The 57671-nt window shown below is 49.0% G+C and carries 50 protein-coding genes and 1 pseudogene (2 of these 51 cut by a window edge); 9 read left to right on the top strand and 42 right to left on the bottom strand.

Going from position 1 to position 57671, the window contains the following annotated elements:
• Positions 1-1190, bottom strand: partial view of an oleate hydratase gene (locus tag BLA28_RS19660; protein WP_071699317.1) — the 5' portion only. Its footprint begins 538 nt before the window's first position; only the first 1190 of its 1728 coding nucleotides appear in the window; its start codon is at positions 1188-1190; the stop codon falls past the left edge of the window.
• 354 nt (positions 1191-1544) lie between these two features.
• On the opposite strand from BLA28_RS19660, the gene BLA28_RS19665 reads away from it, so the two are divergent.
• Entirely contained in the window at positions 1545-1787 is a 243-nt protein-coding gene (locus BLA28_RS19665) for a hypothetical protein (protein WP_009251785.1), read from the top strand.
• Between the two features lie 80 nt (positions 1788-1867).
• On the opposite strand, the gene BLA28_RS19670 is transcribed toward BLA28_RS19665, so the two are convergent.
• From BLA28_RS19670 to BLA28_RS19690, 5 genes are all read right to left on the bottom strand, one after another.
• Positions 1868-2491: a DUF4318 domain-containing protein gene (locus BLA28_RS19670; RefSeq protein WP_071699318.1), complete on the bottom strand. Its 624-nt coding sequence runs from the start codon at positions 2489-2491 to the stop codon at positions 1868-1870.
• The gene (locus tag BLA28_RS19675) at positions 2466-2957 is read right to left on the bottom strand and encodes a LytTR family DNA-binding domain-containing protein (RefSeq protein ID WP_069150940.1); all 492 of its coding nucleotides are present in this window, start codon (positions 2955-2957) and stop codon (positions 2466-2468) included. The genes BLA28_RS19670 and BLA28_RS19675 overlap by 26 nt, the downstream gene beginning before the upstream one ends.
• A 169-nt stretch (positions 2958-3126) precedes the next feature.
• Positions 3127-3714, bottom strand: coding sequence for a dihydroxyacetone kinase transcriptional activator DhaS (gene dhaS, locus BLA28_RS19680; RefSeq protein ID WP_044971966.1), 588 nt, complete (start codon positions 3712-3714; stop codon positions 3127-3129).
• A 59-nt stretch (positions 3715-3773) separates the two neighbouring features.
• A complete protein-coding gene (locus tag BLA28_RS19685) occupies positions 3774-4646 on the bottom strand; it encodes a methionyl aminopeptidase (RefSeq protein WP_071699319.1) in 873 nt (290 codons plus the stop codon).
• 24 nt (positions 4647-4670) lie between these two features.
• Positions 4671-6605: an ABC-F family ATP-binding cassette domain-containing protein gene (locus BLA28_RS19690; RefSeq protein ID WP_071699320.1), complete on the bottom strand. Its 1935-nt coding sequence runs from the start codon at positions 6603-6605 to the stop codon at positions 4671-4673.
• Positions 6606-6757: 152 nt separating this feature from the next.
• On the opposite strand from BLA28_RS19690, the gene BLA28_RS19695 reads away from it, so the two are divergent.
• Both BLA28_RS19695 and BLA28_RS19700 read left to right on the top strand, forming a co-directional pair.
• The gene (locus BLA28_RS19695) at positions 6758-7510 is read left to right on the top strand and encodes an SIMPL domain-containing protein (RefSeq protein WP_044971975.1); all 753 of its coding nucleotides are present in this window, start codon (positions 6758-6760) and stop codon (positions 7508-7510) included.
• A gap of 18 nt (positions 7511-7528) precedes the next feature.
• Positions 7529-7949: pseudogene (locus BLA28_RS19700) on the top strand (DUF3842 family protein).
• A gap of 174 nt (positions 7950-8123) precedes the next feature.
• On the opposite strand, the gene BLA28_RS19705 reads toward BLA28_RS19700, so the two are convergent.
• The 3 genes from BLA28_RS19705 to tig are packed head-to-tail and all read right to left on the bottom strand — an operon-like array spanning position 8124 to position 12069.
• Positions 8124-9347 carry a C40 family peptidase gene (locus BLA28_RS19705; protein WP_044971970.1) on the bottom strand — a complete coding sequence of 408 codons (1224 nt, stop codon included), beginning with the start codon at positions 9345-9347 and terminating at the stop codon, positions 8124-8126.
• Between the two features lie 49 nt (positions 9348-9396).
• The gene (gene asnS, locus BLA28_RS19710; RefSeq protein ID WP_009251794.1) at positions 9397-10788 is read right to left on the bottom strand and encodes an asparagine--tRNA ligase; all 1392 of its coding nucleotides are present in this window, start codon (positions 10786-10788) and stop codon (positions 9397-9399) included.
• A gap of 36 nt (positions 10789-10824) precedes the next feature.
• On the bottom strand, positions 10825-12069 hold the full coding sequence (gene tig, locus BLA28_RS19715) for a trigger factor (protein WP_069157776.1): 1245 nt from the start codon (positions 12067-12069) through the stop codon (positions 10825-10827).
• Between the two features lie 332 nt (positions 12070-12401).
• On the opposite strand from tig, the gene BLA28_RS19720 reads away from it, so the two are divergent.
• Positions 12402-12878 (top strand): hypothetical protein, encoded by a 477-nt coding sequence (locus tag BLA28_RS19720; RefSeq protein ID WP_071699321.1) that lies wholly within the window; start codon positions 12402-12404, stop codon positions 12876-12878.
• A gap of 155 nt (positions 12879-13033) precedes the next feature.
• On the opposite strand, the gene BLA28_RS19725 is transcribed toward BLA28_RS19720, so the two are convergent.
• From BLA28_RS19725 to BLA28_RS19825, 21 genes are all read right to left on the bottom strand, one after another.
• Complete coding sequence (locus BLA28_RS19725) at positions 13034-13852, bottom strand: MBL fold metallo-hydrolase (RefSeq protein ID WP_071699322.1); 819 nt, start codon at positions 13850-13852, stop codon at positions 13034-13036.
• A gap of 15 nt (positions 13853-13867) precedes the next feature.
• Positions 13868-14797, bottom strand: a complete 930-nt coding sequence (locus BLA28_RS19730) for an alpha/beta hydrolase (RefSeq protein WP_069157778.1) — start codon at positions 14795-14797, stop codon at positions 13868-13870.
• A gap of 277 nt (positions 14798-15074) precedes the next feature.
• On the bottom strand, positions 15075-17246 hold the full coding sequence (locus BLA28_RS19735; protein ID WP_071699323.1) for an alpha-L-rhamnosidase: 2172 nt from the start codon (positions 17244-17246) through the stop codon (positions 15075-15077).
• 113 nt (positions 17247-17359) lie between these two features.
• A complete protein-coding gene (locus BLA28_RS19740; protein WP_071699324.1) occupies positions 17360-18448 on the bottom strand; it encodes an AraC family transcriptional regulator in 1089 nt (362 codons plus the stop codon).
• Positions 18449-19089: 641 nt separating this feature from the next.
• Positions 19090-19539, bottom strand: coding sequence for a DUF1934 domain-containing protein (locus tag BLA28_RS19745; RefSeq protein ID WP_071699325.1), 450 nt, complete (start codon positions 19537-19539; stop codon positions 19090-19092).
• Between the two features lie 16 nt (positions 19540-19555).
• Positions 19556-20389, bottom strand: a complete 834-nt coding sequence (gene murI / locus BLA28_RS19750; RefSeq protein ID WP_009251802.1) for a glutamate racemase — start codon at positions 20387-20389, stop codon at positions 19556-19558.
• Between the two features lie 55 nt (positions 20390-20444).
• Positions 20445-20777 carry a hypothetical protein gene (locus tag BLA28_RS19755; protein WP_071699326.1) on the bottom strand — a complete coding sequence of 111 codons (333 nt, stop codon included), beginning with the start codon at positions 20775-20777 and terminating at the stop codon, positions 20445-20447.
• A 55-nt stretch (positions 20778-20832) separates the two neighbouring features.
• Positions 20833-21516, bottom strand: coding sequence for a GntR family transcriptional regulator (locus BLA28_RS19760; RefSeq protein WP_071699327.1), 684 nt, complete (start codon positions 21514-21516; stop codon positions 20833-20835).
• Between the two features lie 50 nt (positions 21517-21566).
• Positions 21567-22448, bottom strand: coding sequence for a 4-(cytidine 5'-diphospho)-2-C-methyl-D-erythritol kinase (ispE, locus tag BLA28_RS19765; RefSeq protein WP_071699328.1), 882 nt, complete (start codon positions 22446-22448; stop codon positions 21567-21569).
• A gap of 392 nt (positions 22449-22840) precedes the next feature.
• Complete coding sequence (locus tag BLA28_RS19770) at positions 22841-24400, bottom strand: DUF3794 and LysM peptidoglycan-binding domain-containing protein (RefSeq protein WP_071699329.1); 1560 nt, start codon at positions 24398-24400, stop codon at positions 22841-22843.
• An 87-nt stretch (positions 24401-24487) separates the two neighbouring features.
• Entirely contained in the window at positions 24488-25390 is a 903-nt protein-coding gene (locus BLA28_RS19775) for a dihydroorotate dehydrogenase (protein ID WP_071699330.1), read from the bottom strand.
• Positions 25387-26166 (bottom strand): dihydroorotate dehydrogenase electron transfer subunit, encoded by a 780-nt coding sequence (locus BLA28_RS19780; protein ID WP_071699331.1) that lies wholly within the window; start codon positions 26164-26166, stop codon positions 25387-25389. The genes BLA28_RS19775 and BLA28_RS19780 overlap by 4 nt, the downstream gene beginning before the upstream one ends.
• 65 nt (positions 26167-26231) lie before the next feature.
• Entirely contained in the window at positions 26232-27527 is a 1296-nt protein-coding gene (locus BLA28_RS19785; RefSeq protein WP_207650798.1) for a dihydroorotase, read from the bottom strand.
• Positions 27528-27647: 120 nt separating this feature from the next.
• Positions 27648-28055 (bottom strand): protease complex subunit PrcB family protein, encoded by a 408-nt coding sequence (locus tag BLA28_RS19790; RefSeq protein ID WP_071699332.1) that lies wholly within the window; start codon positions 28053-28055, stop codon positions 27648-27650.
• A gap of 150 nt (positions 28056-28205) precedes the next feature.
• A complete protein-coding gene (locus BLA28_RS19795) occupies positions 28206-28934 on the bottom strand; it encodes a glycerophosphodiester phosphodiesterase (protein WP_071699333.1) in 729 nt (242 codons plus the stop codon).
• Between the two features lie 13 nt (positions 28935-28947).
• Complete coding sequence (locus tag BLA28_RS19800) at positions 28948-29736, bottom strand: MBL fold metallo-hydrolase (RefSeq protein WP_071699334.1); 789 nt, start codon at positions 29734-29736, stop codon at positions 28948-28950.
• 13 nt (positions 29737-29749) lie between these two features.
• The gene (locus tag BLA28_RS19805) at positions 29750-31366 is read right to left on the bottom strand and encodes a response regulator transcription factor (protein ID WP_143131510.1); all 1617 of its coding nucleotides are present in this window, start codon (positions 31364-31366) and stop codon (positions 29750-29752) included.
• Entirely contained in the window at positions 31359-33104 is a 1746-nt protein-coding gene (locus BLA28_RS19810; RefSeq protein ID WP_071699336.1) for a sensor histidine kinase, read from the bottom strand. The genes BLA28_RS19805 and BLA28_RS19810 overlap by 8 nt, the downstream gene beginning before the upstream one ends.
• Positions 33105-33108: 4 nt before the next feature.
• On the bottom strand, positions 33109-33948 hold the full coding sequence (locus BLA28_RS19815; RefSeq protein WP_071699337.1) for a carbohydrate ABC transporter permease: 840 nt from the start codon (positions 33946-33948) through the stop codon (positions 33109-33111).
• Entirely contained in the window at positions 33948-34814 is an 867-nt protein-coding gene (locus tag BLA28_RS19820; protein ID WP_071699338.1) for a carbohydrate ABC transporter permease, read from the bottom strand. Before BLA28_RS19820 ends, BLA28_RS19815 begins: the two co-directional genes overlap by 1 nt.
• A 158-nt stretch (positions 34815-34972) precedes the next feature.
• On the bottom strand, positions 34973-36382 hold the full coding sequence (locus tag BLA28_RS19825; protein ID WP_169897275.1) for an ABC transporter substrate-binding protein: 1410 nt from the start codon (positions 36380-36382) through the stop codon (positions 34973-34975).
• Positions 36383-36810: 428 nt separating this feature from the next.
• On the opposite strand from BLA28_RS19825, the gene BLA28_RS19830 reads away from it, so the two are divergent.
• The 3 genes from BLA28_RS19830 (at position 36811) to BLA28_RS19840 (ending at position 38829) form a co-directional block, all read left to right on the top strand.
• Positions 36811-37656, top strand: a complete 846-nt coding sequence (locus BLA28_RS19830; protein WP_071699340.1) for a hypothetical protein — start codon at positions 36811-36813, stop codon at positions 37654-37656.
• Between the two features lie 147 nt (positions 37657-37803).
• Complete coding sequence (locus BLA28_RS19835) at positions 37804-38538, top strand: lysophospholipid acyltransferase family protein (protein WP_069157789.1); 735 nt, start codon at positions 37804-37806, stop codon at positions 38536-38538.
• A gap of 105 nt (positions 38539-38643) precedes the next feature.
• Positions 38644-38829: a hypothetical protein gene (locus tag BLA28_RS19840; protein ID WP_009251821.1), complete on the top strand. Its 186-nt coding sequence runs from the start codon at positions 38644-38646 to the stop codon at positions 38827-38829.
• Between the two features lie 230 nt (positions 38830-39059).
• Here the strand turns inward: BLA28_RS19840 and BLA28_RS19845 are convergent, their stop codons facing one another.
• The 3 genes from BLA28_RS19845 to BLA28_RS19855 are packed head-to-tail and all read right to left on the bottom strand — an operon-like array spanning position 39060 to position 42791.
• A complete protein-coding gene (locus BLA28_RS19845) occupies positions 39060-39500 on the bottom strand; it encodes an RbsD/FucU family protein (protein ID WP_044963724.1) in 441 nt (146 codons plus the stop codon).
• A gap of 12 nt (positions 39501-39512) precedes the next feature.
• Complete coding sequence (locus BLA28_RS19850; RefSeq protein WP_071699341.1) at positions 39513-40988, bottom strand: rhamnulokinase; 1476 nt, start codon at positions 40986-40988, stop codon at positions 39513-39515.
• Between the two features lie 9 nt (positions 40989-40997).
• On the bottom strand, positions 40998-42791 hold the full coding sequence (locus BLA28_RS19855) for an L-fucose isomerase (RefSeq protein WP_069157792.1): 1794 nt from the start codon (positions 42789-42791) through the stop codon (positions 40998-41000).
• A gap of 239 nt (positions 42792-43030) precedes the next feature.
• On the opposite strand from BLA28_RS19855, the gene BLA28_RS19865 reads away from it, so the two are divergent.
• Positions 43031-43945: an AraC family transcriptional regulator gene (locus BLA28_RS19865; RefSeq protein WP_044963760.1), complete on the top strand. Its 915-nt coding sequence runs from the start codon at positions 43031-43033 to the stop codon at positions 43943-43945.
• A gap of 645 nt (positions 43946-44590) precedes the next feature.
• Here the strand turns inward: BLA28_RS19865 and gnpA are convergent.
• From gnpA to BLA28_RS19885, 4 genes are all read right to left on the bottom strand, one after another.
• Positions 44591-46747 (bottom strand): 1,3-beta-galactosyl-N-acetylhexosamine phosphorylase, encoded by a 2157-nt coding sequence (gnpA, locus tag BLA28_RS19870; protein ID WP_069157794.1) that lies wholly within the window; start codon positions 46745-46747, stop codon positions 44591-44593.
• Between the two features lie 47 nt (positions 46748-46794).
• Positions 46795-47667, bottom strand: a complete 873-nt coding sequence (locus BLA28_RS19875) for a carbohydrate ABC transporter permease (protein WP_009251828.1) — start codon at positions 47665-47667, stop codon at positions 46795-46797.
• A gap of 94 nt (positions 47668-47761) precedes the next feature.
• The gene (locus BLA28_RS19880) at positions 47762-48655 is read right to left on the bottom strand and encodes a carbohydrate ABC transporter permease (RefSeq protein ID WP_044963732.1); all 894 of its coding nucleotides are present in this window, start codon (positions 48653-48655) and stop codon (positions 47762-47764) included.
• A gap of 71 nt (positions 48656-48726) precedes the next feature.
• Complete coding sequence (locus BLA28_RS19885; RefSeq protein WP_069157795.1) at positions 48727-50076, bottom strand: ABC transporter substrate-binding protein; 1350 nt, start codon at positions 50074-50076, stop codon at positions 48727-48729.
• 319 nt (positions 50077-50395) lie between these two features.
• Between BLA28_RS19885 and BLA28_RS19890 the strand changes: the two genes are divergently transcribed.
• Positions 50396-51223: a helix-turn-helix transcriptional regulator gene (locus tag BLA28_RS19890; RefSeq protein WP_069157796.1), complete on the top strand. Its 828-nt coding sequence runs from the start codon at positions 50396-50398 to the stop codon at positions 51221-51223.
• Positions 51224-51230: 7 nt separating this feature from the next.
• On the opposite strand, the gene BLA28_RS19895 is transcribed toward BLA28_RS19890, so the two are convergent.
• The 5 genes from BLA28_RS19895 to BLA28_RS19920 all read right to left on the bottom strand — a co-directional run.
• On the bottom strand, positions 51231-52217 hold the full coding sequence (locus BLA28_RS19895; RefSeq protein ID WP_069157797.1) for a DUF1848 domain-containing protein: 987 nt from the start codon (positions 52215-52217) through the stop codon (positions 51231-51233).
• Positions 52214-53641 (bottom strand): UDP-N-acetylmuramoyl-tripeptide--D-alanyl-D-alanine ligase, encoded by a 1428-nt coding sequence (locus BLA28_RS19900; protein WP_242880605.1) that lies wholly within the window; start codon positions 53639-53641, stop codon positions 52214-52216. The genes BLA28_RS19895 and BLA28_RS19900 overlap by 4 nt, the downstream gene beginning before the upstream one ends.
• Entirely contained in the window at positions 53638-54669 is a 1032-nt protein-coding gene (locus tag BLA28_RS19905) for a D-alanine--D-alanine ligase family protein (RefSeq protein ID WP_069157798.1), read from the bottom strand. Before BLA28_RS19905 ends, BLA28_RS19900 begins: the two co-directional genes overlap by 4 nt.
• Positions 54670-55556: 887 nt before the next feature.
• Complete coding sequence (locus BLA28_RS19915; protein ID WP_242880606.1) at positions 55557-56720, bottom strand: amidohydrolase; 1164 nt, start codon at positions 56718-56720, stop codon at positions 55557-55559.
• Between the two features lie 43 nt (positions 56721-56763).
• A protein-coding gene (locus BLA28_RS19920) for a M23 family metallopeptidase (protein WP_069157801.1) crosses the window boundary here: on the bottom strand, positions 56764-57671 show its 3' portion. 31 nt of this gene lie beyond the right edge of the window; 908 of the gene's 939 nt are visible here — the last part of the coding sequence; the start codon falls outside the window, past its right edge; its stop codon occupies positions 56764-56766.

Here is a 57671-nt window from a genome sequence, read left to right on the forward strand (position 1 = left end):
ATATTCCCGGAGAATTTTTCTATCATCTTAAGGAGCTTATTCCCCTTCATGGTAACGGTAAAGCTTTCCCAGTTCGTTTCCTCCGGCTTATCAAAGAAGGGGGCCGGATTTCCCAGGCCGGGCCTTTTAGCGGCCACTTTTTTCCAGAGTTCTCCCGACATGGGGGATTCCGGACAGAACCGGGCAGGCGTATCCATATCGCCCAAAGCCGCGTTGTCCGTCATACAGCCATTGGTCATGATACAGAGATCGCCATCCTTCAGCGTGATGATTTCTTCTTCCCCGTTCCTGTCCAGATGGATTGCGGCCGCCGTGATTTTTTCTCCGTCCTTAAAATCGATGTCTGTTACCGTCGCACGGATGCTGAAATCAACCCCATGGCTTTCCAGCCATTTCTGAATGGGGAGAATCACGGATTCATACTGGTTATAAGGCGTCCTCGTCACACCCTCCAGTGTTTCGATTCTTGAAAATTCAAAAATCATACGGTTCATATAACGTTTGAACTCAAACAGGCTGGACCAGGTCTGGAAGGCAAAGGTGGTCTGCCACATATACCAGAAATTGGTTTCAAAGAAATGCGGGGTATCCTTAAACCACTCCGCTATGGTCATGTCATCCAGCTTTTCCTCCGGCGTGGCAAGAAGCTTTCCTAGAGCCATTCTATCCGCATTATTAAATCCCATGGAATGCACATCCAGGATATTTCCCTCCTGATCGATCAGCCTTGCCTGGGCATGGGTGGGATGGAGATGGTCAAAATTCAGGATTTCCTCCGTTACACTGTGGCCTTCCCAGTCCAGAGAAGGGATGTCGGAAAACAGCTCCCAGAAATTCTCATATGTTTCTTCATTCAGCATCCTGCCGCCCCTGCATACAAAACCTTCCGCTGGTGTGCCGGAACCGTCGTTGCTGCCGCCGAGTATGGGCATCCCTTCCAAGATATGAATCCGCTTTCCTTCCCATCCCGCATCTCTGATCAGATAGGCCGCTCCCGCCAGGGAACCGAGGCCTCCGCCTACAAAATAGATATCGTTTTCTCCGGTCGTCCTGTTTTCATCGGCGGGTATTGCCGTATTCCCTTTCTTCTTCTCTGCCGCACGTGCTTTTCCATATGCTACTGCTGCCCCGATTCCTGCGGCTGCCATTGTTACCTTAAGTAATGTGTGGTTATTTTTCTTTGCGCTCATAATATTTCCTTTCTTTTACCTGAATTGGATGGCCTGTGTCCTGAATTTCTGCTTTCTGCATCCGTTGTTTTTCATGTCTCCAGAATACTATTTCCAAAAGCTTTTGTAATTAGGCAGAAATCCTGTCCTGTCTGAAAAATTTACATGAGGATTAAGTTGTCTGGTTTTACGACAGTTTCCGGAAAATGTATATATGATTCCCCTGTTATATTCTCTACAATAGAGTCAGAGATCTTCCTGTGCTTATACGGGCGCATGCATTTTCTGCATACGATAAGCGAAAGATATGTAATACAGTCATAAATGTGAAGGTACCGAACAGTTACACACTACCTTAAATAGGAGGCGTCGGAAATGCGTTTGGATAATAAACTGAAAATAGCGGCCTTCGATACCGCCATGAAAAGCCTGCTGAAAAACAAAAATAAATATCCGGACCGAACGGCCCGGAATATCCTGGAATCAGGTGCGGCTGTTTTCCACCGCAGTATGAATGAGGACGAGAAAAAGAATGCCTTTCTTCATATTAAGGAAAAACTTCCGGAACGGGATGAAGATATTCTTGCCTTTATCCGGGATTTATTCGGCTCCAACTAAAAAAGCCCGTCCCTGCGGCCTCCTGTAGCCGCAAGGACGGGCTTTAAAGAAACAGAAGGGGGCAAATTGCAGTACTGCAATTATTCTTCTGTAACTTTCATCATATACTCCGCCCCTCCGAATCCGGGCGTGCTGTCCAGCCTGACTTCGCATCGTATGCCGTCCATGAGGACAATGGCCGGAACATCCTTGACCTCATACTCCAGGCTGATATTTTCTCTGGCGCAGTAATCTTCAAACTTTCTGAGGAAATCTTCTTTGGAGGAAGGTTTTTCTTTCAGGCTGATACAGAGGGCATAACCTGACCTTCCCTGGTTCAGCTTCCGCGCCATGCGCGACAGATACCAATAGTCTCCCACCCAGATCACCACCAGGACAAAAAAACTCAGCACTATAATATATCGGATCCAATCAGGGATATAATAAGCAATACATATCAGCGCAAACATAATGATAATAATGCTCCACAGCGCAGCCAAACCATTAATCATGCGCTTTTTCACGGTTCCCAGCTGAAGAAGGGCCCCCAGAACAATATAGCCAGCCAGCATGGGAACCAGCCAGGGCAGCGCCGCTTTCCCCATTGTCTTATAATTGATGCTGATAAAAATAACAACGCACACCCATATGATGCCGCCTACCAGGCTTCCCCGTTTAATCGATTCCATATAAAGTTCCTTATTCCTGATGTTTTTCTTTGTCATCTGAAATACCTCCTTCATTCCTGCTATCCAGAATCCTGTCTCTTACCTCTCTCAGATATTTTCTGGATATATATACCAGTTCGCCGTTTTCCAGCTTCACTTCCATAAGCCCGTTTATCAGAGGACGATATCTCTTCACCCGGTCCAGGTTCAAAATAACGGAACGGGATATCCTCAAAAAAGAGGACGGAAGCATTTTTTCCAGAACATACAGCCTCTCCCTTGTTTCCAGTACATCTCCCTCCGCATGGATCAGCTGAACCTCCTGAACGGATTCCACGTAAAAAATATCGCTGCTTTTCACCCTGTGTATTTCTCCGCCCTTCCGGCATGAGAGAGATACCATCCTCCAACTGTCCGTTTCAATATATTCTTTCAGTCCGGCAGAGCATACATCCTCACCGGTCAGCCGCAGGAGCGCTTCTTCCTGCTTCTTTTCCTCCACATGTTGGATCCTTACCCTCACGGCTGCTCACTCCCTTCTTTCTTACAGCATTTCTTGTTTCTGATATCAGCATACCTAATTATCAGATAAAAATCCAGTCGTTTACGGTGAGTGGGCGTTACGGAAAGGTAAGTGGCAAAAAGAGGATCGCCCCTGGCGATCCTCTCAGCACTTCTCTGTATTAACCTTTTTATTTTTGAGGCTCAGATGATTCATTCTTCATTTCCGCGAAACGCCGGGAAGCCAGCAATTCGGTGGAACGGGCCAGCCGCCTCAGCCGCTGCGCCACCTCATCCGTCTGTTCCTTCATGCCGTCGGTCACCCACTGCATGACCACGCCGCAGATCCCATAGGCATAAAAAGAACCGATGAATTTCTTTTCCTCCCCGTTTACCAGCCCTTCTTCATCCAGAACGGCTGCCGCTTCCTCGAATAAGGTGGAGGTAATGCTGTAAAGATAATTGCTGAAGCCCTCTCCGGCATTCTTTATCACATTGCTGTAAAATACCTTTTCCTTTTTCAGGGTATCCAGTAGCTGTTTTATACGAAGATGCCAGTTATCGAAGGTAATCCCATCCAGAATCGGGACAAAGCATTCTTCATAATAGATCCAATCCAGGAGCTCATACTTATCCTGGAAATGATAATAAAAGGTCTGCCTGTTCAGGCCGCAGGCAGCCGTAATATCCCCTATTGAGATTTTCAGGAATGATTTCTCCGCCGCCAGGTTCTTCAGGCACTGGGCTATGGCTTTCTTGGTAATCAGGGAATCCGACATGTCAATCCTCCTCTTTTTCGCAGATGCGGTACTTCCTCGGTTCTTTTCCGGCTGCAGGATCAGTATACCAGAACCTCACAGCCGTCTTCCGTTACCGCGACAGTGACCTCCCACTGGGCGGACGGCTTTCCGTCCTCCGTATAGATGGTCCATCCGTTGGCATCATCAACAAAAATATCAGGCCCTCCCAGGTTCACCATGGGTTCAATGGTAAACACCATGCCGGGAACCATGAGCATTTCCGTGCCTTCAGGCGCCACATAGCTGACAAAGGGATCCTCGTGGAATTCCAGCCCCACGCCATGGCCTCCCATGTCAATGACAATGCTGCATCCGTTCGCCTTCGCATGGCTGTTCACAGCAGCAGCCATATCCCCGAGGAAGGTCCAGGGCTTTACCGCTTCAATCCCTTTTTCCATACATTCCTTCGCCACGCGCACAAGCTTTTTCTTCTCCTCATCCGTCTCTCCGATGATAAACATCCTGGAAGAATCACTGAAATATCCTTTATAGATAGTGGAAGCATCCACGTTCACAATATCCCCGTTCTTTAAAATATCCTCTTCACTGGGAATTCCATGGCATACCTGGCTGTTCACGGAGGTACATACGCTTTTGGGAAAACCGTCATATCCCAATGGCGCAGGTATGCCGCCCATTTCTCTCGTTTTGCTCTCCACCAGACGGTCAATTTCCGCCGTGCTCATTCCCTCGCGGATATTTTCCGCCACATAATCCAGCACCGCAATATTAATAAGGCCGCTTTCCCTGATTCCCGCAATCTGTTCCGGAGTCTTAATCATGCTGTGATCCGGGACGATATGTCCCTGCAGGGCGAATGACCTTATTTTCTCATCAAAGGCCTCATGGCATTGTTTATATTTCCTTCCGCTGCCGCACCAGCAGGGATCGTTTCTTCCTATTTTTTCCATATCCTTTTCCTCTCAGGCTTCCGGTTAATTTTCTGCTTCAATTCTGGCCGCCAGATCTTCCAGGTACATCCAGCGTTCCATCTTCTGTTCCAGAAGCGCTTCCACCTCTTCCTTTTCCTTCGTGAGCTGGTTCAGCTTCACAAAATCCGTTGCCGCCGATGCCGTCTCCGCTTCCAGGCGTTCCGCCTTTTCCTCCAGGGAAGCGATTTCCCCCTCAATGGTTTCGTAGTCCCTCTGTTCCTGGAAGGTGAATTTCAGTTTTTTCCCCTTTACATGCTCCGGCTTTCCTTTTTTCCCCGTCCGGTCCGCATCTGCTGCTTCCTGCCCCGCTGTCCCTCCGGCTTTCCCCTTTGCCTCTCCGGTTTCCGCCGCCGTTTCTTCCATGTACCGGCGCAGGGCATAATCCGTATAGCCGCCCTCATACTGTTTCAGGCTTCCGTTTTCTTCAAAGGCAAAAATACGCTGCACGATACGATCCAGGAAATAACGGTCATGGGATACGGTGATCACAATTCCGTCAAAGCTGTCCAGATAGTCTTCCAGGATGGCGAGTGTTGTCACATCCAGATCGTTCGTCGGCTCATCCAGTATCAGCACATTGGGCGCTTCCATCAAGACCCGCAGAAGGTTCAATCTTCTTTTTTCCCCTCCCGACAGCTTGCCGATCAGGCCATACTGCTCCTCTCCGGGAAAAAGAAACCGTTCCAGCATCTGGGAAGCGGATATGCTTCCTTCCTTTGTCTGTACATACTCCGCCGTATCACGGATATAGTCAATCACCCGCTTCGTGGGATCCATGGCAGCTGTTTTCACATCGATATAAGGGGTGCCGCCCGTGGCAGGCTCCGGTTCCCCGCTGCCGATTTCCTGGGCATAATAACCGATTTTTATGGTCTGCCCCACCACCACTTCACCCGAATCCGGCGGCAGCTGTCCGGTAAGGATTTTCATCAGGGTCGTTTTCCCGCAGCCGTTGGGGCCAATGAATCCCACTCTGTCGTTTTTCAGAAATACATAGGAGAAATCTTCTATCAGCTTTTTCTCCCCATAGGCCTTGCTTATATGGGACAGCTCCACCGTCGTCCGCCCCATCCGGGAAGAAACGGATCCCATTTCCACCCTGCCGTCAGCCATCGGCCCATCGGCATTCTTAAGCTCCTCAAAACGCTGGATGCGGGCCTTCTGTTTCGTGGAACGCGCCCTTGCCCCTCTCTGCATCCAGGCCAGCTCATTCCTAAGAATGGTCTGCCTCTTTCTCTCCCCCGCAGCCTGCATCTCTTCCCGCTCCGCCTTCATGGCCAGATAGCCCTCATAATTCGCCTGGTAGGAGTAGATATTGCCTTTATCGATTTCAATGATCCGGTTTGCCACACTGTCCAGGAAATACCGGTCATGGGTAACCATTATCAGTGCGCCCTTCCATTTCTTCAGATAATCCTCCAGCCAGTCCGCCATGCTGTTATCCAGATGGTTGGTAGGCTCGTCCAATATAAGTATGTCGGCAGGCATCAGAAGGGTAGCTACCAGCGCCAGCCTCTTTTTCTGCCCGCCGGACAGTTCCCCGCATTTCTGGCCAAAATCCGTCACTCCCAGCCTGGTGAGCATACTCTTTGCCTGGCTTTCCAGCTCCCATTCCCCGTGTCCCTTCTCTTCATCCGACCCACGGCCGACAGACAGGCTTTTTTCATTCCCCTTCAGCACGCTCTCCAGAATGGTGTCTTCCGGCTCGAAAACCGGCTGCTGGGACAGGAAACGCACCACCACATGGTTGGCCCTTGTCACACTTCCTTCATCCGGCTCCTCCATTCCCGCCGCAATCTTCAGCAGCGTGGACTTTCCGGTACCGTTGATTCCGATAACCCCTACCTTCTCCCCTTCCTGCAGGTAAAAAGAGGCGTTATCAAACAGCTTCCTTTCTCCATAGGCTTTCGTTATGTTTTCCACTGTGAGTATGTTCATAAGGGTAAATGTCCTTTCTTAAAAAACTTTTAATTCTGGCTGCTGCGCTATCTTTCCGTTCCTCTTTTTGTTATATTATTGCTATAACCAAAAAGAGAATCTTTTGGGCTGAAGGTAAAGAAGTCCGCCCCGGAGGGCAGAAAGGCGTACATATGAAAAAAATAATTGCAGCGGCGGCGGCAGCCGCCATGCTCACACTGAGCGCATGCGGCAGCAGCGGCGAAACAATTGCCATGGTGCCGGCTCCAACGGATTCTGCCGTAAATACCATAACCGTCAACAGCAGTGAAAAGGTAAATGTAGTGCCCGATATTGCGGAGGTAGTCTATTCCGTCCAGACGGAAAGCCCCGATGCCGCAGGCTGCCAGCAGCAGAATACCGAGGATGTAAACAAGGTTGTGGAGCTGCTCACCGGCCTGGGTGTGGAAGAAGGCTCCATCCAGACCACCGGCTATTACATGAATCCGCGTTACAGCTGGAGCAATGATACACAGACGCTCATCGGCTACGAGGCCACCACGACACTGACTGTCTCCGATCTGCTTATAGACAGCCTGGGAGATATCCTCACGCAGTCCGTAAATGCCGGAGTCAATAATATACAGTCTATATCCTATTTATCCAGCAATTACGATGAGAGCTATCAGGAGGCGCTCCGTTTATCCATTGAGGCCGCAAAGACCAAGGCGGAAGCCATGGCTCAGGCCGCAGGCTGCCAGCTGGGCGGAATAACACAGCTTCGGGAACAGAGCAGCTACAGCCCGGCACGTTATACGGATAATGCCCTTGCTGAAAAAACAAGCCTGTCGGCAGCGAGAGATACGGGCAGCGTAACGATTATGCCCGGCGAGCTGGAGGTAGAAGCCGTAATCACCGTGGAATATCAATTACTTCCCAATTCTTGAACAGGAGGCTGAACGATTATGAAAATTGTGATCATCGACGGGCAGGGGGGGCCGCATGGGCGGCCTTCTTGCTGAAAAAATAAAGAAAGCCGCTATCCCGGGGGCTGAAATCTACGCCCTGGGAACCAACAGCGCCGCCACAACAGCCATGCTGAAAGCCGGTGCAGATTACGGTGCCACCGGTGAGAATCCGGTGCTGGTTAACTGCCGGGATGCCGATTATATCATAGGCCCGCTGGGAATCATGGCCGCCGACGCCCTTTTGGGGGAAGTCACTCCTGCCATGGCAACAGCCGTAGGCCAGAGCCGCGCCATGAAGATACTCCTTCCCGTTAACAAATGCAGCCAGCATGTAGTCGGTGTGACCGATTATTCCATGTCGGAGCTGACAGAACAGGCGCTTTCCTACCTGCTCTCCTGTATTCAGGGGACCAATTAACGACAGAGAAGTGCTGAACCGATCCTTCGGAAATTTCATCCTTCGTAACAGGGCAGCGGCCCCTGACGGATATCATCCTGCGTCGGGGCCGCTGCTAATATGAGTCTGCCTGGCGTACGCTGCCGCCGTCCGATGCTTACTTCCGGACAGAAACGGTACCGCACACCCGCTTATCTAATTCACAATTCTTCTTACAGACAAAATCGGTTTATAGGTGGCATATCCATACTTGATACCTGTTTTCACACTGCTCGCATGGACAATTCTCCCATTTCCCAGATAGATAGCCACATGGCCCGCATAGCAAATCAGATCGCCCGGCTGAGCCTCCTCATAGGAAACCTCCCTGCCCGCGCTTCTCTGGGATGACGAGTTTCTGGGAAGGCTGTAACCATATACCCTGTAAACAGACTGGGTGAACCCGGAACAGTCCGCCCCGTTTGTCAGGCTGGTTCCTCCCGGTACATAGGGATTCCCCACAAACTGGCAGGCATACTGGGCGATATCGCTTCCGGTACCGCTTCCCATCTTGGGCGGCACCGTTTTGGAGCCTCCTGCAGATGGCGGGGCAGTGCCTGAACTGTTTTGGGAGGAAGAGTTATTTTTCTGCTCCGCCGCCTTTCTCTTCGCTTCCTCTTCCGCCTTTTTAGCCTGTTCCGCGGAAGCAAGCTTTTGGATCTCCGCATTCTGCTGCTTTATCTTGGCTTTATAGGCTGCGGCCTCCTGCTTTGCCTTCGCCAGCTGCACATCATAATCCGCAGCAATCGCCTTCTGTTCATCCAGGGATTCCTGCAGGGACGCTTTTTCCTGCTCCAGCTCATATTCGGCGGCCTGCAGTTCGGATTTCTGTTCCTCCAGACTCTCCTTCAATGCCGCCACCTGTTTCACCGTCGCAGCATAATCATCCAGCATGTTTCTGTCGTAGGTATAGATTTCCTGCACATATTCCGCTTTATTTAACATATCCGACCAGCTCTTAGCAGCCATCAAAAGCTCAATATAGCTGGTCTCCCCTTTTTCATACAGATATTGGATCCTTTTTTTCATGGCACGATACTGGGCATCTTCTTTTTCTTTGGCTGCATCATAATCCTTCTGCGCCTGCTTAATCTGCTCCTCTGTATCCGCGATCTCGTCCTCCAGCAGGCTGACACTGGCCATGATTTCCGCAATCTGGCTGGTCAGGCCGCTGATCTGGGCCTCTACATCCTCTTTTTCCCCGGAAAGGTCATTGATCTGATCATTCAGGGAATCCAGCTGTCCCTGGGTTCCCTTCTTCTCATTTTCCTTTTCCTGCCGCTGCTTCTGAAGATCGCTGACACTGGTAGCATATGCTGTATGCGTCGTGGATAATGCCAATATTAATATCAAAATCAGACTGGTAAATTTCTTCCGCATATTCTGCCCTTCTTACGTATCCCATGTGCCTTTTCTCTGTCAGGTATAATTATAATTCGCAGTTCTTCACTGTCCTGGGGAACGGAATGACGTCTCTGATATTCCCCATTCCGGTCAGGTACATAACGCATCTTTCAAATCCAAGTCCGAAACCGGCATGGCGCGCAGAGCCGTAGCGTCTCAGATCCAGATAAAATTCATAATCCTCTTTGTTAAGGTTCATTTCCTCCATGCGCTTCTCCAGCAGATCCAGCTTGTCCTCTCTCTGGCTTCCGCCGATGATTTCACCGATTCCGGGTACCAGACAGTCCATGGCAGCCACTGTTTTGCCGTCCTCATTAAGCTTCATGTAAAAGGCCTTGATTTCCTTGGGATAATCGGTAACAAAAACAGGACGCTTGAATTCCTTCTCCGTCAGATAACGCTCATGCTCCGTCTGCAGATCGCTTCCCCAATGCACCTTATATTCAAATTCATCATTGTGTTTTTCCAGGATTTCAATAGCCTCGGTATAGGTCACATGCCCGAATTCGGAAGAAAGCACATGTTCAAGACGTTCAATCAGCCCCTTGTCCACAAACTGGTTAAAGAAAGCCATTTCCTCCGGCGCATTATCAAGCACATAGCGGATTACATATTTCAGCATTCCCTCCGCCAGCATCATATCGTCCTTCAGATCCGCAAAGGCCATCTCCGGCTCGATCATCCAGAACTCCGCAGCATGGCGGGTGGTATTGGAATTTTCCGCGCGGAAGGTCGGCCCGAAGGTGTAAACGTTGCGGAATGCAAAAGCATAGGTTTCCGCATCCAGCTGCCCGCTTACCGTAAGATTGGTAGGCTTGCAGAAAAAGTCCTGGCTGTAATCCACCTTTCCCTCTTCTGTTTTGGGCACATTTTCCAGATCCAGAGTGGTCACCTGGAACATTTCTCCGGCTCCTTCACAGTCGCTTCCCGTGATCAGGGGTGTATGCACATAAACAAAATTTCTTTCCTGGAAATATTTATGAATCGCATACGCTGCCAGGGAACGGACACGGAAAACAGCCTGGAACGTATTCGTCCTGGGACGCAGATGTGAAATCGTGCGAAGGTACTCAAAGCTGTGACGCTTTTTCTGCAGAGGATAATCCGCCGGGGAAGGCCCTTCTACAAGAACCTCCTCTGCATGCATTTCTATCGGCTGCTTTGCTCCGGGTGTTTCCACAATTTTGCCGGTCACCACAACAGCTGCTCCCACACCGATTTTGGCAATATCCCCGAAGTTTTCCATTTCACTGCCATAAACAATCTGGAGCGGCTCAAAAAAGGTTCCGTCATTCACCACAAGGAATCCGAAATTTTTCGAATCCCTGTTGCTTCTGACCCATCCGCCCACTGTTACTTTTTTGTCCTTATACTGTTCTTTTTCTCTGAATAAATCCTTAATATTTGTCAGTTCCATCTTTGCTCCCGTTCGCGGCTTCGGCCGCTGTTAAAATTATTCTGTTTCTGTCTGTGTTTCAGAAGCCGTTTCTCCGGCTGCCGCCGTTTCTGTTTCTGTCTCCGCTGTCTGAGTTGTTTCCTCAGAAGCGGTTTCTTCCGGCTGTGTATCGGTAACAGATGCGTTATCGAAGAGGAATGTGAGAACCTTTTCCGTCATCATATATTCCTTATAGCCCTTCAGATCCAGAGCCTTTTTGTATTCCTCCACATCGTCGTAGCCATAATCGCCCGCATTCTTTGCAAGCTCCTCGTCTACCTCTTCATCCGTCACGTTCAGATTTTCCGCATCGGCAATGGCCTTCATGGCAATAATTTCTTTGGATGCCTGCTCTGCGGATTCCTGAAGCTGTTCCTCAGAGGAACCGGTGGCTGCCATGAAGCTTTCCAGATCATAGCCATACATAGCGGCATAAGACGACATATTTGCTTTGATTCTGTCATAATACCTCTTTACCATTTCAGCCGGCGGCTCTTTGAATTCAGAACCTTCCACTATCTTGGCAAGAACATCCATCTGCACGTTGGAGTCGTGAGTACTCTGCTCATCTTCCATAAGCAAATCATAAGCATACTGTCTGTATTCTTCCACTGTGCTGCAGTTTCCTTCCAGGCCCTTTACCAATTCATCGGTAAGTTCCGGAATGGTTTCCGTATGAATGCTGTTTACAGTTACCGTAAACACCGCATCCTTGCCTGCCACATCCGCACCGGGATAGCTTTCCGGGAAGGTCACCTTCACATCCCTTGTCTCTCCGATTTCAGCACCGATCAGACCGTCTTCAAAGCCCGGGATAAAGCTGCCTGAACCGATTTCCAGGTCATACCCCTGAGCGGTACCGCCGTCAAATGCCACGCCGTCAATTTTTCCTTCATAATCAATATTGGCAAAGTCGCCGTTCTGTACTGCCCTGTCCGTAATATCCGTCGTTACCATATTACTCTGCAGAACGTAATCAATATAACTCTGCAGATATTCATCGGATACCTCAGGAGCGGTTGCTGTAACTTCAATCCCTTTATACTCTCCCAGAGTCACATAATCTGCCACATTGATTCCGTCAACATAAGCATCATCGCCATATTCCACGGTTTCCGTACCATTTTCCGCCTGGGTTCCGGTTTCCGTGCTGTTCTCAGTGCCGGCCTGGGTGCTTTCCCCATTATCAGCCTTCTTGCCGCAGCCGGCAAGTACAGATGCTGACAGAGCCAGTACTGCAATCGTTGCTATAAATTTTCTCATGATTTGTCTCCTCTTATCTTTAACAATAGTGCAACCTGCACCGTCTGTCATTGTAACATATTTTTTTCTTTCTTAAAACCCTAAGTTACGGTAATTCACATATATTTAAGAAATAAAAGGACTGCTTTTTCCTTATTCTTCCGCCGCTTTCCCTCCGCTGCTCCTGTGCCCCCGGGTACGGTGAACGAATACGGCGGACCGGGTACAGACGGCAGGGCAGCAAAGGGGAAGGCTGAACGGCAACAAACCAGGCGAAATTATGGTCCGTGCCCTTGCTTAATCCCTGAAAGTCTGCTACAATATTTTTGCATCTAACATAAGGAGGTTACCACGTGAATACAGTTACTATAGTATTATTGGTCATATTGGTTGTCCTGATCGCTGCGGTTGTCGTTTTATATTTCCTCGGCAGAAAAGCGCAGAAGAAACAGACCGAGCAGCAGGAACAGATCGAAGCCTACAAGCAGACCGTATCCATGCTGATTATTGACAAGAAAAGGATGAAGCTGAAGGACGCCGGGCTGCCCGCCGCCGTGATCGAACAGACTCCGAAGCTGCTTCGTGGTTCCAAGCTTCCTATCGTTAAAGCAAAGGTTGGCCCGCAGGTCATGACCCTTGTGTGTGAAGAGAGTATTTTTGAATCTGTTCCGGTTAAAAAGGAAGTAAAGGCTACCGTGAGTGGTATCTATATAACCGCCGTAAAGGGCCTGCATGGCACCGCCATCGTAAAGCCGACCAAGAAAAAAGGCTGGTTCAAGCGCAATGTGGAGAAGCTTCAGGAAAAGGCAGGAGCCAAACCTCTGAAGTAAAAAGCCTGCAGTTTTCTGCATATGCAAAATAAATCTGAATAAATGGAAACGACGGATGCCGCTTTGCGAAACATCCGTTGTTCAAAACAACAGCTGCCGGACAGCAAAATATTCCGGCAGCTGTTTTTGATTCTTTTTTCTTTTTGTATCTATCCTTAAATCCGATCTTTACTGTATACTATATTTCCTCTTCCGCCGTCCCTGCGTCCCATCTGCGGAGTGACGGCCTTGGCTACAAGGGCTCTCTTTCCCATGAAGGAGAAGGGTATGTCATCTGTATTTCCAGCCTTAATATCCTCACAGACAGCGATTACATCCTCCATGATTTCCTTATGGCCGTTACCGTCGCCATGAGAAAGATAAACGGTATCAAATTTTCCGGCAAGCTCCCCCGACAGCCTTTTCAGGCTTTCCTCATATTCCGTAATTGTCGTGGAATAATCATCAAACATGAATGTGAAATAATTACAGGCATCCCCAAGAAGAACGGAACGTTCCTCCGGAATAAGCATAACCACGGATCCAAGAGTATGTCCCGGACAGTCATATATTTCGATAGTGGTTCCGCCCAGATCAAAGGCATCCCCTCCCTTTAAATCCCGGAACGTCCCGCAGGGCGCTTCAGGGATAAAATCCGCCGCAGTCACTTCCTGTTCCAAAGGAGTTCCCTCCAGGCCGGCTTTTCTGAATTCCAGGGAACAATGCTCATTATAAATATAATCATCCTTATGATTCATGTACACTTCTTCAAATTCCGGCGCCCCCATGGCATGATCCACATGTCCGTGGGTGAGAAGTACCATGACAGGCTTATCCGTAAGCTTCTGCACGCAGGCCTTCAGGCTTCCGATTCCGGTTCCCGTATCCAGCAGGGCCGCCTTTTCCTTTCCTTCCACCAGATACATCAATTCCCCGCAGAAGCCGTATATTCTGGTGACCCGAGCCGTCAGTTTTTCTGTCTTAAATTGCAGCATGTTTCCCCTCCTGGTTTAAATATACCGTTTTATGAATTCCTCCACCACATCCAGCGCTTCTTCACAGTTAAACCCTCCAAACCCGTGATTGGCACCCACAAGCTTCACAAATTCCACTGTCTTTCCCAATTCCTTCATTTTATGATACAGCCGGCAGCTTTGGTTGAAGGGCACCAGCATATCGCTTCCCCCATGCATGATAAGCAGCGGCGGAGTCTCTTTTTCCCGGCTGAGATAATTCATGGGAACTGTAGCCTCGGCCAGTTCCGGATTTTCCAGCACGTTTTTCCTGCCGATGACAAAGCCTTCCGGACTTTCCGGCCCGATATGATCCTGTACGCTGGGATAATAATTCATTTTAGCAATATCTGTAGGGCCATACCAGTCCACGATGCAGTTTACCGCGGCAGACTGCTCCCGGTAAGCGTCCATATCCGGCGCATCATCTCCTGTAAAACCGGTCATCAGGGCCGTATGTCCTCCGCTGGAATCCCCCCACAGAGCCACATGCTGCGGATCTATCCTGTATCTGGAGGCATTGATTCTCAGAAAGCGTATTGCCGTTTTGGTATCCTGCACCTGCGCAGGAAAAGGCGCAATATCACTGGGCCGGTATTCCACAATGGCGATGGCATAGCCCCGCTGGCTCATACGCAGAAGGGCAGGCAGATGACAGTACAGATCCTGCCTGTGCCAGGCGGAACCCTGGACAAACACGATAAGAGGCCACTGCCTGTCAGGCTCTTCCATCGTTCTGGGAATTAAAACCTTTAGATGCAGATTGATGCCGTCACGGTTGGCATATATCTCATCCGGAAGAAATTCCACATCATAACCAAAGGTATCTTTCCATTTTACCGTCTTCACGCCCTCCGGCAATTCCTCCGATTCCGGAAAACTCTCCGGCGGGATCTGAAGCGGCGGAATCAATTTCAGTTCTTCCATTTTGTTATCCTCCTGTCGATTTCTCTTCAATCGCTGCCTTCATTGTATCACAAATTTGTTTTAGCCATGACTATTCTTTTCTTTTTTACATTAAATTTACGCAGATGTATCCTCTCCCAAAAAAGAAAGGCAGTCTGATTTACCGGGGCCATCCCTCAGCAAGTCAGCTGCCTTAACTATCAGGTATTTTCCGTTCGATCCCGGTTGTTTTTCAGCCGCTCATCCGCCGGCGGACAGGAGAACCTTTGCTTCTTGGCCGGCGCATTCATTTGGATCGTCATATACGGGAATAAAAGATATATTCCCCGGGCCCCACCTGGGTTTCCACGCCGTCAATGACAATGGACGCCGGGGAAGGAGTGGTGATTTCATAACGGAATCTGCCCTCTTCCTGTTTCCACAGGGAACGGACAAGCCCTTTTCTTGTTTCAATGGAGGCTTCCAGCCAGTCCAGCCTTGAATCCGGCTTAGGCGCTATTTTCACCCGTTCAAAACCGGGAGCCTCTTCCACGGTATGGATTCCCGCCGCCTCTTCATACACCCAGTCAGCTACGGCGCCATAGGCATAATGGTTGAAGGAATTCATATCCGTACTCCAGAAATCGCCGTTTTCCATAATGCCGTCCCAATGCTCCCATACGGTGGTCGCCCCTTTGGTCACCGGATACAGCCAGGAAGGGTACTCCGTACGCAAAAGCAGGGTATATGCCAGATCGGTATGCCCATAGCTGCTTAGCACATGCAGAAGATAAGGGGTGCCCACAAAGCCCGTCTGCAGCCTGCTGCCGCAGGAAACCACCATATCCGCAAGGGCATCCGCCGTCTTTGCGGGATCTTCGGCCAGGTTGAAATGCACCGCCAGGACATGCTCGGTCTGGGTACGGTAATCGGTAAAGGTTCTGCGGAAGGTTTCCACTATATTCCGGTATAATTCTTCATAGCAGCTGACATCCTCGCCCAGCGCTTTTCCCGCCTTTACCACAAGAGATGTGGAATAAGCATAGAAGGCGGATGCTATGAAATCCGCACGGGAGGATCCCTTATAGCTTCCCACCGGCGCATCCAGCCCCAGCCAGTCCTCATAATGCTCGCCGCCGGTCCACAGATATTTATCCTTTGTTGTATTGGTGATAAAACCAATATATTTCTTCATACAGTCAAACTGTCTGGCAAGAATCTCTTTATCCCCGTAAGTCAGATAAATCTGCCACGGGCAGATGGTCGCCGCATCATCCCAGGCGGCGCTGCCGCTTCCCACAAACAGAGTGGGCACCACATGTCCGATGGAGCCGTCCGGGAGCTGATCCGCCGCCATATCAGCAAGCCATTTGGTGAAAAATTTATCCACATCATAGTTATAGCTTGCCGTCTTAACAAAGGCCTGCGCATCACCGGTCCAGCCCATACGTTCGTCACGCTGAGGGCAGTCGGTGGGCACATCCAGGAAATTGCCCTTCTGTCCCCAGATAATATTGCTGAAAAGCTGGTTCAGCAACGGATTGGAGGAACGCAGACAGCCGGTCCGTTTCATATCAGAATGTACCGCTACGGCGTAAAACTGCTCCGGCCTCGGTGTCCCCGGGAACTGATCAAGGCGGATATAGCGGAAGCCGAAAAAGGTCATTTTAGGCTTATAAGTCTGCACTCCGTCACAGCAGGTATAAAATATCTTCGCCTTGGCTGCGCGATAATTGGCATTATAGAAATTGCCGTCCTTATCCAGAACCTCTCCGTGTGAAATTTCCACTTTGTCTCCTGCCCTTGCGTCCAGCGTAAACTGGACATAGCCGGTAACCTCCTGGCCGAAATCCACAACCGTTTCTCCATTAGGGGCTGTAAATACCGAGGCGGCCTTTACATATTCCTGTTCGGTAATCTCTTCTCCCTCCTGGGGAATCAGGTTATCCTTTGTCCATTCAAAGACTTCCGCCGGAAGATATTCCGCTGTTTCAAAACCGGCGTCAAAGGTTTCTCCGTCATAGATCTCACTGAAACGGATTTTGCTTTCTCCTGCCTTCCAGCTTTCATCCGTGCCTATGCAGGTTGTATTCCCTTCCTTATCCGTAATAACGATTTCCGCAAGAAGGCCTGCCGGAATGGCGGCTTTTTCCGCTTTTCCTTCCTCCGTAATCCATCCGGGCACGGGACTCCTGTACCAGCCCTTTCCCACAGTAACGGAAAGCCTGTTTTCATCCTTCAGAAGCTGTGTAATATCATATACCTGGTATTGAAGTCTTGATTTATAGGAGGTCCAGCCGGGAGCCAGCACATACCGTCCTACCCTGCTGCCATTCAGGACTGCCTCATATACCCCCAGAGCCGTCACCCATAATTCCGCTTTGGCAATCTCCTTTCCCCCATTTTCTCCGCCGTCAAATTCCCTGATAAATACAGGGCAGACTTCCCCCATCTCCTGGGACGGCTTAATCCATTTCCCACTCCACTCCATATGTAATCCCTCTCCGTGCGCTGCAACGCACCTGCTGTTTATGAGTGCCGGACATGCATATTTTATCCGGCCCGAACCGCCGGCCGCCCAATGACTTTGGCCGCCGTTATTCCCTACAGGCTTACCTGATTTTTCCTGCTCCGGTACTGCTGGGGCGTACAGCCGAAGCTTTCCTTGAAGTTCCTGTAAAAGCAGCTGATATCCGAATAACCAACCGCAGCCGCCACCTCTTCGATGCTGCAGGTGGAATTCCCAATCATCCCCGCCGCCTGCTTCATCCTGAACTCTTTCAGCAGAAACCGGAACGTCTTCCCCGTCTCACGCCTGATATATCTGCTCAAATACCCTTCACTCTTCCCGAAATGCTTTGCCAGGCCCGTCAGGTTTACCGTAGTGTAATTTTCCCGGATATACCGGACAATCACCGGCAGGGCCGCTTCGCTCACACTGATGCTGCCCATGTTTTCCATCTCCTGCTGATGGGCCTTCAGGGCCCAGCCGAACAAAAGCATCACATAGCCCTTCATCATCAGATTTCCTCCGGCCCCCTGCTCCTTTCTCTGCAAAAGGCCCTCCTCACACATCTCCAGGACAATTCTTCGCAGCCGTTCATCCCTGCCGCAGCGCACCACCAATACCTGGCTGCTCCCCTTGCTGTAGAGCATCTGCCAGAAAAAATCCGAAATACTGTCATTTTCCAGCAGCAAACTGTAAAAGGCCTCCCCGAAAGTACTTCTCTTAAGTATTATATTGACAGTCACCGCATCCTCTTCCCACGTAAAAACCGCCTGGTTCATCTCAGGAGGAACAATCACAAAATCTCCCTCCTCCAACAGACACTCCCTGTCCTGCGTTTTCCCCTGGGCAAAAAAACGGCATCTCCCCTTTAACGCATATACCACCTTAATAAACTTCAGGTTATGGTAAAACGGCGGGGCATAACGGTCATGAATAATAATAGAACATTCCATATTTTCATCGGGAAAACAATCCTGCTCCGTAAGAACATTCCCCATAAACACCGGCGCCTTTTCCCCCAGCACATAACCGCTGGTATCCGTCCTCCGGAACTGCTCCTTAAAATCCTCCCAGTTCCACACCACATGACGAAAGGCCTCCGGATTAGCCAAATATATTTCCCGACAACTTTTTTCATAATCCCTGAGAGGGATCAGTTTATTCTCTATTTCCTGATAATTCATCCGTTCCTATCCCTGTGCTTACATTAACCAAAATTAAATAACAGTAACTGTAACTCTATTTCTTGTAGAATCTCTATTTTCCTGCTTTCCTTCATAGTATCTTTTTTGTCATAAAAAGTCACTATGATTTCCTGCTGTCTTTTTATGACCTGTTTATACTAAAAAAACTGCTATGAAAGCAGGCCCTTACTCTCGTTTGGAAGTTCCCGCCAATCCCCTTCCCGCGGTCTCTTCCGGTGGGCTGTTGTGGGCTCTTGCTGTGGCTTCTTCCTGCGGCCTGTGTCCGGGGAAGGTTATCCCCTGTGTTTCCGTAAGCATCTCAAAAAAAGGAGCTGTTTCTAACAATTTCAATTCTATGCTACGCTGCCCGCCCTTAGCGGCTCTGTAAGCGACTAAAGTCGCTCCGACGATCCTCGGGAGGAGTTCAGCCGCGTTGGCAACGAAGTATAGAATTAAAATTGTTAGAAACAGCCCCTTTTTTGTCTGCTTACATAAACACTAGGGATAACCTTCTCCGGCACAGGACACACCGCAGGAAGAAGCCGCAGCAAAAGCCCGCCGGAAGAAACCGCGGGAAGGGGATGGGCGGGAACTCCCAAACGAGAGCAAGGGCCTGCCTCCTCAACCTACGCTATTTTTTATCATGACAACAAATCAATCCCCCCATTATCCTTCGGCCTGATATACATCTCAATTTTACAGTCCGCCAGATATTCATAATTAACCTCCAGCGCATAATCCACATTAACCCGGATTTCCTTTTCCGTCTCTGTAAGAGACACCCTGCTGGTGTCAAGGCCAACCAGAATCCCTCCATAGGGTGTAAGATAATTCGTCATGTTTTTTTTGTTTTCTTCGAATACCATATATACATTTACCAGGCCGCGTTTGGTAAGGTTCAGTTCACGCTCCCGGAATTTGATGATATTTTTGGTTGGCTCCTCACAGCCCTCCATAAGTTCATCGTAAATGACATAATGAGTACCATTTTTTTTATAATATTGACCCCATTGTATCGTTTCGATTTCTTCACTGTCGGCGCTCTGGTCGAACTGAAGCCCTTTAATGGAAACCATTACATCTTTTGTCATAGCAAACCTCCTGTTGTCAGTATTCTTCAATTTGAATGGTTTTGGCCGACAGGATACCATATTTAATGATGGAATTGGCAAAGCGTTTGAATTTTTCCGCTCCGTCACTGACATAAAATTTATATTTGTTATCCCCTAAAGCCGGCGCCTGGGGATTGAGCAGATTACAGTCTGTCAGAAGCTTTTTCAGCTCAGCTGCCGTTTCGTAGGCCGGATTCACCAAAGTTACCTCTTCTCCCATAATCCTGCCGACTGTGGAACGGATAAGCGGATAGTGGGTACATCCCAAAATCAAAGTATCAATCCCGATATCAATAAGCTCTGTCAGATACCGGGAGGCAATTTCATCTGTTACCGGATCCTGAAGCAGGCCTTCCTCCACCAGCGGGACAAACAGCGGGCAGGCTTTGCCGGTCACCTTTGCATCCGGGTTAATATTATGTATAAAATCCGTATAAATCTGACTGCCGATAGTCCCTTCGGTACCTATAACACCTATTTTTCCGTTTCTGGTCACTTCAGCCGCCACCCTGGCTCCCGGCTTCACAACCCCGATAATAGGAATATCTATTTCCTTTTCCAGGCTGTCCAGGGCATAAGCGCTCGCCGTATTGCAGGCAACCACGATAGCTTTTACATCCTGTGTCCGGAGAAAACGTACGATCTGCCTGGAATATCTGGTCACCGTATCCTGTGACTTACTGCCGTAAGGCACCCTGGCCGTATCGCCGAAATATACTATTTTTTCATTAGGAATCTGGCGCATAATTTCCCGCGCCACCGTAAGGCCGCCTACACCGGAGTCAAAGACCCCCACCGCAGCGCCCTGCAGTTCTTTACTCTGTATCATTCCTTCCTCGATTCCGCCGCCAAGACAGCATTTTTAACCGATGGAAATCTGCCTGCTACCATTCCGCTCCCGCAGAATATTTTACCCGGTTTTCATCCCGGCGATCCGGAGAAGCTTCCTTGCCGCCTTCCTCTCTTACCCCGGCCGCATCCGCTTTCTTTCCTTTTTCTTTATCCATAAAACTGAAGCGGATCGTAACCTCTCCTTTTCCGGCATCCAGTATCTGATAATAGTCTTTTACCTGATCCGTGGATTCCACAGGAGTTCCATCCTCTATTTTCTGATAGGCATCGCCCGCAAAGGTGTATTCCGGATACAATATATTCCAGAAGCTGCATACAAGCAGCCCTGCCGCAGCGACATCCCTGATGATTTCCTTATATTTCATGCTGTCAATTCCCTTCCGTTTGATCTATGGAAAGTATTGACAGACATTTGCCTGCTTATACTCTGGACGTTCCCTTATTCTGCTGAATCTGGTTCAGAATGGACTGCTCCTGGTTATAAATGTGCATTTTAATGGCTTTAGCACCGGCATTTTTGTCCCTGCAGCTGATGCACCTGTATATCTCTTCATGCTCCTCGATCAGCCTGCCATGCTGGCTCACGTCTTTAATATATTCCAGGCGGTACCGGTACATTTGCTGGGAAAGGTTACTCACCATCTGCGCCAGCTTTTCGTTCCGGCTTCCCTGTACAATTATATCATGAAGCTCCACATCAGCCTGGGCTATCTGTACGGCGTCCTGGGTTTTGGTAATTTCCGCAAAATTATCACAGGCCTGCCTCAGCTTTCCAATCTCTTCCTCTGAAATTCTTTCGCAGGCAAGTTCCATGGCAAGCGCATCCAGCGCCTGGCGGACTTCCAGCACATCCCTCAGGCTCTTGGCCGTAATCTGTGCAACCTCCGCGCCGCGCCTGGGTATCATCGTAACCAGTCCCTCCAGCTCCAGCTTGCGGATGGCTTCTCTGATTGGGGTCCGGCTCACGCCCAGCTTATTGGCAAGATGGATTTCCATCAGCCTTTCCCCCGGCTTCATCTCGCCCTTCAATATGCTTTCCCGCAGAGTGTTGAATACAACATCTCTCAGAGGCAGGTAATCATTCGTATTTTCTTCAGCTTTCATCTATGCTCCATTCTGCGTGCAGGGCACGTGCTTATTTCAACTGCGTTCGTTCATTTACGGATACAGGTCTTATCGGAAAAAGAAGTGAGATATACCTGTTTAGCCAGACCGGCCCTTCTCAGTTCCTCACAGGCCTGTGCCGCCAGGTCGTTTCTGTCATATAAGGCGAATACGGTGGGGCCGCTGCCGCTCATCAGGGCTCCCAGGGCTCCCCTCTGCATGAGAAACTGCTTGATCTGTCCGATAACCGGATATTCCTTTTCCGTTACCGTCTCCAGCACATTTTCAAGACGTTCTGCCACTCCCCGGATATTTCCTTCCCGTATGCTGTCCAATATCCCGTCAATATCAGGGTGCTTTTCCATTCTTTCCAGGTGCAGGTTTTCATAGACGAAACGGGTGGATACATGAATCGGCGGTTTTGCGATAATGACGGAGCATCGGGGCGCGGACGGCAGAGGAGTCAATATCTCGCCTATCCCTTCCGACAGCGCGGTCCCGCCCTGGATACAATATGGCACATCGGCGCCGATTGTCACCGCCTTCTTCTGCATATCCTCCATGGTCATTCCCAGATCGAAAAGCTCATTCATCCCGGCGAACGCGGCGGCGGCATCGGTGCTTCCTCCCGCCATTCCTGCAGCAACAGGTATTTTTTTCTTAAGATGAATGGTCAGTCCTTCTTTGATGCCGTATTCCTTCCGGAGAAGCTCCACGGTTTTCACAATGAGGTTGTGCCCGTCCGTAGGCAGGGAACGCAGGTTGGTGGTCAGGCGCACCCTGCCGCCCTGCTGCTTCCTGAAGGTGAGCTCATCATACAGGTTCACCGTCTGCATGATCATCCTCACCTCATGATACCCATCTTCCCTGCGCCTTATGACATCCAGGCCTAAATTAATCTTGGCCATTGCTTTTAATGTAATTTCTTCCATTTCCGGCTCCTATCTGTACATCAGGAATTTTGTCCGGATAACATGGTAACTATTATGGCTGTACCTGTTCCATTCCGGATTGTATACACTGATTGTACTTAAGTATATACAATTCGGGCGGGTTCGTCAATGTTTATCTTTCTTTGCAAAAAGCCCGGAAAGCCGCGGAAATGCTGGGAAAAATGACATTTAACAGTTCGTCTTAGTTTATGATAATTTCTTTTGTTTTATACCGGTATCGTACGGATTGGGACAGAAATAGGGGCAAGCTCCCCGGCTGCAGGTGTTCAGGAATATGGGACTGAGTATTCTGATAAAAAACGACTCAACCTTTCGTCAGCATTAAGGAGCATGCTCCCCCCGGCTCATGCTCCTTAATATTTCTCTTATATTCAGGAAATCCCTTTTACAATCAACAGTTTATCTCCCGGATGGATTTCATCCGAAGTCAGTTCATTAATATCCTTGATCTGCGACACGGGAACATAATATTTTTTGCCAATATTCCAGAGACTGTCACCCTCCCTGGCGATATAGGCCACGATACCCGGCAGGCTGCTCAACTTATCCGGATCCAAATCCGTCACCTTCACATCCTGAATCATAGGCTCTTCATAATGGCTGAACACAATGCCGTGGAAATCCAGTACCGCCTTCACTTCCACCTCATCTGCATCTATCATGGTAACGCTCAGATCCTCGGGAACCGAACCCAGCTTATAGGTGCACTCAGGGCTGATTCCGGGAATCTCCAGCACATAGCTGAAGGGAATCGTTCCGGCAATGCTGTCATAGGGCACCTCCGGATCCCCGGTCCCATACAGGCTTTTCACTGCCGCCGCCCCGGTAATACGCAGGCCTTCGTCCACAATCTTCGTTTCCGCCATCTGTATATCGCATTCGCTGTGGCAGAGCTGCTGCATTTTAGGCAGTCCCGCCGCCACCTTAAAGCGGCCGGAAATCTTGGTTTTTCCCATGTTTTTCATCAAAAGCTGCTTCAGCTTTCCTACACCGGCCACCGCTTCCATTTCCCTGGTAACCCCATATATATCAGATAGAATTTCCGTCTGCTCTTCTTCATATATTTTCATATCCAGATCCAGGACAATTTCCAGCCCTACAATCCGTTCTTCTCCGTCGGTATCCGCCTTGACCTCCAGCTCCTTGTGGCCGATCTGGCAGGTAATGTCATCCACCATACGTTCCCGCAGGCCCTGGCAGTCCAGGACGCCGCTGAAAGGTATCTTGGCTTCATACCACATGACAGGACGATTTTCGCCCTCTCCCTCATAAAGGAAAAACAGCTGGACCTCTCCCTGTATGGAAAGCTTTCCTTCCGACAGCCGGAACTGGGTCTCTCCCAGCTTGCAGGTCTGCCAGAAAATATCAAAGATATTGGGATAACCGTTCGGCAGCTCCATTTCCTCACGGATTCGGAAAATATCCTTCTTCTGGATAGCCAGGCTGGCCAGGTTGATTGTCTTCTGCCTGAATTCCACCGGTTCATTGCTGCTCAGCTCCACGGCAGCTTCCTCATCATAAAGCTCTTCCACATAAAGTCCCAGCCGGATCAGTGCCTGCACGCTCAGCTTTCTGGAGTTAATCATGCCGACGCTTAAATCCTCCAGATCCTTTTTGACGGAAACGCTGTCGGTGGGAACCACTCCCTCCATATAAATCTGCTCGTCAAAAGGAATGCTTCCTTCCATGCTGGCAGGCCGGCGCACATCATCATCCGACAGATACAGGACACAAAATTCCAGCTTTCCCTTGATATACACATGATCCTGCACCGCTCTGATTTCATCGATGACCACTTCACCCTGCTCCTCTATGAGCTGGTAAACGTCAGGCCTGGAATCCGTGATATTGATATCATCTTCCATCGTTATCTGCGTACTGGCCTTACATTTAATGCGGTCCATATGTATATTCTTTTTTATTAATTCCATACGAATACCCTCCACGCGAATGCCTTTGTACAATGTATTCGGCGGATGGGAAAATATGACGGCTGCATGCAATTTTTAGGTACTTTCTTATTTTACACAGCCGATAATTTCATGAATATCCTGTATCTTTTCTTCCTTCATAAAAGCTTCGATTCCCTTCACCACTTCCTCCGTGGCGTAAGGATTGATGAAGTTGGCCGCGCCGACCGCTACTCCTGTGGCTCCGGCCATGAGGAATTCCAGGGCATCCTCGGCATCGGATATGCCTCCCATCCCGATAATGGGTATGGAAACCGCCTGGGCGCACTGGTAAACCATGCGCAGGGCTATCGGCTTGATCGCAGGGCCGGACATGCCTCCCGTTTTATTTGCCAGCACAAAGCTCCTGCGGCGGATATCAATTTTTGTCCCCAGGAGGGTGTTAATCAGGGAAATGGCATCCGCTCCCGCCGCTTCCGCCGCTTTTGCCATCTCTGTAATATCCGTTACATTAGGGCTCAGCTTCATTATAATAGGCTGTCTCGCTTTTTCCTTAACAGCCGCCGTAATCTCGGAAAGGCACTCCGCCTTCTGTCCGAGAGCGATGCCCCCTTCCTTTACATTGGGGCAGGAAACATTGATTTCCAGCATATCCACATCCGTGTCGGCAAGGCGTTCCACCACTTCCAGATATTCTTCGATTGTTTTTCCGCATACGTTGACAATGATCCTGGTATCGTACTTCTTTAAAAAAGGAATATCCCTTTCGATAAACACATCGATCCCGGGGTTTTGCAACCCGATGGAATTGAGCATGCCGCCGTATACCTCCGCCACTCTTGGCGTGGGGTTTCCCGGCCAGGGGATATTGGCAACACCCTTGGTCACGACAGCTCCCAATTGGTTCAAATCTACAAATTCCCCATACTCCATGCCGGATCCGAAGGTTCCGGAGGCAGTCATCACAGGGTTTTTAAATTCTACGCCGGCTATGGTAACTTTTGTATTCATATTTCCACCTCCCTGGCCTCAAATACGGGGCCGTCCGTGCAGATACGGGCATTGTTCACATGCGAATGGGCGTCCACGTCCTTTGTCCTGCAGACACATCCCAGGCAGGCTCCCACACCGCAGGCCATTCGTTCCTCCAGGGAAATATAGGCGGGAATATCCGCTTCCAGGGCATACTGCTTGATCGCCCGCAGCATGGGCATAGGGCCGCAGGCATAAATTACATCCGCCTTCAGCCCGTTTTCACGGATGGCATCCATCACATTTCCTCTGGCGCCCACACTGCCGTCCTCCGTTGCGATAAAGACCTGCCCGTTTTTTTCAAAATCCGATTTTAGGAAACAGTTTTCATCTCTGTACCCCACGATGATCTTTTTTTCACAGTTCAGCTGTCTGGCCAGCTCCAGGATGGGCGGAACGCCGATGCCGCCTCCCATCAGGAACGCCGTCTGCCCTTCTTTTACCTTATCCAGAGGGAATCCGTTCCCCAGGACGCCCAGGACTGCAATCTCGTCTCCTTCCCTGTAAGTGGAAAATTCGCCGGTTCCTTTCCCTGCAACCCGGTATACAAGGCGCAGGCTTCCTTCTTCCTTATTCACCTCGCAAATACTGATGGGGCGCGGAAGCAGCGTGCTTTTATCCCTGGGATAAAGGGCAACGAACTGTCCCGGGGCCGCATCCTGCGCTAAACTGGTCTTTATCCGGCAGTCATATATACCGGGGGCAATCTCCTGCTGCCATAAAACAGTGGCTTGTTCTTTCTTCTTCTGTGCCATTTTCTTTCCTTTCCGCTTTTACACTTGAAAATTCTATTCTCAGTCTCCTGGCCTTCCGTCCGGAATCAGATACGATAAACGATCTTTCCTGCGCAGATGGTATAATGAATCCTTCCCTTCATTTCCCATCCCAGGAACGGAGTATTGGAGGATTTGGAGCGAAAATGCTCCGCCTTCCACAGCTCATTCTCATCAAAAAGAATGAGATCCGCAGGGCCGCCTTCCGCCAGATATCCGGCATCCAGATGATAAAGCCTGGCGGGCGCCAGGGACATCCGTTCCAGCAGCTGAAGCAAAGTCAGCTTTCCTGTGTCCACCAGATTCATGATCCCTAAGGAAAGGGAGGTTTCCAGCCCGATAATTCCGCTGGGCGCTTCAGTCAGGGGCTTCGCTTTCTCCTGTGCCGTGTGAGGGGCATGGTCTGTGGCTATCATATCGATGGTATTATCCTGAAGGCCTTCAATAATTGCCTGTCTGTCCGCTTCCTCTCTGAGAGGAGGATTCATTTTGGCAAGACTTCCGTATTGAATGACCGCATCCTCTGTCAGCGTGAAATGATGGGGCGTCGCCTCCGCATGGACATCCGCCCCCCGCCTTTTGGCTTCCCTGACTAAAGCCACCCCTTCTTTGGTACTGATATGCTGTATCACCACCGCAGCTCCGGTCTCCTCCGCCAGACGCACATCCCTCTCAATCATATCGATTTCCGCCTGCCGGCCGGAACCTCCGATCCCAAAATGGCCGCTGGCTTTTCCCCTGTTAATCCCGTTATTTTCTATGAAGGCAGGGTTTTCTTCATGAAAGCTGATGGGAACTCCCAGCACCGCCGCCGTTTTCATCGCATTCCGGGCTGTTTCTTCCTTTAATAAGGGAATACCGTCATCCGTAAAGCCCACAGCTCCTGCCGCCGCAAGGCCTTCCATATCAGTCAGCTTTTCCCCTTTCATCCCCATGGTTACATTAGCACAGGTTTCCACGTGGATCGGCGTATGACGGCCCTTTTCCAGGACATAATCCAGGGTTTCCCGGTTATCCACACAGGGCCTTGTGTTGGCCATGAGGACCACCGTGGTCACCCCTCCTGCCGCTGCCGCCCCGGCGCCGGTGTCAATGTCTTCCTTTTCCGTAAAACCGGGATCCCGGAAATGCACATGGGCATCCACCAGGCCGGGAGCGGCAATCATGCCTTCCGCGTTTATCACCTGAAGCATGTCCTCCTCTTCCCCGGAAAAAACAGCAGCCTCTGTTTCCCGGATAGAGTCTGCTATTTTTATAATTTTTTCATCCTGTATCAGGATATCCTTATAGGCATCCGTACCTGACGCAGGGTCTGTCATGTGCGTATTTTTAATTAACAGCATGCTGCTCTCCTTTATTAGTTGGTATTTCTATTGTATCAAATCCCGTTTTTTTCATCAACTTGTTTCCTGCTATTGTTCTCTGTAAAAGCGGATGCCGGTGGGCAGCCCGGCCGCTTCTCTTCAATCAAATACCACCGTTTTATCCCGGAATTCAACCTTTAATACAATATAAGGATAAGAAGGACTGGTGGCGGGCGTGCTTCCTGCCTTCGGCCCCAGCAGGTTGGTATTTACATAAACAGCATTCTCCGTCTCATACAGATCATTCACTGTAACACTGTAACCGCCGCTTTCCTGTTTTCCGTACCCGATACAGATATACAGATATCCCTCATCCGCATAGGTAAGCTTGAAGGCACTTTCCTTTTTCTGATCCAGGATTTCCTTCAGCTCATCCGGCAGCCTATCCTCACTCACCACTGTGAATTCCAGATTTTCCCGGCTTTGTTCTTCTGCCGTATCTTTTCCGCAGGCAGTAAAGCAGACGGCCATGATAGAGGCTATCACCAGCAAGCATATTTTTTTCATAAATAACCTATCCGTCTTTTTTACTAATCTATTGACGTACAGGATGTCCTATGCCTGTTTTTTCCAAAGAATTGCCGGATACCGGCAAAAAGACCGCCGCTCTTCCCATATGGAAGAAAAGGCAGTCTTTCCACAATCATCGTTCTTTTTCTATGCGTTATCCACAATTTTTCTCGCCACATCCGGTTTATTTGTGATTATGGCATCAATTCCTTCTTTCACAAGAACCCTCATATATTTTTCATCATCCACAGTCCATACATGAAGCAGAAGATTTTTTTCTCTGCACGCCTCCAGAAAACCGTCGTACTGCAGGTTATAAAGCGCCGGATGGAGGGCGTCCGCGCCCAGTCCGGCGGCATAGCCCGGCACATCCTGGAAGCCGTCGGCATACAGCAGGCCGGTTCTGGCCGCCGGGTCATATTCCCGCATTTTCATCACACTGTAATGATTAAAGGAAGAATAAATGATTTTCCCCTGCATTCCTTTTTCCTTCTCCAGCAGATACAGCTTTTCTTCAATACCGGGGTAAAAATAAATTCCTGTTTTGATTTCCACATTGATCTCCAGCCCCAGAGGCTTCAGGAGATCATAGACCTCTCCCAGCGTAGGAATACGGGCGTCCGCATATTCCGGGTGGGTTTTGTTAAACATAAATTTCTTAAGCTCCTCCAGCGTATAATCCCTCACATAGCCGTGCCCGTCACTCACCCGGTCTATCGTCTCATCATGGATTACCACCAGCTGGCCATCCTTACTCAGCTGTACGTCCAGCTCCACGCCGTCCGCCCCCTGCTCGGCTCCTAGACGGAAGGCCTCCAGTGTATTTTCCGGCGCATATGCACTGGCTCCCCTGTGCGCCCATACTTTTGATTTCATATGGATTCTCCTCCTATATTTCCAGTTTCATTCCGTCATATGCCGCAATCATGTTTCCATACTCTTCCTCCGGACTGTGAAGCTCCCTCGCCATATGGGAAAGCACCACTCTTCCGTCCTCTTTCAGTATCCCGCATTCCTCGATGGAGGCCACAAGAAGCTCCACCATGGGAAGGGTGTTATGGCTGGCTATCCGATAATTGGCCCGCATATTCCCCACCGTCGCTTCCAGAATCATCACATCCAGCTTCTGTTTCTGCAGGACGGACCAGGTTTGGGCAAGAAACCATGCGCCGTCGCAGCCGTAAAAAAAGGATTTACCCTCTCTGGAAAAAATATAATGCAGGGCCGTCTCCTGCGTCCTGGACACCTCATGATTGGCTCCGAGAGGCAGAATCGTCATATCCCCCGCTTTCACCCTTTTTCCGATCTTAAGCGGGTGTATGTTCATCCTCTCCTGCTCCTCCTGCGTCAGCTTCAGCCAGGGAATGGTGCCTTCATGGCAATAAAAGCCCACCTTCCCCTTCGCTTCTCCTAAAAAGCTGTCTAACGCCTTATTGGTGAAATGATCCTTGTGGCTGTGGGTCAGGAAAATTCCTTTTAGCCCCGACAAATCCAGCTTAAGCACCTTTTTGGCAAAAAACCAGGACTCCGGCGCGGGATCGATCAGATACTTTCCATTGATCAACAGGCTGGAGGTACGGCGGATCGCACCGTTCACATCATATCTTACATCCGCTCCCGGCCGCAGCGGCCAGTCCGCAGCCCCCGTCCCCAGAAAAACAAGTTCAAATGCCGCCATAATCCTTTTCCTCCTAATTTCGGCTTTTCTGATATTCCCTCGGGGTCATCCCATATTTCTTTTTAAAGAGGCTGAAAAAATAGGGGTAGCTGGTAAAGCCCGACTGATCAATGATTTCCTTCAGCTTTCTGTCCGAAGTATCCATAAACTCCTTGGCACGTTCCAGCCTCACTTCGTTCAGATACTCCACAAAACCGGTACCCACCTCGGACTTGAACAGGGTGCTCAGATAAGAGCTGTTCATACCCGCATTTTCCGCCGCATCAGACAGGGATATCCCTTCTCTGTAATGTTGATGGATATAGGATATCACTTTCTTCACCGGAACGGAATAGTCTTTCTCATATTCCGGCTTCCTGTTTTCCATGAGGACAGCCTCAAACAGGTGAAGGAAAAATCCACGGCATTCCTTCAGCTTTTCCAGCTGCGCCACGTATTCCATGATCCCGGTCCGGTGCCCATATACCTTTTCATAGGCTATCCCCTGTTTTTTGCAAAAAGAAAGGGAAAGGATGAGTAAATCGGAAAAAAGCTGGCTGCAGCCGGCCCTCCCTATGTTTTTTTCATAGATTTCCCGAAAAATCCCTTCCAGCACTTCCTTCAGTTCTTCCGCGTCTCCCTGCCTGAGAGCCGCTGTTATCCTTTGCTCCTCTTCCAGGCGGATACCGCTGCCGTCATTGTATTCTCTTCCTTCTTCCGTTTCCCCCGGTTTATCCAAATCCAGGAATTCATTTCTTCTCCGGTTTTCCAGCTCCTGGAATCCGGTCTGCATTTCTGTCAGAGGGCCGGATCTTCCCACATGGAAATTTCCGTCCAGACGCATGAATTTATTCAGGCAGAAGCTGCTGCGGTTGATTATTCTGCGCAGCTCCTCTCCCGCCTTCTGTTCACTGACAACACCATTCAGCGAAAGGAGCATCAGAATTTCATTGTTTTCCAAAGGCACGGCCAGTCCCTGGAATTCTTCCCGGATAATCTCCTCCAGCACATTGCACACGGAAAAGATAATCAGTCTTTTATCCCGGAGCGTCCCTCCCTCTGCTCCCGCAGCGGAGTAAGTGACCTTTTCTTCCAGATTCCTTATACTCAGCAGTATGGGTACCACACGCCCGGCGTCCAGCTCAATGGACAGCATCTGCATGTCACGGTCGATAAATGCTTCCTTCCCCCGGTATTCCCCGCTGATCAGCTGCAGTACAAACTGCCTGCGCAGCGCCTGCAGGTTATTCTCATCCTTTTTAATTATAGGCCCCACCTTCAGGACCTCCTCCGCCTTATGAAGGGATTCCAGAAGGCTCTCCGGCGTCAGATTATTTTTTATCAGATAATCAATGGCATTATGCTTCAGCACATCTCTCACATATTTGTAATCGTCGTAACCGCTCAGACAAATCGTACAGATTTCCGGATACTCCGCCGAGATCCGGCGGACCAGCTCATCCCCGTTCATCTGGTTCATCTTAACATCGGTAATCACAATATCGGGATGCAGCCCGGGAATCAGGGACCAGGCCTGTTTTCCGTCGCCGCATTCCCCGCAGATACAATAGCCTTCCTTTTCCCAGTCGATGAGGGAACGTACCATCGCCCTGCTCGGCAGCTCGTCATCTACCAATAACACTCTAATCATCTTCTTCACCAACCTGATATCTTTTGGGAATCCGCAGGGAAACACAGGTATAGATGCCTTTTTCCCCTGTTATGCTCACCCCGTACCTCTCCCCATAATAAAGCTGTATCCGTTTCTGGATATTGAACAGCCCGATCCCCTCTCCATTCCGGAGGTTATCCAGAATCGCCCTGCTCTCCTCCTCACTCAGCCCTTTTCCATTATCCTCCACATCGATCTGTACATCCTCACCGTCGGAATAAATGGATACGGAAATATAACCGTCCTCCCTTTCCATCACCTCACCGTGCTTCAGGGAGTTTTCCACAATGGGCTGTATGAGCATTTTCAGGATATAGCACTGCCTCAGTTCTTCTTCGATCTTACATACGAATTTGATCCGGGCCGCCTTCTGGAATTCCTTCATGCAGACATATTTATTCAGATAATCCAGCTCCTCCTGAAAGGTCAGATATGTGTTTTTGGACATATTCACCTGCATGATGGAGCTGAGGGCATTCACTGCATCCACAATGGAATCGGCTCCCTGCATCTGCCCCATCCATTTGATGGTGTTCAGGCTGTTGTACAGAAAATGAGGATTGATCTGCGCCTGCAGGGCCCTCAATGTCAAAAAGCGCTTTTCCTTTTCATGCTTTTTCATGTCTGCGATTTGTTCCTTGATACGGCTGATCATATCCTCAAAGCGGTGATACAGCACCTCCGCCTCATCACCGGAATGAATGGATATGTCCAGATACAGATTGTCCTTCTGTATGCTGCCCACCGCATCGGTGAGGATTTCTATGTTTTTCAGGAAACGATTGGCCAGGATGCGGCAGAGTATCACCGCAGCCAGGGAAAGCAGCACCAGAACCACCGCATTGATCGACAGCATTCTGCTGTGCTGTCCGGAAATCTGCTCATAGGGAATCAGCACAATGCTCTGCCATCCGGTTACCTCCGACGTCATCTTCATGAGCAGCGCCTTCCGGTTCCCCAGCCTTATGACCGCCCTGTCTTCCTTTTGGGCAAATGCGCTTATCTCATCCGCCCCGATTTTCCTTTCCTGCTCAAACCGTTCCAGGTTATTTCTGTATATTTCCTGACGGCGGGCCTGATCCCATATGATCAGTCCTGAATCATATCTCTCCGTTTCGTTATAAATCCCGTAAATCCCACGGCAGTTAATCAGCATGACCACCCAGGCTCCCGGCGTCTCTTTTCCCATATTCAGCTGTTTTGTCAGCACAATCCGCGGATAATCGTATTTATCCCTGGCTTTCTGCACCCCGAATACCACTTCCTGCTTTCCGGCCATCTCCTTATAATACGCAAGCGTTTCCTCATCCAGCTCGGTGTAAGCTCCTCCCGCTGAAAATTCCATTCCGTTTTCCGTATACACATAAATATTCTGCATATATTCCGCCCCGGTCATCACGGCTTTTAAAAGAAGCTGCATATTCCTCATATCCGTCAGACGCTCACTGTCATCCTCGTAGAAGGTTTTATTCAGTATGGGCTTTGCCAGATAATTATTCTGCAGGACAAAAGCGATGAGACGAAGCTTTTTCAGATAGCTTTCCACATTCCGGTTGGCCGTTTCCGTCATCTGTCCTGCATATTCCACTCCGCGCTCGGTGATTTCACTGGTAAAGGCCACTCCCCAGATCACGGTCGTAGCCAGGACAAAGGCCAGAAGAAGGCTGGCTACCATAATGACAAATTTATGCTTCATGCTGAAAAACGTTTTTTTCATTGGATCAACCCTTCACCGCGCCGTCTGCCAGCCCTGCCACAATGTATTTCTGCATGAACAGATACAGGATGACAATGGGCATGGAAACCAATACCACATCCGCAAATAACAGCTGCCAGTCCGACGCCTTCTGCCCCATGAACAAATACGTGGTGAGCACCGCCGTCGTCCTCTTCGCACTGTTCAGTAAATAAAGCGAGATCCCGAAATCATTCCATATAGACATCACGCAGTGCATCAGCGCCGTGATGGTCACCGGCTTCAGCAGAGGGAAAATGATACGGAAATACATAAGGAGCGGGCTCGCCCCGTCGATGATCGCGGCCTCGTCGATTTCACTGGAAATCCCTTTGATAAAACCGGTATAGATGAAAAAAATAAAAGGGAAAATGCTGGCTGCATATACCAGTATAGCACCTGCGACCGCTCCTGTTCCAGTGGTCATATGTACTTTTGACAGCATAAAATAAACAGGTACCATGGCCAGCGGAAGAGTCAGTCCCATGACGATGAAATTATTCACCGCCTTCATGGCCCTTGTTTTTCTTCTCACCACAACAAATGCCGCCATGGAGGCACATGAAAGAACCAGCGCCGCCCCCAGAAAGGTAACCACCGCGCTGTTCAGGAAGCTGGAAACAAGCCGCGCCTCCCGGATTACGGTACCGTAATTCTCCAGGAACTGTTCCCAGGAAATCCCGGTCAGGCTCAGCTGCAGCAGATTGGCCTGTCTCTTGCTTTTCATGGAATTTAAGAAGACCATCAGAAAAGGAATCAGGACAAGAAAGCTGATCAGGACTCCCATTATTTCAAAAACAACCTGTTTCATTTTTTTCTTATTCATTATAATTCCACCTCATTTTTGGCAATCGTCCGGTAGGTACACAAGGTTATGATAAGGATCATTCCGGCCAGCAGCGTCGTTCCCGCCGTAGCTTCCCCATATTTCTGATAGCTGTACGAATTATAAATCATGGTGTTGAAAACCTCCGTGGCATAGCCCGGCCCTCCTCCTGTGGTCGCCACAACGATATCAAATACCTTCAGCCCGCCGATAATGCTTAAAACAACCACATTATTGATGGAAGCCATCAGAAGAGGGAAGGTGATCTTTTTAAACTGCTGCCATTTGGTGGCCCCATCCATAATCGCCGCTTCATAATAATCTTTGGAAATATTCTGCATGCCCGCCAGCAGAATCATCATGGTATAGCCCGACCATTTCCAGATTTCAATAAAGCAGATGGACAGCATGGCTATCCTCGTGTCCGTCAGCCATTTGGGCTGGAAGCCGGTGAGCCCGATTGTCCTCAGAGCTGTATTTATCAATCCTTTGGAGGGATGCATCAAAGAGGTGAATACAATTCCTACCGCGATGGAATTGACTACTGCCGGCAGATAAAAAACCGTACGCAGATAATTGGTGGTTTTCAGCTTTCTGTTCAGCAGCACCGCAAGAAGCATACCTATGGATACCTTTCCCACTGTGGTTACAATGGTGAAAAGAAACGTATTCTTAAAGGCAATGCTCATATTGGGATTCTTTAAAATACTTATATAGTTTTCCAAACCGATAAAATCGGCCCTTTTAAAATTCCAGTTGGTAAAGGAATACCGAAAGCCCACAAGAAAGGGGACAATAAAAAACATGACAAAAAGAAAAATGCCGGGCAGGATAAAATAGACCGGGTATTGCTTTTTTCTTAACATAAACCATTCCTTCCTTCAAAAGAGGGAGGTGCCCTGCGAAACTCTTTCCCGGCTGAATACCCAAACCCGGGAAAGAATCCCGTATAACACCTCCCCCATTTTTCACACTGTCAATTATCTGCTTTCAAAACCGGAACGCTGTCCGCTGCCTTACCGAATCAATAGCCCCAATCCGGGTTCCCCGCTTCTTTTGCATAGGTATCCCAGTCGGTGTCATAGCCTGCCAGCACATCCTTCGGAGTCTTATCGCCTGCCAGCATGGCCTGTACGTCACTCGCCATGGAAGGGGTGGAATAAAGAGTATTGGGAAGAGTATTTGTTTTCCCCGCTTCCATCAGAGCGGATACATCTGCCGGAATACTGCTCAGTTCCACTTCCACACCATTTACAGCCGGAATGCCCTGATGCAGCTTATAATATTCTGTCATCGCTTCCTTCGATACCAGTTCTCCCACGATCTGTGCCGCCAAATCCGCTTTCTTGCCGCTTACCGGAATCACGAAGCCTGTGGGTGTTTCCGTATAGGCGATGGAATCCGCCGCATTCGTAGCCGGGATAGGGAAGAAACCGATATTATCCAGCTCCTCTTCCGATTCCGCCAGCTTGGTTAATTCCGCATAAATCCAGGTTGCCTGAGGATACATGGCTGCTGTACCGGTGAGCAGCGCTTCCTGGGCATCCGCATAGCTGTCCGACAGGAAGGTATCCTGAATATAGCCCTTATCCTTCATTTCCTTCATCCGTTCGAAAGTGACCTGCATATATTCCATATCTGCCCACAGCTTTTTATGGCTGTTGAGAGCCTCGATACTGCCGGGCTCCATGCTTTCCTGTTTCAGGCGGGCATCAATGGGAATGATCTGAAGCGTCCACTCATTATCTGTCGTTCCTGAGATATACATCGGGGTAACTCCCGCCGCCTTAAGCGTCTCGCAGGCCGCCAGGAATTCATCCCAGGTCTGGGGGATCTGAATATTGTTATCCGCGAAAACCTGTTTATTGTAGCACATGCCGAATACGGTCACATCACCGAAGGGCGCGCATATCAGCCTGCCGTTATAAGTCTGGTTCGGGGATTCCAGAATGTTGGCATTATAATCCTTCGTCCAGTCTCCGGACAGCTCCATAAATAAATCTTCCCCTATTTCCGTTGCGCTCGTCTTCGCTCCCTGCCACCAGAGGATATCCGGAACCTCTCCGGACTGCATTTTTGCAAAAATAAGCTCATTCCCGGAACCGCCCTCCGGAACTTCCTCAAATTCAAACTTCACATTACACTTTTCTGCAACATAATCAAACACTGCATTCGCTTCATCGGTCCTCCAGCTGGAATGGCACATGACATTCAGAGTTTCCCCTCCGCCGTCCACCGCGGTATTTTCCGCCGCTGCGCTCTCCTGGCTTTCACCGGCCTGCGTGGATTCCTCTTTGCTTTCCCTGCTATCCTCCTGAACTGCTGCCGCCGGTTCACTCGCCGAAGCGCCTGATCCTGAACTGTTTCCGCAGCCTGCCAGAGCCGTCATCCCCATGGCCGCACATAATAAAATACTGACTACCTTCTTCTTCATTTTCCTCTCCCATCTGTACGCCCTGTCGCGTACGCAAATCAGGGAAGCCGAATACCTTTCTTTCAGCCAGCCCCATTTGTTGTTTCCTGATATCTTTATTCTAGCAAAACTTCTTTTCAGGAATTGTATTGTTTTTTTAGATTCATTACTTAATTTTTGGATATTGGAGCAATACTGCTGCTGCCAGGGTAACTGCCGTCCACTTAATTTTATCATATACTTGCAGCCTCCTTCTGAATATGGTAAATTAAAGTTACTTCTTATTTTTATCCGGCGTATCTGCCGCTTATTTCCTTATCAATACAAAATATAAAAATGCTGTTATGACTGCAGAATGAAAGCGTGGTGTTTTGCCTATGGTTTAATAATCTATTCTTTTACGTTGTAATCTATTAATAAAAACGATATAATGGAGGTAGACAAAAGACTTGGAAATTAAAATCACAAAAGAATATAAGGATCGCCTTTTCCGGTTAGTGTTCCGGGAAAAGAAGGATTTGCTTGATTTATATAATGCAGTCAATGATACGCACTACAGCAATGCCGATGAACTGCATATTGTCACTTTGGAAAACATGCTTTATCTGAAAATGAAAAATGATATTTCCTTTTTAATTGGCGACATCCTCAATCTTTATGAACATCAGAGCACGGTAAACCCCAATATGCCGGTAAGAGGGTTCTTATATTTTGCGGAAACTTATCAGAAGTATCTGGAAAAATATAAATACAATCTATATGGAAGCAAGCTGATCCCTCTGCCCAGGCCACAATATGTTATATTTTATAATGGTACGCAAAAACAGCCGGATCGTTCTCAGCTGAAGATGTCCGATGCCTTTCCCCACTCTAAAACCGCCATGGAGCCATGCCTGGAATGCAAAGCGCTCATGCTTAACATCAATAAAGGAAGGAACCGTGAATTGATGGAAAAATGCGGCAGACTGAAAGAGTATTCTCTGTTTATCGCAAAAGTCAGGGAAAAACTGACATTGGATTTGCCCTTCGCTGAAGCAGTCGATATGGCAATCCGGGAGTGTATCCGTGAAAACATTCTGAAGGATATTCTTATAAATCATCGCGCGGAGGTAATCAATATGTTATTTACGGAGTATGATGAACAGGAACATATGGCCAGTGTTAAGGAAGAAGGCCAAAACAGAGTAAACCAGTTAATCCGTCTTCTCATCCGGGAATCCAGGAGCGGGGAAATAGAAAAGGCGGTTATGGATCCCGTTTATCAGGATCAGCTTTTTCAGGAATTCAACCTCTGATTTAACGCACAGCGGCGACGCCGAAAAAAACAGGCGCCGCATGCCTATAATCTCTTGCTTTGCCAATAATGGTAGTATATACTAAAAAGGCAGCACAGCCTTTGCTTCTGCTGCCTTTACGCAACCAGAAAAGGAAGGGATTATCCTATGATTCGTTTTATCAGTGTCGCTCTTTTTGTAGTTATTTTTCTTATCCTGAGCATACCGCTTCTCATTGCGGAATGGATTATCGGCAAATTTAATATGGATATCAAAAACCGCAGCTCCCTGGCCATTGTCAATTGGGCGTTCCGCTGGTGCCTGAGGCTGTCCGGCGTGAAAATCACTTATATCGGTGAGGAACGGATTCCTAAAGACCAGGCTGTCCTCTATATCGGAAACCACCGGAGCTATTTTGACATCCTTATGACTTACGTACGCGTTCCCCGCCCTACCGGCTATGTCGCCAAGCTGGAGATGCTGAAAATTCCTCTTCTCAGCCACTGGATGAAAAATCTGCACTGCCTGTTCCTTGACCGCAAGGATCTGAAGCAGGGCGCCAAAATCATCCTCGCTGCAATCGGAAAAATCAAAGACGGGATTTCTATCTGCATTTTCCCGGAGGGTACCCGCAACAAGATTGCCGATACTTTCCTGCCGTTTCATGCAGGCAGCTTTAAAATTGCAGAAAAAAGCGGCTGCCCCATCATTCCCATTGCCCTGAATAATGCAGGGGATGTTTTTGAGGATCATTTTCCCAAGATTAAAAAAACCCACGTGGTTATCGAATATGGAGAGCCCATTTATCCGAATGAACTTTCCAAGGAAGAAAAAAAGAAGCTGGCGGATATCACGTTGGAACGGATAAAAGAGATGTATTTTAAGAATAAGGAATTAGTATAGTACATATATTCAGCCCGCCGGGGTTCCGGCGGGCTGGATGTTTATATCAGTGAGGCAGACCGGGTAAAGGCTTTGAAGCATAGCCGGGAATGGGAGGCAAAATTTATGACATTTGAAGAATGGGTAAAAGCAGAAAAACAAGAAAGCTGCATATTTGGCGAAGAAAAAATACTGAAATTGGTAAGGGTTCTTCTGCAGGATAACCGCCTGGAAGAATTGTCACAGATCAGTGAAGATACCGCACTTAGAGAACGTTTATGCAAAGAATACAAACTCTCTGATATCGTCTGATATACTTCAGGACTGGCCATATTCCTTTCTGCCAGTCTGATCAATAAGGCCTTCGGGCCGGTCTGAAAAATCTTATTAAATATCTGAAAAAAAGTCTGCCTCCTATAATTCCTTTTTTCTCTGGGTTGGTTATAGCCATATCGTGTCCAAACCGAAGAAAGAACTGCAGAAGGCAGACTTTTTAATATTTTAATTTTATTGGCACCTTTTCTTTATTGGATACCTTATCCCTATTCCGTTACAACACCCTTCTGCAGCATCACATTGGCATACACCGCCATTTCTCCGGTTGCCACAATGGCATAGGCCGTTTTTGCTTCTTCATAAAAAGCGAACCGCTCAATATTTCCCACCACTGCGCTTCCCCTGCCGTCATGCCTGGATATAATCTCCTTATACTCGTCCCAGATAGGTGTTTTAACCGGATCTCCGGGCATTACCTCCATGAGGTTAACCGGGTGCTCCACATAAGTATCCAGCGGAAATACCTGAAGGATGGCATCCAGAATTTCCGGCACGCCATGTCCGTCCAGCCGTACGACCTTAGCATTTTTCCCCATGGATTCCACAGGAAAATTACCGTCCGCAATTACAATTCTGTCACTGTGTCCCATTTCGCACAGAACCTTTAAAAGTTCCGGTGATAAAATGGAAGGAATTCCTTTTAACATAGCATCCTCCGATCACCAATTCCTGATATCTTCCCTGTATTTCCGGTATACCGCTTCCCACTCGTCCGGCTTCTGCGGTTCAAATCTGCGGATATCCTCCGAAGCCTTAATAACACTGCGGATTTCTTCCAGGCTTCCGATAACGCCCTCCGCCATAAGCTGGATAGCGATATTGCCATAAACAGTCGCCTCAATGGGCCCGGCGTAAACAGGGCATTTGCAGGCATCCGCCGTCAGCTGGCAGAGCAGGACGCTCTGCGTTCCGCCGCCCACCATATGGATTACCGGATATTCTTTTCCCGTACACTCTTTGATCTCTTCCAGCGCCATACGGTATTTCAGCGCAAGGCTTTCATTGATGCAGCGCACCAGCTGGCCCTCTGTCTCCGGTACCGGCTGGCCGGTACGTTTACAGAATTCCCTGATTCTGCGCGGCACATTTCCTGAAGGGGCAAATTCCGGTGCATCCGGATCTATCAGAGAACGGAAGGGTTCTTCCGATGCCGCCAGCTTTTCCAGTTCCCCGAAACTGAACTCTTTTCCTTCACGCATCCACTGCCGCCGGCTTTCCTGGATCAGCCATAGGCCGATGATATTTTTCAGGAAGGAAATCTTTCCTCCCACACCGCCTTCATTGGTAATGTTAAACCGGGTGCTCTTTTCATTTATGATAGGAGTATCCAGCTCTGTTCCGAACAGGCTCCAGGTACCGCAGCTGATGAAAATGAAATCCTTTTCCCCGGTAGGCACCGCAGCCAGGGCACACTGGGTATCATGGCCGGCTCCGGCCACTACCTTCATGGGCTCCACTCCAAGTTCTTCACAAATCTCCGGCCTCAGCATTCCCACAGGCGTCCCGCTGGGAACGATTTTCTGCAGGAGACGTCCCGGCAGCTGTAACTTCTCAATTACCTCCCCGGACCATTCCTTACGCACCGCATCCAGCAGCTGTGTGGTGGATGCCGCGGAATATTCACAGCATTTTTCTCCGGAAAGATAGTAATTAAACAGGTCAGGCATCATAAGAAGGCTGTCCGCCAAATCCAGCTGCCGTTTCCGGTTCAGAGATAAATACAAAAGCTGGAATACGGTGTTAATCTCCATAAACTGATTGCCGGTTATCTGGTAAAACCGATCCTTATCTATGCTTTCAAAGCTTTTTTCAAGCATTCCTGTCACTCTGGCATCACGGTAATGCACCGGATTCTCCAGGAGGTTTCCTTCTTCATCCAGGATACCGAAATCCACACCCCAGGTATCCACGCTGATGCTGTCTATTTTCCCATACGCTTTGGACTTAATCAGTCCCTGCTTTATTTCATGGAACAGGCGGAGAAAATCCCAATACATGGTTTTCCCCAGAATGACGGGATCGTTGGAGAAGCGGTGAAGCTCCTCCACACTTATTTTTTCCCCGTCAAAGCTTCCCAACATGACTCTGCCGCTGGAAGCCCCCAGGTCAACTGCCAATACCTTCTTTATTTCCATAGGTTCCTCCTACTTGTACAGAGGTCCGTAAGCCTCACATGCACGGTAGTCCTGGCCTTCTTTATCCATTCCGAAAGCATTCCATGCGGAAGGACGGAAAATCTTTTCTTCCGGCACATTGTGCATGCTTACAGGAATGCGCAGCATGGAGCACATGGTAATCAGATCTGCTCCGATATGTCCGTAGCTGATGGCACCGTGGTTGGCGCCCCAGTTATTCATTACATCATAAGCCGTTGCAAATGCGCCCTTTCCTGTGGTACGGGGAGCAAACCATGTGCAGGGCCATGTATAGTCGGTACGTTTCCAAAGCTTGTCGGAAACCTCATCCGGCAGCTTCACAGTCCAGCCTTCTGCAATCTGAAGCACCGGCCCGAGTCCCTTAACCAGGTTCAGACGGATCATGGTAACAGGCATTTCCGCCTCGGTAAGGAATCTGGAGGAATATCCGCCGCCTCTGAAGTAGCCGAAATCAGCTGCATTCCAGGTAGTGGCTCCCATAATAGCCTTCTGATCCTCTTCCGTAACATCATACCAGGGCTTCATCACACCATTGCCGTTTTCATCCTTTGCCTGTCCGTTGGCATCCAGACATGCGGCTCCGGAATTGATCAGATGGATAAATCCGCCCGCATCCTTTGCAACACCCTCGATATCATAGCCGGTTGCCTTCTTAACCGCTTCCGGACTCCAGTATGTACGGACGTCGGCAAAAATCTGTGCACGGTTGGTCAGAAGCTTCATGAACATCATTCCCAGTCCGTTCAGAACATCATTTTCCGTCGCAAGGACATACGGCTCTCTCGCCCCATTCCAGTCAAAGGAGGTATTGAGCATCGCCTCTGCAAAGTCACAGTTGGGATAGAAGTCTGTCCACTGACGCTGTCCCTGGAAGCCTGCGGCAATCGCATTATGGCCCACCATCTCTTCTTCGCAGCCTGTCGGAAGATTCTTATTGCCGTTCATCAGATCTTTGATGATGCACATCATCTTCACAACGAACTCCCAGTCCTCATCCTTCTTTTCCCTGGACTTCTGAACCTCTTCAGGATTCTTATCAAAGCCTTCGATGCAGTTTGCTTTTGTCCAGGCAAGAGCTTTCTCAAATTCTGCTTTATCATAAATGCCTTCTGTCATGCGGCGGATGATTTCCACTTCATCCACGGATTCCACACGCATACCCAGATATTCTTCTATAAATGCCGGATCAATGATGGATCCGCCGATACCCATACAAATGGAACCAATCTGCAGATAGGATTTTCCTCTCATGCTGGCAACAGCTACGGCAGCACGTCCGAAACGGAGAAGCTTCTCCACTACATCCTCCGGAATATCCGTGGCATCCGCATCCTGCACATCATGTCCGTAAATACCGAAAGCAGGAAGCCCCTTCTGTGCATGGGTTGCCAGAACGCTTGCCAGATATACGGCGCCGGGACGCTCTGTTCCGTTAAAGCCCCATACACCCTTTATGGTTCTGGGATCCATATCCATCGTTTCTGCGCCATAGCACCAGCAGGGTGTTACTGTCAAAGTAATATCCACGCCTTCCTTGCGGAATTTGTCCGCACATGCCGCTGTCTCTCCCACACGTCCGATGGTAGTGTCTGCGATGATAACCTTTACCGGCTCGCCATTGGAATAACGAAGGTTTTCTTCAAACAGCTTCGCCGCCGCTTTCGCCATATTCATGGTCTGCTCTTCCAGAGACTCCCTCACCTTAAGATAGCCTCTTCTTCCGTCAATCGTAGGTCTGATGCCAATTACAGGATAATCCCCCACATATCTGTTTTCTGCCATTTTTCTTTCCCTCCTTGTTAAAATAACACAACCGGTTTCTCTTCGGCTTTCCGTAAACACGTCAATACGGATTATGTCCGTTATGTTCAGTATAGCATTGGCAATTTTGTTTTGCCTGTGTTATAATGGCAAAAAATATAACAATATTCACTTTTTATTCTTTCTTCCCTTTTATCGGTAAAAAGAGAAAATACAATTGCGGCAGAGGCTTCTGCAGGGGCTTTTTCGGAGGAAAAGGAATGCATTATCTGGATTATAATGAAAAAATAGAACATGGCACCCCTGATTTCCCCATCGCCTTTTATCATGTGGATGAGCACCATTCCCGCTATAACATGCCCTTCCACTGGCATAAGGAAATGGAACTGATTCAGGTTCAAAGCGGCTCTCTGCGCCTGTTTCTGGATGATCGGGAAATCCTTGCCAGGGCAGGCGATGTCATCCTGATCGAGGAAGGGGTCATACACGGCGGCATACCGGAACACTGTGTCTATGAATGCGCTGTTTTCGACCTTAAATCCACCCTGATGCATACGGACGCCTGCAAACGTTATATCCGTCTCATTTCCCGCCACCAGATCCAGCTGTATAATTATTTTCAGGCGGTTCCCCGGGAAGAAACCGTCCGGGATCCTTCGGTTCTGCCCGGCGCTGCGCCCTCTTCCATGGACAATTCCCGTCTGCTTCAGGCCGTGGGAAGGCTGTTTGATGCCATAAGGTATCCTCATGCGGGCAGCGAGCTGAGTACGCTGGGCGCGCTGTATGAAATCTTCGGATGCCTTTTTGAGGAAGAATATTATACTCCGGTGACGGATGCCCCTGCTCCCGGACAGAAAAAAATGGATCAGCTCAAGCCTGTACTGGAATATATCGACGCCAATTATTCCAGCCCTGTTACTCTTGCGGATCTGTCGCGCATTGCAGGAATGACTCCCAAGTATTTCTGCCGCTATTTCCGGGCCGCCATACACCGGACCCCTATGGATTACCTGAATTATTACCGGATTGAACGGGCCTGCTATATCCTCAGCACAACAGAGCTTCCTATTACGGATGTCGCTTACCAGTGCGGCTTTAATGACAGCAGTTATTTTGTAAAGACCTTCAAGAAATATATGGATGTCACGCCGAAGCAGTATGCCCTCCGCCTGTAGAACCGGATTCCTGAGCCGTCAAAATCACGGCTCTCCGGCTGAAAAAACTCAGGTAATGATCCTTAGGCAATGATCGAAGAAAGAGACACATGCCGCCGCCGGCATATGTCTCCTTTCGTTTTCAGAATGTTTGAGACTGAGGTTTCCAAAGCAGCACTCTCCTGACAGCGTTCTGACACCAGGCTGATCATCAAAGCTCCGCTCTGTTTACTTATGTATTCTCAGGAAATACGGTTGAGCCACTCTTTTCACATAAAGATTGTCCTTTAAAACCATGATTTTCTCTTTATCATAAAAAGAGAGAAAAGATCCTGCTTCAGAAGCCTCTGAAGAACCGGACTCCGGTATGGATGCGGATGGAAACCACATCGAAAATTCGTTCTGTCGATACTTAATAAGCTTTTATATGATTAATAATAATGCAATGTGTGGTTCCTGTCAACTAATTTTCCTCTTCATGTAACTATTGTAAGCATGCTTTTTATTCTTACTCTGATATTCTGCGCGTACACCTATTTGCCCTTCGCAATTCCAGGAAATACGGACGTAAAAATGTTCTTTTTTTAACGTAACTGCTAAGACAAAAATAACAGCGCAGGACCGATAGCCGGTACTGCGCTGTTATTTTTTATCTTTCTGTTATATTCAGATCTCATACCAGATTATCTGGTTCGGCTCAAGATCCAGTTGGAAGGCTGTGCCGTCTCCCTTATAAACGGTGGTTGACTGCGCTTCATAGGTATTATTAACCACACAGTATTTCCCGTTCTTGATATAAGCATGCACTTCCACATTGACATTGGTACTGAACCACTTATTAATGTTTTCTTCATCCCCGGCGCTCCACAGAATAGCACGGTAAAGGAGCCTGCTGTTCTCAAAGCTGTAGGGAAGCCCGCTGATATATACGGCGCGGCCTTTTCCGAATTCGTTTACTGCCAGATGTACTTCCTTTTCCTTCGCTTCCAGCACTGTCGTGTTTTCAAGGGCATAAATATATTTTCTTGATTCCCCAAAATCAATCTCGTCCTGGGCATCAGCAGTAATGAAGTGGTCGTGGTTTTCCCAGTTATACTTATCATAGCCGAGTGTGAAGTCTCTTTCCTCTTCCACACCGAATACATTGGACAGCTGGAAGAAATGTCCGTTGGCCTGGTGCCCGCTGGGTTCTCCCACACCGATAATGCCGCCGCCATTGTATACGAATTCCTTTATAGCGGAAGAAATCACCGGATTGCACCACCATTCGCCGCCGGTATGTGCCGTATCCGCATCACCCACATTGATGATCACATCGATATCCTTCAAAATATCCTTATTTTCCAGGATATCCTCAAAGCTTATAAATTTCACATCAAAAGGGGCTCCGGAAAGTGCTTCGATAATACCTGCATAGGAATAATTCTGCTTGAAGTAAATGGCATGATGCACCATATGGCAGCCCCAGGCTCTCATCTTGCCCCAGCAGTTAAGTACAGCAACCTTTTTTACACAATAGGGCGTGGTTCCCTTAATATTTTCATATAATTCCCGGAATTCCTCACAGACGGATTCCACATATTCCACAAAATCCGGGAACTCATTCGCCAGCTTCAAATAACCGCCGTATCCGATACGATCAATGGGCTTTCTTAAAATAGCGCGTCTTGCCGTCACCCAGTTATATTTTGCCTCTTTAACCGGATCTCCCCCCTCATGGAAGGTATCGGGGAAGAAGTAAGGAAGAAGGCGCCCTTCTGTATATTTTACCCCTTCTATATCACTGATAAGACGCAAGGTTGAACCATTGCCCACGCTTCCTACCACCGCATCCAGCCCGATGCCTGCAAATTCTTCCATGAACGGTTCGGTGCCGATCCAATGATCGCCCAGGAACATCATGGCTTCCCTGCCGCATTCGTGGCAGATATCCACCATTTCCCTGGCTATCTTCGCCACTTCCCTTCTCTGGAAAGCCTGGAAGTCTTTAAACTCACGGGAAGGAATTCTGTACTGGTTATTATAATAGCCCTGATCGATAATATATTCCGGACGGAAAGGATATCCTGCTTCCTTTTCAAACTGTTCCAGGATATAAGGGCTGACTGATGCGGAATAGCCATACCAGTCCACATATTTCTCCCTCGCCAGTTCGTCGAACATCAGTGTAAACTGATGGAAGAACGTGGTGAACCGGAGAACATTAACATAAGGATGCTCCTCAATGAACTTACGCAGGCGCTTCATCGTATATTCATGCGTCTTGGGCTGTCTCACATCAAAGGTGATCTGATGCTCCACATCCTTCCAGTCATTTACAACAGCGTTATACATATGTACCGGATCCCACATGATATAAGCGAGGAAGCTCACTGTATAATCATGGAAGGGGATGCTCTTAATTTCTACCTCACCGGAAGCCTCATCATAAGACCAGCTGTCCGTGGGAACCACTTCCCCGGTGCTTCTGTCAATGACTTCCCACCAGCGCCTGATATCATCCCGGCAGTTGGGTGTGAGCATATCTGGATATAAGCCCTTCATGAGGCGTATCCTGAGGCTGTCCCCGTCTGCCGTGTAAATGGGCGTCATCACATACATCTGCTGGATTTCATCCGGATTGGCTTTTGCCCAGTCATTATCTTTCCTGGTGGTATAATAGGTGGAATATACCTTTAAGCCCACATCCTTTAACTCTATGGGGAAGTCTGTCCCGTCGCAGTCACGCACCGCGTCGGCCCCCCAGCGCCTGGATAATTCCAGGGTCTCCTGAATCACATCTACATCTGTAGGAATTGTTACTCTTCCTTTATTCTGGTCCATCCTGCGACCCCTCCTGTTTTTCATTTTATCCTTTATTCACAAGGAAATCAGCCCTTGATACCGCCGCCCGTTACACCGGCAATAATCTTCTCCGATAAGAAGATATATAATAAGAAGGTAGGTAAAAATACGATGACAACAGCTGCAAACAATCCGCCGTAATCTCCCGTGTATTTCATGGAGTTTACAATCTGCAGCAAACCTACTCCGACAGGCGTCATCTTTTCGGAGCTTGCGAAAATCAATGCCATGAAGAATTCGTTCCATACTCCGAGGAAATTGAAAATAGTAACCGTAATCAGCGCGGGCTGAACCAGCGGCAGCATGATAACCCAGAAGGTTTTTGCCGGAGGACATCCGTCGATTGCCGCGGCTTCTTCGTAGGTCTTGGAAAGGGTTGCGAAGAAGTTGAGCAGATAGGTTGTGGTATAAGGCACATTTAAAAAGATATACAGCAGTATCAGCAGAATCCTGCCCTTTACATTCCACTTTGTGGTCAATGCAAAAATAGGCATGATAATCATAACGGCGGGAATACTCATGGCTACGATCAGGCCGGATTTGATTGCTTTATTACAAATGAAATCAAATCTGGAAAGCACATAAGCGCCCGGCGCGGATATCAGAATAACGCCGACACAGGAAACGACCGCATAAAGCAGCGAGTTTGCGAAGAATACGGAAACGTTCTGCGCCTGCCATGCGTTTACATAGTTTTCCAAATGGAAACCACTTTCGAATTTGAAAACAGTACCCGAGAAAATTTCTCTGGATGTGGAAAGGCTGGCCCCCAGAATCCAAAACAAAAAGGCCGCTGTAAATATAATCCAGACAAGTACAATAATATAACCGGGAAGAAGGGACAATTCCTTTTTCCAGTTTACCTTTTGCTTGATTTTAGTTTTATTTTCTTTACTCATCATTCACTCCATTCTGCAGACAGGCATGTACTGCGTTCCATCCTGCCGCCCCAAATCCCTTAGACGGTGTCTGACAGACAATATTCCAACCTGCTTAAAATTCCAAATCATCGTCCTTAAGCAGTCTGTTCATAACGAAATAAACCACTACAATAATGAGGGCAAGGACAACGCCTACCGCAGCACCGGCTCCGGCATCCCTGTTCGCATTTCCTTTTCCGCCGAATACCGTATCATACAGGTAAACAACCGGAACAATGGTAGATGCTTCCGTATCCACCGGCGAGAACATCTTTGACCAGAGGAAGAAGGTTGTGGTGTGAACACTCCAGAAGGTTATATTTGTTTTGGTAATTCCCTTTAACAGAGGCATGGTGATTTTTCCGAACTGCTGCACCTTATTGGCTCCGTCAATGGTTGCCGCTTCATATAAATCCTGAGGGATCCGTTCAATACCACTGATAAAAATCAGCATGTAATAACCTACTGCGCCAAAAATGAAGGCAAACAGCATGGCCCAGAACTTCGTATCGGTTCCCAGCCATTTCACGCCGTTAAGGCCGAGGGCACCCAGTATCTTATTCAGCATACCGTAATCATTGTTATATACGTACTGAATCCACATGGTCGCCAGCGCTACGGCACTGATAACGTTAGGAAGATAAATTGCCGCACGGAAGAACTTTTTAAAACGGATGCCGCTTGTGAGGATAACGGCAAAGAGCAGTGAAAATGACAATGTAAAAATACCGCCGACCAGCCAGATACGGAGCATGTTCCACATGGAAACCCGGTATGTGGGGCTGCCGAATATTCTGGAATAATTGCCCAGTCCATAGAAAGACCATGTGGAAACATCAGACGTAACACTTTCAATCCGGAAAAAGCTCATAATCAGTGTTCTTGCAACCGGATAAAGATACATAATAAATAAGGTCAGCAGACATGGCAGTATAAAACATATGATCATAGTTTTATTTTTTTTCATTTATACGTCACCTCATTTTATAAAAAGAGGCGGCACCACTACAGTGCCACCTCCACCGGGTAAACCCTTTTTTAGTATAAAGCGTCCATTGCTGCAGCGAAATCTTCGCCGGTAGCATATTTGCCTTCAAACAGTCCGATGATGATATCCTTGAAGTTAGCCTTCAGGTCTGCATTTTCATTCAGTCCCATGTTCCATGTAAGCGGGCTGTCGGTAGCCTGAAGAGCTTCGATAGTACCGTTCATGATAGCGGGAGCTGTATTTCTGGGATCCGCAGGAATCTGGGAAGCTGCATCAGCCATCTTCTGGTCAAATTCGCCGGATGTTAAGAGCATAAGGAAATCGAAAGCTGCCTGAGGGTTCTCGCTGTAAGAGGAGATTGCCAGAGAGTTAGCGCCTGCATAAGCGTTGGAAGGATCCGCACCGCCTTCTACTGCAGGATAGTTAAACATTCCCCAGTTAACCTCAGTACCGCTGTTGTTGTTAACTTCTGCTGCTACATAGTTAGCACATACAACCATTGCAACCTTGCCTGTAAGACCGATCTTGTTCTGGCTGGAAGGATATTCATCCGGAGCGCCGTCTGCAAGATATCCTGCTTTTACAAAGTCAATAATCTGCTGAGCTGCTTCTGCAACGCCTTTGTTCTCGCCCCATCCGCCGTTAAGAGCCAGGTCTGTAATCGCATCCTGTCCGATAACTCTGTCAAGGTGATAACCGAAGGTAAAGTCTGCATATGCGCTGTCAAGAGCCAGCGGCTGATATCCTTTGTCTACCATAGCCTGGCATGCGGTAAGGAATTCATCCCATGTTGCAGGTACGCTGGTGATTCCGCAGTCATCAAAGATGTCTTTGTTGTAGAATACACCGCCAACCTGAGGCTGTTCGGTTACACAGCAGAGGAAGCCTGCCCATTCGGTAGCTACATCGTTGAAGCACTTGAAGCTCTGTGCATCGTAGTTGGCTGCTTTAGCCATTTCTGTTAAATCGTAGCAGTAATTTACATATGTTTTTGCGATTCTGGAGTAGTCATCTTCAAAGATGTCTATTTTTTCTCCGGATTCCAGGGCTGTTGCGATGATAGTATTGATATCACGTCCCTTCCATTCGATATTCACGGTAGCGCCTGTCTGCTCTTTAAAAGCATCGGCAGCTTCCTGAATTACTTTTCCCTGAGGCTCTGTGGAGTTCCACATGGACCAGAAGGTTAACGTTACGTCGCTGTAATCAGCAGCGCCGGCATCTGCCGTGGTTTCCGCTGTTGTATCAGCAGGTGTTTCTTCCTTTGCTTCTTCTGTTGCTGCAGGCGCCGCCGGCTCGGCCGGAGTGCTTTCAGCAGGTTTGCTGCTGTTGCCGCAGCCTGCAAGCAGGCTTGCTGCCATTACAGCTGTTAATAACACACTGACAATCTTCTTTTTCATTTTTTTCCTCCTTTAGTTTGAACATTTCCGTATTGCTTTTTGATACTATCAGTATATCCTCTATAAGATATCCATACAATCCATATCTTGCTTCATTTTTTATAAATCTTGCTTTTTACCCCATCATTTGATAAAATACTTTTAGTAACTTACGTGCATCAAAAGAAATAATCGAATATTTTTTACAACAATGTGCTTAATTTGCCAATTTCAATTTTTGTCGTTTTTGTATTTTTGCACATCTTTTTTGTACAAATGCCCGGCTTTCTTGCACATCCGCTTTTACGCAACGCAGTATTTCTAAAAAAGGAGGCTTTTTATGCCTATTTCAAGATATTCGATGGAGAATGATAACATCAATCCCATCAATGCCAAGCTGCTGTATGTGACCCATTCCGTATATGAGAATGACTGGCCCAGCCTTCCTCATACCCATTACTTTACGGAGCTGTGCTATATCAAAAGGGGAAAAGGCAATTATCTGATAGAGGATCAGATTTATCCTGTGAAGGAGGATGACTTTATTATTATAAACTCCAATATTACACATACGGAGCGTTCGGTGGGGGATATTCCCCTGGAATACATAATCCTGGGGGTTGAAGGGCTTAATTTTTCCTTTGAAGGAGATCATGAGCATATCATTTTCAGCTGCAGGAATGATCATGCCAGGTTCATGTACCATATGAACGGGCTGCTCACTGAAATGGAGGAAAAGAAACCCAACTATGAGCTGGTATGCCAGGATATGCTGGAAATACTGATTGTCAATCTGATACGGCGGGCACATTTCGACTTCGAGTCTGTTTCCTCCGTCAAATCCAGCCGGGAATGTATCAAGCTGAAGCAGTATATTGAGATGAACTATCCTCAGGATATCACGCTGGACACTCTTGCCGAGGTATCTCATCTGAACAAATATTATATGGTGCATGCCTTTACCAGGCAGTTCGGCTGTTCGCCTATCAATTATTTATGCGAGGTAAGAATAAAGGCCAGCAAGGAGCTGCTGGCCACAACGGATTACAGTATTACGGAGGTCGCCCAGTCCTCGGGCTTTTCCTCTCAAAGCTATTTTGCACAGTGCTTCCTGAAGCACTGCCGGATGACTGCCAGCGCTTACCGGAAGGCCTGCCGCAGTGAATAACGGATATTTACAGCGGCAGTTCATACTGTCCTTCCAGGCAGGATGCGGTCTTGCGCACGGTCACTTTTTCCCCGTCCCGGACACTGCCCACAAGCAGCTCGCCCTGCCTGTCCGCTTTACGCAGGTTTTCCTCCAGGGATTTGGGGGAATGATTGGCATAGCAGTAAATACAGCCGTTGCGGCAGGTATTATAGGCGCCGATATCTATGCTTTCATAGCAGCCGCAGCCCTTTCGCTGCCCCTTATCCGGTTTCAGTTTGAGTTTTCCGCCTGTGATATCCTCGATTACCGCCTTGTCAATGCAGGAAGCCCTGCCCACGCCGAACGGAGTCAGATCCTTCCCTTCACAGCAGGCGTTAACGGAAAGCCCCCGGGCGGATGCCGTATGGGAGAAAAAGGCCGCCAGTTCTTCCATCTCTTCTTCCGTCACCGGACGCAGCTGCTTTTCCGCCCGGGATCGCAGCGCCTCTTCCTCCTCTTTCTCATATGCCGGAGTCTTTTCCCTGCCAAGCTTCGTATACATATCCACAAAGCTTATCGTAATGCTTCGCATGCAGCCCTGAAGTTCCCTGCAAAGACGTTCAAACTCCTTTTTATGATAGTTCAGATCCAGAACTTCATTCACCACCACAGGATCATAACGCCAGATTATGCGCTCACTGCCAACCCTTCGCGCCAGTTCCCGGAAACAGTCCTCGATTTCTTTTTTATCACGCAGTCCGGGTTCCAGATTTTTTCCGTACGGAGTCAGGGTAAACTGAAAATAATACCGGTATCCCATGGCATCGAGTTCCTTCAGATAAGACATGAGAGGCGCAGGATCCTTGCTCCAGAACACAATACAGTCCACCACGTCAGGCGTGAGGGCTATCCGGCCAAGCTGCCCCGGGTTCATGGGATTTCTTACCACCGCATATCCCGCGCGGATACGGTTCATGAACCATTCGCTGTGCCGGCACGGTATATCGGTGCGTCTGGATACGGATAAAATCATGACAGCTGTTCCACCACCTTCTCAAATCCCATGCCATGGGAGGCTTTGATCAGTATCGTATCTCCGGGCTTCAGAATTTGGTTTATCCCTTCTAACAGGCTTTCCCGGTCTTCAAAATAGAAGATTTCCGCAGCAGGGCCGTCTTTCCTTTCCCCGGCTGCTTCCCTGGCTCCCTCATAGATACAGCGTGCCAGCTTTCCCGCGCAGATAATGCATTCCACACCTTTGTCCGCCGCATATTTTCCTACGCGGGCATGCATTTCCTTTTCCTGTTCTCCCAGTTCAAACATATCGCCCATAACGGCTACCCTGCGGCCATCCGCCTGGAGCAGCAGATCAATGGCGGCCTCCATGGAAACAGGATTGGCGTTATAACAGTCGTCTATCAGGACTTTATCCGGCAGCTTCACAATATGGCTGCGCCCGCTGACGCTTTCCACCGCCGCGATGCCATCCCGGATTTCCTCCGGGGTCAGTCCCAGCAGCTGCCCCGCCGCCGCTGCGGCCAGCGCATTATATACCATATGTTCTCCCGGCAGAGGGATCTGAACGGCAAAGCTCTCACCATTTCCGTGGATGACGGCTTCACTTCCGAATAATCCCTTTCCTTTTATGTCCGCGGCATATACCCGGCATTGCTCCGACAGCCCGAAGGTCACCGGTTTCTTCCCCTTTACTTCCTTAATGGAAGCAAGCATGTCATCATCACCGTTTATGCAGACGCTGCCGTCCTCTTTCATAAAGTCAAACATCTCGGATTTCGCCTTCAGGATCCCTTCTCTGCTGCCCAGGAATTCCAGATGGCATTGGCCGATATTTGTCATAATACAGATATCCGGGCGGGCGATACGGCTGAGATTATGCATTTCCCCGAAATGGTTGATACCCATTTCCAGCACGGCTACCTCCGTATCTTCCGGCATGGACAGCACGGTAAGAGGTACTCCCACTTCATTATTATAGTTGCCCAGGGTTTTGTGCACCTTATATTTCATGGAGAGCACGGCGGCAACGAATTCCTTCGTGCTGGTCTTTCCGACGCTTCCGGTAATTCCCACCACTTTGACAGGCAGCTGCTGCCGATAGAATTCCCCGATCTGTTTCAGGGCCTCAAAGCTGTCCTCCACGACGATACAGGGACCGGGTAAACTTTCCGGCTCCTTTTCACATACAACGCCCAGGGCGCCTTTGGCAAAAACATCGGGGATAAACTGGTGTCCGTCCACCCGTTCCCCTTTTGTGGCTACGAAAATGAAATTTTCTCCGGCCTTCCGGGAATCAATAACAACACCTGCAGCCTCCGCATGTTCGGTTTCCTTCCGGGAATTCTCCGCGGGGTATAAAAGCCTTCCGTTACAGGCTCGGGCTATATTGGTTAAGGTCATATTTTTCATATTTTCTCCCATCCGCTCCGCAGGTTTCATTCGCCTTCCTTCAGAGCCAGTTCCATGATCCATTCGCACAAATCTTCAAAGCTGACGCCCATAGCCTGCGCCTCCTGGGGAATCAGGGAGGTAGGGGTCATTCCGGGAAGGGTATTGGCCTCCAGGCAATAAAGCTTACCGTCACCGTCCATCATAAAATCCATGCGTGCATACTGCTTCAGCCGCAGCGCCGCGAATACTTTTTCGGAAATCGCCTGCATTTCCTCCGCCTTTTCCTTCGGCAGATCGGCCGGGCAGGTTTCGATGGTGCTTCCCGCCTGGTATTTATTTTTATAATCATAAAATCCGGTGAGCGGGGCGATTTCAATGACAGGCAGAGCCTTTCCGTCAATGACCGCACAGGAAAATTCCCTTCCCTGGATGTATTGCTCGATTACCGCTTCTTCATCATATCGAAAGGCCTCCTCAAGAGCCGCCTGGTATTCCTTTTCATCATGGGCGATACATACGCCTACGCTGGAGCCACCTCTGCAGGCCTTTACCACGCAGGGGAAGGGTACTCTCTGTGTGCTTTCCTCTCCTTTTTTGAGATGGATTCCTGCCGGAGTCGGAATGGAGTGAAAGGCGAACAGTTCCTTTGCGAGGCTTTTATCCATGGCCAGTGCGGAACTGACATAATCCGTGCCGGTATACCGGATTCCCAGCAGGTCAAAGGCCGCCTGCACCTTGCCGTTTTCTCCGTCTTCTCCATGCAGCCCCAGAAAGACCACATCAGCCATCTGGCAGACAGGGATGACGCCCGGGCCGAAAAAGCTTTTTCCGCCGTCTTTACGCAGCGCTTTAATGCTGGAAATGTCGGGATTGCTCTCCGTGATTCCTCCGATGTTTTCCGTCCAGTTGATATTCTTTTCAAAAATATCCTCATAGTCCCCTTCATATCCTAAATAGACATCCAGAAGAATGGCCTGGTGTCCTTTTTTCTTCAGCGCTTCATAAATCATCCGGCTGGAGCTGAGGGAAACGTCCCTTTCTGTGCTGATTCCGCCGCCTAAAACTACGATTTTCATGCATTTCCTCCATTTTGCTGTCCTGATGACAGATTTTCTTTTTGGGTGACAGTTCTGATGTCAGAGCCGTTACCTTTATTTACCATATTTTTTACCGTGCCTGTTTATGCAGGAACGGGGTGGATTTTTGCCTGTGCTTCTCAATTGTAGCATATATGGGGGTATTGTAAAATGAAAAAAATGCTTCTTTTTTTGCGCTTTGTGCTGTGGGAGTACGCCTCCCGCCTTGCACGCTTCCGTCTCTGTGCTGTTTCCTCCCGGCCCTCTTCCGCCTTCCGTCCCGCCGCAGGCCCTCTGTATGTACGGCGGCAGACAAAAAAAGGGGGTGTTCCTAACTGTTTTGTCCTTCTATTCCGCTGCCAACGCGGCTGAAACTCCTCCCTTCGGTCGTCAGACAGCGCCGCCAGCACAACATTGCATGGATATTGCAGTCATGAGTGCTTGATATTTCTGTCAGCGCAAGGCGGAGGAGGGAGGCGATGCGGTGGCATCGTTGACCGACGACAACGCAGTGCTGGCGGAAATAGCAAGTGCTCATGACTGTGATATCCATGCAATGTTGTGCTAAGGGCGGGCAGCGGAATAGAGGGACAAAGCAGTAAGAAACATCTCCCTTTTTTTGAGATGCCGCCGTACATACAGAGGGCCTGCGGCGGGACGGAAGGCGGAAGAGGGCCGGGAGGAAGCAGCACAGAATTCGGAAGCGTGCAAGGCGGGAGGCTGGGGGTATGTATAAGGGGTAAAAAAAGACGAGGATAATGAAGGAGCTTTGGCCTGTTGGAAGGGATGGGGGATAACAGGGAAAGGTCCTTCATTATGAGGGAGGGGAGGGATGAGGGATTTATTTGAAGTCCTTTTTTAGGGATTGGAGAGTTAGGGGCTTGGGGTTAAAAGTTTTCGTCGCGGTAGGCTATGGTGCCGTTGATGATGGTGCACATGGTTTTGGTGAAGGTTTCCATGGGGTTGCCGGTGAAGATGGCTATGTCGGCATCTTTGCCGGGTTCGAGGCTGCCTACTCTGTCGTAGACGCGGCAGATGCGGGCGGGGTTGCAGGTGATGGCGCGGAGGCCTTCTTCCATGGGGAGGCCGGATTTAACGGCCAGGCCGGCGCAGAGGGGGAGGGATTGGATGAGGGTGACGGGGTGGTCTGTGGTGATGGCTACCAGGACTCCGGCCTGGTGGAGGACTGCGGCGGTTTTGAAGGCCATGTTCTGGACTTCTATTTTGCTGCGGCTGGAGAGGTCGGGGCCTACTATGGCGGGAAATCCTTCTTTTGCGAGTTCTTCGGCGATGAGGTGGCCTTCGCTGCAGTGGTCGAGGGTCATGGAGAGGCCGAATTCTTTGGCTATCCTTATGGCTGTGAAGATGTCGTCGGCCCGGTGTACGTGGGCTTTGAGGGGGATTTTGCCTTCGAGTACGGGGAGCCAGGGTTCCATGCGGAAATCGGGTTCAAAGGTGGAATCGGGGGATGATGGGGATTTTCCCTGATTCTTTTTTTGCCAGGCTTGTTTTTTCTTTTGGTACTCTCTGGCTTTGAAGAGTTCTTCGCGGAGCAAGCCGGCTATGGCCATCCGGGTGACGGGAGATTTTTGCTGGTCCATGAAGTTTACTTTGGGGTTTTCTCCGAAGGCTATTTTCATGGCGGCGGGTTCTTTGACGATTAAGTCGTCTATGCGGCGGCCTTTGGTTTTGAGGAAAACGAATTGTCCGCCTACTACGTTGGAGCTTCCGGGGCCTGCCATGATGGAGGTGATTCCGGCGCGGACGGCGTCGTCAAAGGCTGCGTCCATGGTGTTTATGGCATCGAGGGCTCTCAGCCATGGGGTGACGGGGGATACGTTTTCATTGCAGTCGTCTCCTTCCATGCCTTTTTTTTCTTCGGTGATTCCTACGTGGCAGTGGGCTTCGATTAAGCCGGGCATGACCAGGCATCCGGAGGCATCGATAATTTCGGTATCTTTGTCCTCCGGTATTTCTATCTGGTCTGCGACTGCGGTGATTCTGCCGTTTTCTGTGAGTACGCATCCTTTTGGCAGGACTTTTCCTGCCATGGTCAGAATGCGTCCGTTTGTGATCAGAAGCTTTTTACACATTTCAGCTCAGCCTGTTCAGCGGATTTACGGGTTGACCGTCCTTGGTCAGTTTGAAATAAACATTGCAGCCTTCCACACTGTAATATTTCGTGGGTTCCGCTACCTTTCCTATAATTTCACCGGTTGTTACGACGTCTCCCTCTGCTACGGTAAGGTCGGTGAGCTGGCCGTAGGTGAGTTCGTATCCGTCTCCCAGGTTCACTACTACTGCCATTCCGATTTCGGGATCTTCGTAGACGGAGGTAACCTGTCCGTCGGCTGCGGCAGTAATGCCTTCACCCTGTGTTGCGGCGATGATGATGGCGGGATTATATTTGTATTGCTGAAGGGTTGCGAAATAAACGGTCTTGTCCATGCTGTAGTTTACCAGGACATTTCCCACGATGGGCCATACAAGGGTATCGTTGTCCGTAAAGTCCAGGGCAGGGGTTGTGTTCATGGCGTCTTCATCGCGTTTTGCGGTATCGGTGGAATCGTCTGTTTTGGCGATGACCTCAGCCGCATTGGCTTCCAGGGCTTCTTCTTCGGCAGGATCAGCGGCTGCCAGATCTTCTTCTTTGGATGTCAGGCCTGCGTCGGCGAGGCCTTCACCTGCCTGGCCATTTTCCAATGAAGCCTGGCCTGCTGTGCTTCCCAGCATATTCATTCCGGGGTTGTCCACATTTCCGGAATTCGCTTCCTGGAAGCTGGGATCGTAGTCCAGTTCGCCGGTATCTGCATACTGGCCGTCTCCTGTGCTTCCGTCCGCCTGCGCTTCGCCTGCTTTTTGTTTATTGGATTCTTCCAAAGCGGTGAAATCCACCACGTATCCGTCTTCCTTATCCTGACTTTTGTTTCTTACATACAAACCGGTTGCGGTCAGCGCCGTCAGAACGAGGCAGCTGGACACCAGCATGATCGCTTTTTCTT

Source organism: Eisenbergiella tayi, assembly GCF_001881565.1.
Taxonomy (GTDB): domain Bacteria; phylum Bacillota; class Clostridia; order Lachnospirales; family Lachnospiraceae; genus Eisenbergiella; species Eisenbergiella tayi.

Bases quoted from the DNA above. Each gene is read 5' to 3' on its own strand.
- BLA28_RS19780 (WP_071699331.1), bottom strand. From the start codon at position 26,166: ATGGCACAGAAGAAGAAAGAACAAGCCACTGTTTTATGGCAGCAGGAG.
- BLA28_RS19800 (WP_071699334.1), bottom strand. From the start codon at position 29,736: ATGGCGGCATTTGAACTTGTTTTTCTGGGGACGGGGGCTGCGGACTGG.
- BLA28_RS19880 (WP_044963732.1), bottom strand. From the start codon at position 48,655: ATGAAAAAAAATAAAACTATGATCATATGTTTTATACTGCCATGTCTG.
- BLA28_RS19705 (WP_044971970.1), bottom strand. From the start codon at position 9,347: ATGCGGAAGAAATTTACCAGTCTGATTTTGATATTAATATTGGCATTA.
- BLA28_RS19770 (WP_071699329.1), bottom strand. From the start codon at position 24,400: ATGGAATTAATAAAAAAGAATATACATATGGACCGCATTAAATGTAAG.
- BLA28_RS19885 (WP_069157795.1), bottom strand. From the start codon at position 50,076: ATGAAAAAGAAGATTGTCAGTGTGTTATTAACAGCTGTAATGGCAGCA.
- BLA28_RS19905 (WP_069157798.1), bottom strand. From the start codon at position 54,669: ATGAAAATCGTAGTTTTAGGCGGCGGAATCAGCACAGAAAGGGACGTT.
- BLA28_RS19670 (WP_071699318.1), bottom strand. From the start codon at position 2,491: ATGACAAAGAAAAACATCAGGAATAAGGAACTTTATATGGAATCGATT.
- BLA28_RS19810 (WP_071699336.1), bottom strand. From the start codon at position 33,104: ATGAAAAAAACGTTTTTCAGCATGAAGCATAAATTTGTCATTATGGTA.
- BLA28_RS19835 (WP_069157789.1), top strand. From the start codon at position 37,804: ATGATTCGTTTTATCAGTGTCGCTCTTTTTGTAGTTATTTTTCTTATC.
- gnpA (WP_069157794.1), bottom strand. From the start codon at position 46,747: ATGGACCAGAATAAAGGAAGAGTAACAATTCCTACAGATGTAGATGTG.
- BLA28_RS19740 (WP_071699324.1), bottom strand. From the start codon at position 18,448: ATGAATTATCAGGAAATAGAGAATAAACTGATCCCTCTCAGGGATTAT.
- BLA28_RS19745 (WP_071699325.1), bottom strand. From the start codon at position 19,539: ATGACAAAAGATGTAATGGTTTCCATTAAAGGGCTTCAGTTCGACCAG.
- BLA28_RS19855 (WP_069157792.1), bottom strand. From the start codon at position 42,791: ATGGCAGAAAACAGATATGTGGGGGATTATCCTGTAATTGGCATCAGA.
- asnS (WP_009251794.1), bottom strand. From the start codon at position 10,788: ATGGAACTGACAAATATTAAGGATTTATTCAGAGAAAAAGAACAGTAT.
- BLA28_RS19755 (WP_071699326.1), bottom strand. From the start codon at position 20,777: ATGAAATATAAGGAAATCATCAGGGATGTCGCTGCGGCAGGGCTGCTT.
- BLA28_RS19850 (WP_071699341.1), bottom strand. From the start codon at position 40,988: ATGGAAATAAAGAAGGTATTGGCAGTTGACCTGGGGGCTTCCAGCGGC.
- BLA28_RS19785 (WP_207650798.1), bottom strand. From the start codon at position 27,527: ATGCTGTTAATTAAAAATACGCACATGACAGACCCTGCGTCAGGTACG.
- BLA28_RS19805 (WP_143131510.1), bottom strand. From the start codon at position 31,366: ATGATTAGAGTGTTATTGGTAGATGACGAGCTGCCGAGCAGGGCGATG.
- tig (WP_069157776.1), bottom strand. From the start codon at position 12,069: ATGAGAAAATTTATAGCAACGATTGCAGTACTGGCTCTGTCAGCATCT.
- BLA28_RS19815 (WP_071699337.1), bottom strand. From the start codon at position 33,948: ATGAATAAGAAAAAAATGAAACAGGTTGTTTTTGAAATAATGGGAGTC.
- BLA28_RS19685 (WP_071699319.1), bottom strand. From the start codon at position 4,646: ATGGAAAAAATAGGAAGAAACGATCCCTGCTGGTGCGGCAGCGGAAGG.
- BLA28_RS19690 (WP_071699320.1), bottom strand. From the start codon at position 6,605: ATGAACATACTCACAGTGGAAAACATAACGAAAGCCTATGGAGAAAGG.
- BLA28_RS19775 (WP_071699330.1), bottom strand. From the start codon at position 25,390: ATGAATACAAAAGTTACCATAGCCGGCGTAGAATTTAAAAACCCTGTG.
- BLA28_RS19900 (WP_242880605.1), bottom strand. From the start codon at position 53,641: ATGAAACCTGCGGAGCGGATGGGAGAAAATATGAAAAATATGACCTTA.
- BLA28_RS19760 (WP_071699327.1), bottom strand. From the start codon at position 21,516: ATGAAAGCTGAAGAAAATACGAATGATTACCTGCCTCTGAGAGATGTT.
- BLA28_RS19725 (WP_071699322.1), bottom strand. From the start codon at position 13,852: ATGCTGCAATTTAAGACAGAAAAACTGACGGCTCGGGTCACCAGAATA.
- BLA28_RS19875 (WP_009251828.1), bottom strand. From the start codon at position 47,667: ATGAGTAAAGAAAATAAAACTAAAATCAAGCAAAAGGTAAACTGGAAA.
- BLA28_RS19820 (WP_071699338.1), bottom strand. From the start codon at position 34,814: ATGTTAAGAAAAAAGCAATACCCGGTCTATTTTATCCTGCCCGGCATT.
- dhaS (WP_044971966.1), bottom strand. From the start codon at position 3,714: ATGTCGGATTCCCTGATTACCAAGAAAGCCATAGCCCAGTGCCTGAAG.
- BLA28_RS19665 (WP_009251785.1), top strand. From the start codon at position 1,545: ATGCGTTTGGATAATAAACTGAAAATAGCGGCCTTCGATACCGCCATG.
- BLA28_RS19845 (WP_044963724.1), bottom strand. From the start codon at position 39,500: ATGTTAAAAGGAATTCCTTCCATTTTATCACCGGAACTTTTAAAGGTT.
- BLA28_RS19695 (WP_044971975.1), top strand. From the start codon at position 6,758: ATGAAAAAAATAATTGCAGCGGCGGCGGCAGCCGCCATGCTCACACTG.
- BLA28_RS19865 (WP_044963760.1), top strand. From the start codon at position 43,031: ATGCATTATCTGGATTATAATGAAAAAATAGAACATGGCACCCCTGAT.
- BLA28_RS19795 (WP_071699333.1), bottom strand. From the start codon at position 28,934: ATGAAATCAAAAGTATGGGCGCACAGGGGAGCCAGTGCATATGCGCCG.
- murI (WP_009251802.1), bottom strand. From the start codon at position 20,389: ATGATACAGAGTAAAGAACTGCAGGGCGCTGCGGTGGGGGTCTTTGAC.
- BLA28_RS19895 (WP_069157797.1), bottom strand. From the start codon at position 52,217: ATGATTTTATCCGTATCCAGACGCACCGATATACCGTGCCGGCACAGC.
- BLA28_RS19890 (WP_069157796.1), top strand. From the start codon at position 50,396: ATGCCTATTTCAAGATATTCGATGGAGAATGATAACATCAATCCCATC.
- BLA28_RS19840 (WP_009251821.1), top strand. From the start codon at position 38,644: ATGACATTTGAAGAATGGGTAAAAGCAGAAAAACAAGAAAGCTGCATA.
- BLA28_RS19825 (WP_169897275.1), bottom strand. From the start codon at position 36,382: ATGAAGAAGAAGGTAGTCAGTATTTTATTATGTGCGGCCATGGGGATG.
- BLA28_RS19915 (WP_242880606.1), bottom strand. From the start codon at position 56,720: ATGGCAGGAAAAGTCCTGCCAAAAGGATGCGTACTCACAGAAAACGGC.
- BLA28_RS19735 (WP_071699323.1), bottom strand. From the start codon at position 17,246: ATGGAGTGGAGTGGGAAATGGATTAAGCCGTCCCAGGAGATGGGGGAA.
- BLA28_RS19790 (WP_071699332.1), bottom strand. From the start codon at position 28,055: ATGAAAAAAATATGCTTGCTGGTGATAGCCTCTATCATGGCCGTCTGC.
- ispE (WP_071699328.1), bottom strand. From the start codon at position 22,448: ATGGAAGAAATTACATTAAAAGCAATGGCCAAGATTAATTTAGGCCTG.
- BLA28_RS19730 (WP_069157778.1), bottom strand. From the start codon at position 14,797: ATGGAAGAACTGAAATTGATTCCGCCGCTTCAGATCCCGCCGGAGAGT.